The sequence below is a fragment of the Actinomadura rugatobispora genome (assembly GCF_055379765.1).
Genome location: NZ_AP029191.1, coordinates 5,956,478 through 6,011,398, shown reverse-complemented (window position 1 = coordinate 6,011,398; position 54,921 = coordinate 5,956,478). Strand labels below are relative to the sequence as shown.

Genomic DNA, 54,921 nt, shown 5'->3' with positions numbered 1-54,921 from the left:
CCGGTCGGCCCGCACCGACACCTTCGTCACGGGGGTGAGCGCCTTGTTGAACAGCGCGACCGTCAGCGCCAGCAGCAGCGCGATGACGATCACCATGGACAGCCCGAGCAGGCGGTGGCGGGCACTTCGCGTCATCGCCGCCTCACCCCGCAATCCGTACGGTCGTGGTGGCTCCCCAGATCGCCATGCCGAGCATCAGGTCGACCACGTTGATGACCACGATGCTGGTGCGCACCGCGCGGCCCACCGCCACGCCGACGCCCGCCGGGCCGCCGCTGGCGTGGTAGCCGTAGTAGCAGTGGATGAGCATGACGAGGATCGAGAAGATGATCACTTTGCCGAACGACCAGAGGATGTCGTACGGCGGTAGGAACAGCTTGAAATAGTGGTCGTAGGTGCCGGTCGACTGCTCGTAGAAGATCGTCACGATCAGCCGGGTCGCGCCGTAGGAGGCCAGCAGGCCCACGATGTACAGCGGGATCACCGCGATCATCCCGGCGATCATCCGGGTGGTGACCAGGAACGGCATCGACGGGACGGCCATGACCTCCAGCGCGTCGATCTCGTCGGAGATCCGCATCGCGCCGAGCTGCGCGGTGAACCCGCAGCCGACCGTGGCCGACAGCGCCAGCGCCGACACCAGCGGGGCGATCTCGCGGGTGTTGAAGTAGGACGCCACGAACCCGGTGAACGCGGCCGTGCCGATCTGGTTCAGCGAGTTGTAGCCCTGCAGGCCGACCTGGCTGCCGGTGAAGAAGGTCATGAAGCCGACGATCACGACGCTGCCGCCGATCACCGCCAGCCCGCCGGTGCCCAGGCTGACCTCGGCCAGCAGCCGCAGCACCTCGGTCCGGTAGCGGCGCAGCACCCGGAAGATCCAGGCGAAGGCGCGGGCGTAGAACGACAGCTGGTGGCCGAAGTCCTCCAGCCGCTGCAGCGGGGCGTTCACCACCTTGACGGCGGTCTTCCCCGACTTTCCGGGAGCCGCCATCACATGCCCTTCTGGGGGACGAACTGGAAGTACAGGGTGGAGATCAGGAAGTTCTCCAGGAACAGCAGCATGAACGTGATGACCACGGTCTGGTTGACCGCGTCACCCACGCCCTTGGGCCCGCCCTTGGCGTTCAACCCCTTGTAGGCCGCGACCAGCCCGGCCGTGATGCCGAAGACGAACGCCTTGAACTCGGCCTGCAGCAGGTCGGGCAGCTGGGCGATCGCGTTGAACGAGGCCAGGTAGGCGCCGGGGGTGCCGTCCTGCAGCATCACGTTGAAGAAGTAGCCGCCCATCAGGCCGACCACCGACACCAGGCCGTTCAGGAACAGCGCCACGAACGCGCACGCGAGCATGCGCGGCACCACCAGGCGGTGCAGGGGGTTGATGCCCAGCACCTCCATGGCGTCGATCTCCTCGCGGATCTTGCGGGAGCCGATGTCGGCGCACATCGCCGACCCGGCCGCGCCCGCCACCAGCAGCGAGGTCACCAGCGGGCTGGCCTCGCGGACGATCGCCACCACCGCGGTGGCACCGGTGAACGACTGCGCGCCCAGCTGCCGGATCAGCCCGCCGACCTGCAGCGACAGGATCCCGCCGAACGGGATGGCGACCAGCATCGTGGGCACCACCGTGACGCTCACGATGAACCAGGCCTGCTGGATGAACTCGCGCCACTGGAACGGCCAGACGAACATCGCCCGGAAGGTGTCCAGGCACAGCGCGAAGAACCGGCCCGGCTCCCGGACGGCCACATTGGCCGCCCCGTCGGAGAACCTGCGGAACGCCGAGGATCCTGATTCGTCCTTGCCCTCCCACCGGCCCGCGCCGATACCAGGGAAGGACATCAGGGCCCCGCACCCGCCCCCGGCCAGCCCCCGCCGGCCTGCTGGTAGCCGCCCTGCCCCTGCCCGCCGGGCAGCGGCCCGCCCGGAACCGGCCTGTCAGGAGTCGTCGCGCCGGACGCCTCGGCGCCTCCCACCGGGGTCATCGCGGACACGTACCGCGGCCACTCCTCGACCCAGTTGCGGCCCAGGTCGTCGATGAACGACCCGGGCGGCGGGACCACGCCGTGCGCCGCGCACCAGGCGCCGGGCGCGTGCTGCGTCGGCCGGACCCGCCCGTCGGACGGCATCAGCTGCGGCGGGATCGGCGGCAGCTTGCCCGGGTCGTGGCCCATCTTGGCCTCGGCCTCCAGCTCGGAGACGTCCTTCTCCTCCGACATGCCGATCGGGCCGACCTTGCGGGCGTTGAGGAACTGCCGCACCACCGGCTCCTCGCTGGACAGCAGCATTTCCCGCGGGCCGAACATGACCAGCTCGCGGCGGAACAGCAGCCCGATGTTGTCCGGAACGGTGCGCGCGGTGTTGATGTCGTGCGTGACGATGAGGAATGTCGCGTTGATCTGCGAGTTCAGGTCGACGATCAGCTGGTTGAGGTAGGCCGTGCGGACCGGGTCCAGACCGGAGTCGGGCTCGTCCACCAGCAGGATCTCGGGGTCCAGGACCAGCGCGCGGGCCAGCCCGGCCCGCTTCTTCATACCGCCGGAGATCTCGCCGGGAAGCTTCTTCTCGGCGCCGAGGAGACCGACCATCTCCATCTTCTCCATGACGATGCGCTTGATCTCACCCTCGGACTTCTTGGTGTGCTCGCGCAGCGGGAAGGCGATGTTGTCGTAGAGGTTCATCGAGCCGAACAGCGCGCCGTCCTGGAACAGCACCCCGAACAGCTTCCGGGTGTCGTACAGCTGCGCCTCGGGCAGGTGCGGCAGGTCCCGGTCGCCGACCCAGATGTGGCCGCGGTCCGGCTTCAGCAGCCCGACGAGGGATTTGAGGAAGACCGACTTGCCCGTGCCGGAGGGGCCCAGGAGAACACTGATCTCTCCCGCGGGAAGCGTTAGCGACACGTCCTGCCAGATGGTCTGGCGGCCGAACGACTTGGTCAGCCCTTCGACCCTGATCTCGACGCCCACTCGTCACCTTTCGTCCAGGCCGGGGGTTCCGGAACCAATGAGCGAGTAGTTGCTCAGGCCGTACTGTCACACCGTCACGTCGGGTGCCCGTCCCGTTGCTACCGCCGGGTAGCCGTGACGGGTGCCACTACCGTAGCGGCCCATCTCGGAATTGGAAGGGGCGGAAGCTCGGATCAGCGGTGAAAACGCGACGGTGTAAGACAATCGTTACTTACGACGTCCGCGACACTACTGCGAGCGAACCCGCACCTCAAGCCGGGGCTGGAGCCACTGCCGTGACTGGACGGACCCCTGGGGCGCCGTCCGAAGTGGGACGCTACGCGCGGCCCGGGCACCGCACAACTGGCTCCCATGCCCGATCTGCCGCCGAGGTTTATCACCCGCGGACAAATCCACTGGCCCCCAGGGCTCCCCCAGAACGCCGGAAGGCGGCCGCCTCACCGAAGTGAGACGACCGCCTCCACGCGGGCACGGCCGCGCCCGCAGGGTACTGCTCGGTCTTACTTGACGGTCACCGAAGCGCCGGCCTTCTCCAGGGCCTCCTTGGCCTTGTCGGCGGCCTCCTTGTTGACCTTCTCCAGCAGCGGCTTGGGCGCGCTGTCGACCAGGTCCTTGGCCTCCTTCAGGCCGAGGCTGGTGAGGGCGCGCACCTCCTTGATGACCTGGATCTTCTTGTCGCCGGCACCCTCGAGGATGACGTCGAACTCGTCCTGGACCGCGGCCTCCTCGGCGGGGGCCGCGCCACCCGGAACGGCGGCGACGGCGGCGACCGGGGCGGCGGCCTTGACGTCGAAGACCTCCTCGAACTGCTTCACGAAGTCGGAGAGCTCGAGGAGGGTCATCTCCTTGAAGGCGTCGAGCAGGTCGTCGGTGCTGAGCTTCGCCATGATGTGTTCCTCCGCTATGGCTTGTGTCTGGGGTCTAACTGGAACCGCGGGTCCCGGGTCCGTACCGGACCGGGACTACTCGGCGGACGCCTCGCCGGACGAGTCGTCGGACGCTTCGGACGCGTCGGCGTCGGGCGCGGGCGCCTCGGCCGGAGCCTCGGCCGTCTCCCCGGCCTCCTCGCGCTTGGCCCGCAGGGCCTCGGCGAGCTGGGCGGCCTGGGTCGGCAGCGCGTTGAAGAGCGCGGCCGCGTTGGCCAGGGAGCCCTTCATCGCACCGGCCAGCTTGGCCAGCAGCACCTCGCGGGACTCGAGGTCCGCCAGCTTGCTGATCTCGGCGGCGTCCATCGACTGACCGTCGACGAAACCGCCCTTGATCACCAGGAGCGGGTTGTCCTTGGCGAAGTCACGCAGCCCCTTGGCGGCCTCGACCACGTCGCCCTTGACGAAGGCGATCGCGGACGGGCCCTCCAGCAGCTCACGGAACTGCTCGTCGACGCCCGCGTCGGACGCGGCGATCTTGGTCAGCGTGTTCTTCACCACGGCGAACCTCGCGTTCTCGCCGAGGTCGGTGCGCAGCTTCTTCAGCTGCGCCACCGTGAGCCCGCGGTACTCGGTCAGCACGGCGCCGCTCGAGCTCTCGAACTCGTTCTTGAGATCGGCGATCGCCGCAGCCTTCTCGGCCTTTGCCATGGGCCTCCTTCCGATTACCTGGGTGGTCGGATCCGCGTCCGCCGGTGAGGGCGGGCGCCGATCCCTGGTGGGAAGCCGCCAGGGCGAATGCCCGGAAAAAGGCGAACGCCCCGGCGCAGGCGCACGGGGCGGAGGCACGACGCTCGACAGCGGAGGTCGTACGGAAGCTCTCGTCTCACCTACGCGGGCCGCCCGAATCTCTTCGGGTCCTTCGGCCGCCCTCACGGGCGGCGACCGGCGGTCTTCGGCAGAGAACAGAGTACGTGGTCGCCTCGCTCGGCGCCAAATCGATTCACCGGACGACTCACCGGACGAAGAAACCCGCGGGCACCGCGCGCACGGCGGTTCCCGCGGACTTCTCCCGCTCGCGTCAGGTACGGGGGGTCGGGGCGGGAGCCGGGCCGCCTCCGCCCAGCAGACCGCTCAGCGAAAGCTCGCCCACCTGGTCGGCGGGCGGCGGGTTCACGCTGAACGACTTGCCGTAGTCGCTGTAGACGACCGTCACCGTGCCGTTCCGGTCACCGCTCCCGGCGCCCTTGGACGACAGCTTGCGCGGCAACTGGTCCTTGCCGACCCACAGGTCGAAGCTGATCCGCTCGCCGGTCGCGCCCTGCGGGAACCACTTGCGGACGTTCTCGCGCGCCTGCGGGTCCAGCCGGTTCAGCGCGTCCTGGACGGTCACCGTGCCGGTGTAGCGGGTGGTCTCGACGCCGTCGACCGTCTCGGTCCCGACGCGGCGCGCGTCCTTGGACCCGGTGAACATCTTGGTCTGCTCGGCCGGGTTCACCTTGCTCACCTGGTCGACCAGCCCCTTGACGTCCACGCCGAACTGCCGCCCGGCCTGGTTGACGTCCACCTTCACCCACGGCTTGCCGCCGCTGACGAACTGCGCGAACTGCGGGACCTTCGCGTACAGCACGTCCCCGGTGAAGACGGCCTGACCCTTGGCGCCCGGGACCGCCTGCCCGCCCTGGCTGACCTCGTTCAGCCGCGCGCTGAACGTCAGCTCGGGGGCGAGCTTGAACTGCCCGGTCGCCTTGACCTGGCCGCCGCCGTTCCCGGAGTCGGTCACGGTCAGGTCGGCCTTGAACGTGTCGGCCTGCCCCGTCTTCTCCGACGTCTTGATCAGCGCCTCGGCGGCGGTGAGCTTCATGGTGCCGGTCGCGACCTCGGAGCCGGAGCCCCCGCACCCCGACACGAGCAGCGCGGCGCCCATGGCGGTGCCCCCCGCGGCCACGACGAGTCGACGCTTCATGAGGATGGTGCCTCCCTTTCGCCTGCTGATGGGTTCCAGTCTCATGCGGCGCGCCTCGGGCCACATCCCCCGGAGGTACGAATGGGACGAACGGCCGTACGACTCGCGGCGTACCCCCGGGATGCCCTGATTTCAGGGGTTTGCACGCGGCTAGCCGTACGACTGGAAGCCCATCGACCCGGTGAACCTCGCCCCCGGCACCGAGGCGTTCACCCCGATCCGGGACGGCCGGTCCGCCCGGTCGGCCCGCAGGTCCAGCGCGACCCCGGTACCCGCCGGCATCAGTGTGCGCAGGTGCGCGGCCACCTCCCGCGGCAGCAGCACGTACAGGTCGTCCAGCACCGCCCTGGCCAGATAGCGCGTCACGCCGCCGGCGTCCGGACCGGTCCGCGTCATACCCGGCAGCTCACGCAGCAGGTAGGTGAACTGCCGCGGATCGGACCCGGTGCGCAGCCTGGTGAGCTGCGCCGGGGTCAGCGTCGACTGCGACCATGCCTGGCCGTCGTACCCGTACAGGACGTCGCCCTTCACGATCACCTTCTGGGTGACCGTGGTGAGCCGCCCGTCCTTCATGCTCTTGCGCACGCCCGTCGCCTCCAGCGCGAACCGCGGCGCCAGCGTGAACGTCGCGGTCTCCCGCTGGTGCTCGTAGTCGCCGTTGGACGCGCCCGACAGCCTCACCTCGGTCACCCGGACGTACGAGTCGATCGCCGGAGCGCCGGGCGGCGGGGTGGACGGCAGCGCCGCGGCGGATCCACTCCCGGAACCCTGGCCGCCGCCGTTCCCGTCACCGCCGCTTCCACGAGCCGTCCCGCCGCCGCTCCCCGTCCGGCCGGGGGCGGCGGTCGACGAGCCCGCGGGCGAGGGCGGCGCGTCGGGCGACGCGTCCGCCTGCGCGACACGGTCGCGCTGCGCCACCGCCGTGGCCGACGGCATCGTCCCCGAGTCCCCGGCCCCGCCCGCGACCGCGCGGACCGCCACGACCGCCGCGAAGACGACCCCCACGACGGCGACGGCGGACACCGCCACGGTCCGATCCGTACGACGCTCCACCGGTCCTCCAGCCTCGAACATGCGGCACGGCACGGACGAAAGAAGGCTGATTCAACACCATTCGCCCCGTTTGCACTACGCACGCGGGCACGAAAAAAGGGGCGCCCCCGCAGGGGCGCCCCTCACAACCGCGCCGATCGGACCGCGCCGACCGGATCGGCGCGATCAGACCTCGTCGAGCTCGGCGGTCAGGTTGCGGACCGCGTTCGGGTCGACCGGGATGCTCGGCCCCATCGACGTCGTCACCACGGCCTTCTTCACGTACCGGCCCTTGGCGGCCGACGGCTTGAGCCGCTGGACCTCCTCGATCGCGGCGGCGTAGTTCTCCACCAGCTGACGCTCGCTGAAGGAGGCCTTCCCGACGATGAAGTGCAGGTTCGCGTGCCGGTCCACCCGGAACTCGATCTTCCCGCCCTTGATGTCGGAGACCGCCTTGGCCACGTCCATGGTCACGGTGCCGGTCTTGGGGTTGGGCATCAGGCCGCGCGGGCCCAGCACCCGGCCCAGCCGGCCGACCTTGCCCATCTGGTCCGGGGTCGCCACGACCGCGTCGAAGTCCAGGAAGCCGCCCTGGATCTTCTCGATCATGTCGTCCGAGCCGACCAGGTCGGCCCCGGCCTCACGGGCCTCCTCCGCCTTCGCGCCGCCGGCGAACACCAGCACCCGGGCGGTCTTGCCGGTGCCGTTCGGCAGGTTGACGGTGCCGCGGACCATCTGGTCGGCCTTGCGCGGGTCGACGCCCAGCCGCAGCGCGACCTCGACGGTCGCGTCGAACTTGCTGACCGAGGTCTGCTTGGCCAGCTTCATCGCCTCGGCCGGGCTGTAGAACCGCTCCCGGTCGATCTGCTCGGACGCGTTGCGGTAGCCCTTGCTGCGCTTCATGACTGCTCCTCGATGTGACGGGAGTTCGTGGTACGGGCCGCGCCGGCCCTCCCACGGATACCTGCGGGTGTTACTCGAACTGCTCGAACCGCTCGAGTTACTTGACCTCGATGCCCATGGAACGGGCGGTGCCGGCGACGATCTTCTCGGCGGCGTCCAGGTCCTTGGCGTTGAGGTCGGGCATCTTGGTGGTGGCGATCTCGCGGATCTGGTCGCGGGTGACCGAGCCCACCTTGGTCTTGTGCGGCTCGCCGCTGCCCTTGTCCACCCCGGCGGCCTTCAGGATGAGCTGCGCGGCCGGCGGCGTCTTGGTGATGAAGGAGAACGACCGGTCCTCGTAGATGGTGATCTCTACGGGGATGACGTTGCCGCGCTGGGCCTCCGTGGCAGCGTTGTACTGCTTGCAGAAGTCCATGATGTTGACGCCGTGCGGACCGAGCGCGGTACCGACCGGCGGCGCCGGGGTCGCCTGGCCGGCCTGCAGCTGGACCTTGACGACGGCGCTGATCTTCTTCTTGGGAGGCATATGGCACCCCTACGTCCCGTTTGATGTTGACCCCGACTCCCGCTTCGCGGGCAACACGGCGGCGGGACTCGTCCACCGTGTAGGGATCACTGGAAACTCATGCCCCCGCTCGCGCAGGGATACCGGCCTTTCGCGCCCAAAGATCGAGACCAGAACCGGCTCACCCCCGCTTGCGCAGGGAGACACACCCAGGGTACGCGCTGATCCGAACGGGCTCGCTCAGATCTTCGAGACCTGGTTGAACGAAAGCTCGACCGGCGTTTCGCGGCCGAAGATCGACACCAACACTTTCAGTTTCTGCTGCTCGGCGTTGATCTCGTTGACCGTGGCGGGGAGGGTGGCGAACGGGCCGTCCATGACGGTGACCGACTCGCCGACCTCGAAGTCGACGGCGGGCGTGCTGCTCTTGGCCTGCTCCTTGGTCTTGACCTGCTCCTCCGGCTCGGGGGCCAGCAGGTTGGCGACCTCGTCCAGGCTCAGCGGCGACGGCTTGTTGTTGAGGAGGCCGACGAACCCGGTGACGCCCGGCGTGTTGCGGACCGCGGCCCACGACTCGTCGGTCAGCTCCATCCGGACCAGGATGTAGCCGGGCAGGACCTTCTCGTTGACCTTCTGCCGCTTGCCGCCCTTGATCTCGGTCACCTCGTGCTGGGGGACCTCGATCTGGAAGATGTAGTCCTCCATGTTCAGGGTCTGGGTCCGGGTCTCGATGTTGGTCTTGACCCGGTTCTCGTACCCCGCGTAGGAGTGGACGACGTACCAGTCGCCCGGCTGCAGCCGCAGCTGCATCTTGAACTCGGCGTACGGGTCGGCCGCGGGCGCGGCGGGGGCCTCCTCGGCCTCCTCGTCGGCCGCTTCGGCGCCCTCCGCGCCGGCCGTGTCGTCGAGCGCCGCCTCGCCCGGCTCGGCGGCCGGGGCGTCGGTGTCGGCGATCTCCGTGTCGGCGATCTCAGTGTCGGAGAGCTCCGTGTCGGCCGGGCCGGCGGCGCCGGTGACCTCGTCCGCCTGCCCGTCGGCGTCGGCGGCAGCCGCAGCGGACCGGGCCTCGTCGACGGCCTCGTCGTATGGCTGTGAGGGCTCGGACACGGTGACTCTTTCTCTCGAACGGATGCGATGACGATCTTTACGGCGGCGGGCGGCCGCCCATGGTGGTGCGGGCCGGGGCACCGGCGGGGCGGTCGCGCCCCGGGGGTTTCCCGGCGCCGGGATCACCGGCCGGGACGGCTCAGCCGAAGAGCCAGTAGACGCCCTTCAGCAGGGCCCAGTCGAGGCCCGAGACGATCCCCACCATGATCAGCACGAACACCAGGGAGACCGTCGTGTAGGTGATGAGCTCACGCCGGGTGGGCCAGATGACCTTGCGAAGCTCGGCGATCACCTGGCGCACGAAGAGAAGCGGAGAGGTCCGCTTGCGCGAGGGCTTCCCCTTGCCTTCGTCCTTGGCCGCGGCCTCGCCGCGCGTCTCAGTCGCCATTGTGCCGCCGTTCACCTCATAGGTCGTGTCCAACCACCCAGTGGTTGCCGCGCGTCCCCGCGCCGACGCCTGTCATGACGGCGCGCCATGACGTAACCGGTACGGGTGCGCGCACCGCACCTCGCAGGGCAGGAGGGACTCGAACCCCCAACCGCCGGTTTTGGAGACCGGAGCTCTGCCAATTGAGCCACTGCCCTTCACTGGTGACGGAACCAGCTTACGGCCTTTCGCGGACATGGCCGTATGACCGGAGTGCGTCACTAGGACGGTGAGTCTACGTTGCCGACGGCCCTCACGTCGAACCAGACGGGCCCCGCGTCGCGAGAACGCCCCGGTGACCTGGCCCCGAGCCCGTGCCGGCCGTCCGGCGCGCCGCCCCTCCGACCCCGGCTCCAGCAGGTGGAATACGGCTGAAGGCACCGCTCGGCGTCTGTAACGATAGGGACATGAGCAACGACCGACCTCGCATCTCCAAGCGCATCGCCGCGATCTCCGAATCCGCCACGCTGGCCGTCGACGCCAAGGCCAAGGCGCTGAAGGCTGCGGGCCGCCCGGTCATCGGCTTCGGCGCGGGCGAGCCCGACTTCCCGACGCCGGACTACATCGTGGAGGCCGCGGTGGCCGCCTGCGGCGTGCCGCGTTTCCACAAGTACACCCCGGCCGGTGGGCTGCCGGAGCTGCGCGCCGCCATCGCCGAGAAGACCCTGCGCGACTCCGGCTACTCGGCGGAGGCGTCGCAGGTCCTGGTGACCAACGGCGGCAAGCAGGCGGTGTACGAGGCGTTCGCGGCGTTGCTGGACCCGGGTGACGAGGTCCTGGTGCCGACCCCCTACTGGACGACCTACCCCGAGTCGATCAAGCTCGCCGGGGGCGTCCCGGTGGACGTGGTGGCCGACGAGACCACCGGCTACCGGGTGAGCGTGGAGCAGCTGGAGGCGGCCCGCACCGACCGCACCAAGGTGCTGCTGTTCGTGTCGCCGTCCAACCCGACCGGCGCGGTGTACACCCGCGAGGAGATCGAGGCGATCGGCCGCTGGGCCGACGGCCACGGCCTGTGGGTGATCACCGACGAGATCTACGAGCACCTGGTGTACGGCGGCGCCGAGTTCCACTCGCTGCCGGTGGTGGTGCCGGAGCTGGCCGACCGCACGCTGGTGCTGAACGGCGTCGCCAAGACCTACGCGATGACCGGCTGGCGGGTGGGCTGGCTGATCGGCCCGCAGGACGTGGTGAAGGCGGCCGCGAACCTGCAGTCGCACGCGACCTCGAACGTGGCCAACGTCTCGCAGGCGGCCGCGCTGGCCGCGGTGACCGGCGACCTGGACGCGGTGGCGGAGATGCGCAAGGCGTTCGACCGGCGCCGCCAGACGATGGTGCGGATGCTGAACGAGATCCCCGGGGTGCTGTGCCCCGAGCCGGAGGGCGCGTTCTACGTCTACCCGTCGGTCAAGGCGCTGCTCGGCAAGGAGATCCGCGGGAAGCGGCCGCAGACGTCGGTGGAGCTGGCCTCGCTGATCCTGGAGGAGGCGGAGGTGGCGCTGGTGCCGGGTGAGGCGTTCGGTACGCCGGGTTACTTCCGTCTCTCGTACGCGCTGGGCGACGACGACCTCGTCGAGGGCGTCTCCCGGGTCGCCAAGCTGCTGTCCGAGGCGAGCTGACCCGTACCGGGGCCGCTGGGCGGGCGTGACACCGGCCGGCGGGGGCGCCTGAGCGAGGCGCCCCCGCCGGATACGGGCGTGGCCGGAAAACCGCCGGGAAAGCGGTGACCGCGGTGAGGGGCCGGTCGCCGTCTCAGTCTCAGGGGCGGACGCCTTCGGCGATGCGCATCAGCTGGTCGCGTGCGGCACCGCCGCCCGCCGCCACGACGACGCCCACGCCCGGACGCTCCAGCCACGCGATCTGGCGGCCGGAGTCGGGCCGCTCGGTGGTGAGGGCCTTGATGCCCCGTACCGAGGACGGCTTGGGCATCGACGGCGCGGTGATCAGGTCCTCAGGCCCGCTCATCCCGGAACCGCGCACCACCTTGACCTCGGCCCAGCCGCCGGATCCGGCCCACCGGCACGTGGTCACCCGGTTCTTGCCCTCCGCCCTGGAGGCGCAGGGCGCGTCCTCGGCGAGGCCGGATGGAAGGAAGGTCACCCAGGACGGTAGCCGGACCGCTCCGTCCCCGCCGCCGGTGGACGGCTTGCGCTCTGGCCCGTCACCGTCCCGGTCGGCGGGCTTCTTCGGGGTGGCGGCGCCGGACTCGTCCGGCGAAGGCGACGCCTCGGGAAGAGCCGGGGCGGGGGCGCGGTCCGGCTGGGACGTGGCGACCGTGCCCCCTTTGTTGTCGGGTTCTCCTTTCGAGCCGACGGTCTCGGCGCGAAAGGACTGGTAGCCCGGCGCCACGGCCGCCACGGCGACCGCCGCCGCGGCCACGCCCACCGTCACCCGGATCCGGGTGACGCGGCGGCGGTGGCGGCGGCGCACATCGGCGACGAGCGAGGGCGGAGCCGCCGCCTCGGCCACCTGTTCGGCCATGGCGTGCCGCAGTTCACTCTCCAGATCCATCGCTCATCTCCCCAGTGGTGCCAGGTTGCGGTCGAGACGCTCCCGGAGTCTGGCGAGTCCCCGGGACGCCTGGCTCTTCACGGTGCCGACCGAGCAGCCGAGCACCCGCGCGGTCTCCGCTTCGGAGAGGTCCTCCCAGAAGCGCAGCACCAGTACCGCCCGCTGTCGCGGACCCAGCTTGCGCAGCTCCTCCATGAGGGTGCCGCGCAGCTCCACCGTGTGGGTCGCCGACGATGTCGTCGGCATTTCGGGCGGTCTGGCCATGTTGATCTCACGGAGCACCTTCCACCGCCGGGACCGGCTGATCACCAGGTTGACCAGGATCCGGCGGACGTAGGGCTCGGGGTCGGACTCGGGATCGAGCCTCCCCCAGTGCCGGTACGCCTTCTCCAAGGCGGTCTGCAGGATGTCCTCGGCGTCCTGGTGGGCACCGCACAGCAACGCGGCGGTCCGCAACAAGGCGGTGCCACGTGCCGTAACGAACTCGGCGAACGACTTGTCGTCTCGACGCCCCACTGTGCTCCGTCCGGCTGTGAGCTTTCGGCTACCGGGTCGGCGGGGCGGCCCCCCGCGCAGGGGCCGCCCCGCCGCGTCTTGCTGGCGCGCCGCGCGGTCGCGGGCGCCGCGTTCTTACTGAGCGCCGCGCGGCGCGCACGTACCGCGCGCCGCGTGCGTGCCGTGTGCGGCGTGCCTGGTGAGCGCCGGAGGCGTCACCGGGCGGTCTTGGACGCGGCGGCGACCTTCTGGGCCACGTCCTGGAGGCCGGCGGACGACAGGACCGGGCTGCCGTTGACGAACAGCGAGTAGCCCGCCGGGTCGAACAGCAGCACGCCGCTCTGCCCGGCCGGGGCCTGCCACACGACGGTGCCGTTGACGGCGGTGGTGCGGCCGCCCTCGGGCAGCTTCAGCGCCTGGCGCAGCTGCTGCTCGCTGGTCTGCGCGGGGGTCTTGATCCGCTCGACCGTGATCCAGGAGCCGGTGCCGGCCCCGGAGACCCACTTCTGCGTCACCGAGCAGAGCTGCTGCTTGGCGCCCAGGGGCTTGGCGGCGGCCTTGTTGCCGGCGTGCTTGAGGCCCTTGGGCAGCATGATGGCCCGCTCGACGGTACCGCCGGCCGGGACGGCCGGGGCGAGCTTGTCGCAATTGAGGTCGGAGACCGACGGGACGGCGGGGGCCTGCGGCGCGGCGGGGGCCTTGGCGTCGGGCTTGGGCAGGGTGCGCGCGCCGGGGGCGGCGGGCGGGCAGGCGGGCAGGTCGGCCTGCGGGACGCCCGGCTTGGCGGCGGGGACCTGAGCCTTGCCGGCGGGCGCGGTCTGGATGGAGGTGCCCGGCTTGGCGTCGGCGGGCAGCTTGTCCTTGACGTCGGGCACCTGCCGCTGGGCGCCGGCGGCGGCGCCGGCGCCCTGCTCGGCGGTCTGCTGGCCCTTCCTGGCGAGCTCCGCGGCCTTCTTCTTGAGCTCCGCGGCGGGCAGGCAGGTCGGCGCGGTCTTGGGAGCGGCCTCCTTGGCCTTCTGCACGGTGGCGGGGAGCTTGTCGTGCGCGGAAACGGGGGCGGCGTCGGGCTGGGCGACCGAGGCCCACGTGACACCGCCGACGGCGACGGCCCCCACGGTCGAGGCGGTGATCACGGCGGCCTTGAGCGAAATCATCTCTGCGTCCCTTCTGCCCTTGCGAATCTCTCTTGCGCCCCCCATATACGCGCGGCCCCCGAGCGGGGTTGCACGGGTTGCCGGAAGTTTTTTCGGACGCTGCGCGAGGCGGCGGGTGCGCGGCGTGACGACCTGTGCGGGAGTGCGCGACCGGGTTTCGGGTTAGGGACGTCCCGAACGGGATGGGCGCGTGGTCATGGGCGGCATGGCCGCCGCGTGCCATCGCGCATAGTCCGGACTGATGATCCTGGTGAGCCGGGGGTTCCGTGGAGACGCCGATCCGGCAACATTGGGTCATGGAGGCCCGTCTCGCATCACCCCGCCACGTTCACGACCATCCGCGGCTCGCCGCCCTCGACGGCCTCGACGCGGGGGGCGCCGCGCGCGATCTCGCCGCCCTCCCCAAGGCCCACCTGCATCTGCACTTCACCGGTTCGATGCGGCACTCCACGCTGGTGGAGCTGGCCGCCGCGCACGAGGTGCACCTGCCGGACGCGCTGGTGGAGGACTGGCCGCCCCGGCTGCGGGCCACCGACGAGCGCGGCTGGTTCCGGTTCCAGCGCCTGTACGACATCGCCCGTTCCGTCCTGCGCACCCCCGGCGATCTGCGGCGGCTGGTGCGGGAGACGGCGGAGGACGAGGCCGCCGAGGGGTCGGGCTGGCTGGAGATCCAGGTGGACCCCAGCGGCTACGCGGCGCGCTTCGGCGGGCTGACCCCGACGGTGGAGCTGGTGCTGGACGCCGTCCGCGAGGCGGAGGAGGCCACCGGTGTCGGCATCGGCGTGGTGATCGCCGCCAACCGCACCCGGCACCCGCTGGACGCCAAGACGCTGGCGCGGCTGGCGGTGCGCTACGCCGGCCGGGGCGTGGTCGGGTTCGGGCTGTCCAACGACGAGCGGCGGGGGCGGGCCTACGACTTCGAGGGCGCGTTCCGGATCGCGCGGCGCGGCGGGCTGCTGTCGGTGCCGCACGGCGGCGAGCTGCTCGGCCCCGGCAGCGTGCGGGAGTGCCTGGAGACGCTGTCGGCCGACCGGCTCGGGCACGGCGTGCGGGCCGTGGAGGAGCCGCGGCTGCTGGAGCGGATCGTGGACCGCGGGGTGACGCTGGAGGTGTGCCCGGCGTCCAATGTGAGCCTCGGGGTGGCGGCGACGGCGGCGGACGTGCCGCTGCGCGCCCTGTACGAGGCGGGCGCGCGGATGGCGCTGGGCGCCGACGACCCGCTGCTGTTCGGGTCGCGGCTGGTGCGGCAGTACGAGCTGGCCCGCACCGAGCACGGCTTCGGCGACGCCGAGCTGGCCGAGCTGGCCCGCCAGTCGATCCGCGGTTCGGCCGCCCCCGACTCGGTGCGGGCGCGGCTGCTGGCCGACGTCGACGCCTGGCTGCGCGCCGAGCCGTCCACGCAGCGGGCCTGACCGCGGGCCCGCGGTCAGGGGGTCAGAGCTGGACGCCGACGAGGACCGGTTCGTTGACCAGCTCGACCCCGAACGCCGCCCGGACGCCGTCGCGGACCTCCCGGGCCAGCGCGAGCAGGTCGGCGGTGCGGCCGCCGCCGGGGTTGGTGAGGGCGAGGGTGTGCTTGCCGGAGATGCGGACCGGTCCGCGTTCGTGCCCCTTCGTGAACCCGGCCTTGTCGATCAGCCAGGCCGCCGAGGTCTTGGTGCGCGGCTGCCCGTCCGGGCCGGGGCTCTCGGGGTACCGGGGGAAGGCTGCGTCGGGGCCGAGCCGTTCGGCGACGCGGCGTTCCAGGTCGGCCAGGCGGGCGGCGTCCAGGATCGGGTTGGTGAAGAAGGAACCGGCGCTGCGCGTGTCGGGGTCGGCGGGGTCGAGGACCATGCCCTTGCCGCGCCGCAGCTCCAGCACGGCGTCACGGGCCTCCTTGAGGGGGACGGTCGCGCCGGGCTGGACGCCGAGCTTGCGGGCCAGCTCCGCGTACGCGATCGGCCGGGACTCCTCCGCCTCGCGCAGCGCGTAGGCGACCTCCAGCACCACGTACCGGTCGTCGCCCTTGAACGCGCTGTTGCGGTAGGTGAACCGGCATGCCTCGCGGTCCAGGTCCACCACAGTGCGGGCGCGCCTGTCGTAGGCGCGGACGCGCACGATCGTCTCGCTGACGTCCTGCCCGTAGGCGCCGACGTTCTGGATCGGGGTGGCGCCGACCCGGCCGGGGATGCCCGACAGGCACTCCACCCCCGACAGCCCGTCCTCGACGCAGCGGGCCACGAACGGCTCCCACTCCTCGCCCGCCTGCACGCGGACGCACAGCCGGCCGTCGTCGCCCGGGGAGCGCTCGACGCCGCGGGTGGCGACCCGCACCACCGTGCCGGGGAAGCCGTCGTCGGAGACCACCAGGTTGCTGCCGCCGCCGAGCACCAGCACCGGCTCGCCCTCGTCGTCGGCGCGGCGGACCGCCGCGACCAGCTCGGACTCGGTCGTGGCCTCGACGAACCGGCGGGCGGGGCCGCCCAGCCGGAGCGTGGTGTATCCGGCCAGGTTCACCTCTTCAGCGAACACCGCCACGTGGTCTCCCCTCCCGTGCGCGCGTGATCGCGTGGGCCGGGTCCGCGGCGGCCGGCCGGCGCGCCCCCGGGCCGTCCGGCCCGGGCGGGCGGGGCCGGTGCCCGTCCCGCGGCCCACGCGATCGGGGCCTGCCGTCCTCAGGCGAGCCGGACGACCGCCTTGGCGCGCGTGAGGACCTTCTGCTCGTTGGACCGGGCGGTGAGCGCGACGACGACCTTGTTGTCGGCGAGCTTCTCCTCCACCAGGCCGCTGATCTCCAGCGTCGCACCGCCCTCGTCGGGCACCACGACCGGCGAGGAGAACCGTACCCCGTAGTCGACCACCGCGCCCGGGTCGCCCACCCAGTCGGTGACGAACCGGCCGCCCTGCGCCATGGTGAACATGCCGTGCGCGATGACGTCCGGCAGCCCGACGGCCTTGGCGGTCGACTCGCGCCAGTGGATGGGGTTGAAGTCTCCGGACGCGCCCGCGTACTTGACCAGGTCGGCGCGGTCGACCGCGAACGTCCGCGCCGGGATCTCGGTGCCGGCCTCGACGTCGGCGTACTTCACGTTGGCGGTCATCAGGCCCCACGCTCCACGACGGTGTTGTAGCTCTTGCAGATCAGCTCGCCCTCGACCGTGGCGATCTCGGTCTCCAGGACCATCTTCTCGTTGTTCCCGATCGAGCGGATCTCGGTGATCGTGGAGGTGGCGGTCACCACGTCCCCGGCGCGCAGCGGGCGGGTGTACTCGAAGCGCTGCTCGCCGTGCAGCACCATCGCGTAGTTGAGCCCGAGCTCGGGGTCGGACATCCCGGCGTTGCTCAGCGACAGCACGATCGGGAAGGTCGGGGGGGCGATCACGTCGGGGTGACCGGCGGCCTTGGCCGCCTCAGGGTCGCGGTAGATCGGGTTCTCGTCACCGATCGCCTGCGCGAACTCGCGGATCTTCACCCGGCTGACCTCGTAGGGCTCGCTGGGCGGGTAGCTCCGCCCGATGAAATCACGGTTGAGTGGCATGCGGTCCTGTCCCTTCACGGTCGAACGGGGCGGGGGGCCGGGTCTCCGGGGCGGTGAGCCGCCCGCCCTCGCCCGGACCCGTCGTTCCAATCTGGGACGGACGGTAACAGAATGACGTTCAGCCCGTCCTCGCGGGTCGATGCGAGAACGGGCTGAAGGAAAGAGGCAAGCGTGCAGACCATGTCCGCCGTCATGCGCGGCGGCCGGTGCTCACCCCGGGCCGGACCCTGCCGGTGCGACGGCCCGGTTATCGGGTCTCGCGGTGCGCGCGGTGGCACCTGCAGTTGGGGCAGTACTTCTTGATCTCGAGGCGGTCCGGGTCGTTGCGCCGGTTCTTCCGCGTGATGTAGTTGCGGTGCTTGCACTCCTGGCAGGCCAGCGTGATCTTCGGCCGTACGTCGGTGGCAGCCACGATGGAGTGCCTTTCTGACTAGGGACATCGGACAGCGTTGCGATCCTCGGCCGCCCCGGAAGGGCGGCCGCGACTGCGAGCACCAGCCGACCCGCCCCTGTCGGGGACGGGAAGGACCGGTAGTAGCGAGGGCCGGACTTGAACCGGCGACACAGCGATTATGAGCCGCTTGCTCTGCCTGACTGAGCTACCCCGCCGTGATGGTCGGTGTCGACCGGAATGCAAGGATACCGGATGTACACCGGAGCCCGGAAACGCGAGGATCCGGGATCTTGCCGATCGGGATCCGAGCGTCGAGGCCGGTCGCCGCGCACCGCTCCCCGGGCTGCCGGTCGAGCCGGTGACCTGGGAATCGTCCGCTGGGACCGGTGGGACGGTATCACAGGCGCATGGACGGTGCGAAACCGGCGACACCCGGAAACGATCGAAGGCCGTTCCGAAGTTCCTTCGGAACGGCCTTCGCGCTACCGAGCCCCTTTACGGAATCGAACCGTAGACCTTCTCCTTACCATGGAGACGCTCTGCCGACTGAGCTAAAGGGGCTTGCGTCGTTCGCGCAGTGAAACCATACACGGCCCGGGGACCACTTGCGAAATCGTTTGGCGCCCCGCGCCTGTGCCAGGCTGATCACCCATGAGCGACACCTTCCTCCAGCGCGTCGACGCCATGGTCCGCGCCGCCACGGCCGAGGACCAGGCGTTCAGCGACCTGATGCCCCAGGTGATGAACGAGTCCCAGGGACTGCCCCCGGTCGTGCTCAACCTGGCGACGATGAAGATGGGCGAGGGGATCGCCGCCGCGCCGCCCAACCTCGGCTGCTGGCTCGCGATCATGGCGGGGGCCTGGGTGGAGAACGGCGCCACCGCCTTCGGCGTGGACGAGCCCGTGCTGGCCAGGACGATCGAGGTCGCCACCGCCTCCGCCGAGTTCGCCGGCGCCTGGCGCACGGCCACCGGTGGCACGCCCCCGTCTCCCGACGGGCAGCCGTCCCAGGAGATCGTCGACACCGTCGGCCCGCACCTGCCCGACCCGGTCGGCGCGATGATGGCCTGGTTCTCGATGGAGCGGTTCGCCCTCTCCGCCAACACCATGCTGTCCCGCTCGCCCGGCCTGCGCGCCGGCGTCGCCGACCGCGAGGCCAAGGCGGCGCTCACCGGCGGGCTGGCCGAGCACTGCGAGAAGATGGGCTGGGTCGCCCTGCTGCTGCGCGTCATCGACGGCGAGCGGCTGCTGGTCCTGGACCGGGCGAGCCGCCAGGGCTGGACGGTCACCATCGGCGGCATCGGCGACAACTTCCAGCTGCACACCCTGCTGGCGGGGGCGTTGCAGGGCCGTCCCGGCGGGATGCCCGGCACCCCGCCCGCGCCCGAGATCGTCGCCTGCTTCCTGGACGCCGAGACCCCGCCCGGCCGCCCGATCGTCACCAGCCCGTGGAACCTGGTCGACGCGCACGGCGAGTGGATCTACAACGAGGGCGTGCCCGCCGACATCCCGGCGGTCAACGGCACCCGCGTCGTCGTGCTGGACCCGCCGTCGTACGAGCGCCACTTCCCGGCCGGCCGCAAGCACCCGATGATGACCGCGGCCCTCAGCGTCGACGGGATGCACTACCCCGAGGACCTGGCGGGCTGGTGGCCGCACGTCGCCCCCGCCAAGAACCCCGTCGGCGCCTGACGTCCACGGGTCAGGGGTCGCGGGTCTCGGCGAGGTGGACGAGCACGGCGGTGGCGTCGTCGAAGCGTTTGCCCCGGCGCCCGTCCACCCGCGTCCCGCGTTCGGCCTCCCGGGTGCGGCGGATCACCTCGTGCGGGCCCTCCCGGTCGAGCAGGTCGAGCAGGCCGTCCCACTCCAGGACCCCGAACCGTTCGACCAGGCGCGCCGCCCCGTCGCTGAGCAGCGCCGCACGCCGCACGCCCTGGGCCTCACCGGTGACCGCCTCGTACGCCGCCTCGGGCCGGGTGCTCGCCACCCAGAACCCGCCGGGGCTGTTGCGCGCCGCCCGTACGGCCTCGGTCGTGTAGCTGGGGAGGTGTTCCAGGCGGTCGTCCCGTACGGCCCGTACACCGCCGTCCTCCAGGTCGAGGAGTACGGGCGAGTCGGCCAGTACCAGCCACTCCACCGCACCACTGCCCCAGCGCAGCATCGCCACGGTCGCGGACGGGCTGTCCCGGTTGTCCAGGTCGCAGCCGCCCGCGTGCAGCTCCGCGACGCTCTTGATGGACTCCGCCAGCAGATCCGCCAGCGGCCTGGCCTCCTCCAGGGCCAGCCGCGCCGCCAGCGCTCCCCCGAGGCGCCGGACGAGCCACCCGGGCCCGTGCGCGCACCCGCTGTCCACCCCGGGACGGGGCGTCGCGCCGTCCAGCACCACCGCCCACCCCGGGCCCGCCACGACGTGGTCCTCGTTCACCAGGCCCGGCGTGGCCTCGGTCGCATAGCTCACCCGCACGCACAAAGGTCTACCCCAGCGGAACCCGCCGCGGTGGCCACGAGTCCAAAGCCGGTATCCCGATCAAGATAGGAGAACGATGACGCCCGACATCATCGGCGACGCACTGGTCCAGGCCTTCGCGGACCAGGGATACGAGGCCAGGCTGGAGAACCCCGACTCCCTCGTCGTGACCCTGCCCGGCGGCCCGAGCGGCCCCCTCGACATCGGCGAGTGGCGCGCGTTCGCGGGCCGCAACTCCCGGGGCGATCTTCCGGACAACGCCGCGGGGTTCGTCCGCGGCTTCCTGCGGAAGATCGAGAACAGTGGGGAGGACCGCGCCCAGGACGTCCAGCGCGTCCGGGAGCACTCGGAGATCGACCGCCTGATCGCCGAGGAGACGCTCCGGGTGCGGCTCTACACCGAGGAGGAGCTCGAGGCCGTCCCCGGGATGCGCGAGGCCCTGGTGACCCGCCCGCTCGCGCCCGGCCTGCTCCAGACCGTCGTCGTCGACTACCCCGACTCGCTCATGCCGCTCAACCGGTCCTCGATCGGCGACACCCCCGAGAACGAGGTCTTCGGCGCGGCCCTGCGCACCTCCATCGAGAAGGAGCCGCACTACACCAAGACCGACACGCTGTGGGACGTGCCGATCCTGCACATCGGGGAGACGCACCGCTACGTCGGCTCCCACGTGCACGTCCTCAGGCGGTACCTGGGCCCGGCCCCCTACGGCGCGCTGATCACCTTCCCGATCCCGGAGTACGTGATCGTGCACGAGATCGGCGGCACCCACCTGTTCGCCGCGATGGAGACCATGCAGGCCCTCGCCCGCACCCATGTGGAGAAGGGCGAGAAGCCCCTCACGTCCCGGGTCTACTGGTGGCGCGCCGGGGCGTACGAGGCCCTGCCCGAGGACGATGCCCTCCGCAGCGGCCTGGTGCCCGACCTGCGCCACGTCGGGATCGAGGTCGACCACGAGGAGAAGAGCGTCGCCGCCCTCACCGCCGAGAGCAACGAGCTCATCGACCTGTGGATGCGCGACCACGGCTGACCCTTACCTATGGGACGTCCTCGGGGGTCGCCTCGTGGCCGGGGTGCCCCTTGCTGCGGCGCCGCTCCTTGAGCCGCGCCTCGTACAGGTGCCGCCGCCCTCCGGCGAGTTCGTCATGCACCCGCTGTTCCAGGCGCCGGAACACGTCGTAGTAGACGTCCTCGAACTCCTCCACCACCTGGAAGGTCCATCGGCCGCGCAGCACGTTCCGGCCGACCAGCTCCCGATGCAGTTCCTCCGCCTGCTCGCGGTGGCCCGCCTCGGCGAGATGGTCGGCCGCGTCCCCCAGCGTGAAGTCCGCCGTCCCGATGAGCTGATGGAACGCGTACAGGTGCGCGCGGGCCCGCTCCACGGTCTCGCGCGCCTTGCTCAACTCGCCCAGCGCCTCCACGGTCGCCTCGTCGGGCTCCACCGGGTCGGTCGGCGCGGCCTCGAGATCACTAGACATGGCTCACCCGTACCCGCCGCTCCGGCCTCCTCACCGGCGAGGCGAAAGTCCAGGCTCTGAGGCACGATTGCCCCGTGACCCTTTCCGAGCCGTCCCCCGAAGACATCGGCGCGCTCCTGTACGACCTGTGCGTCCGCCTGGGCTTCTGCCTCCCCCCGGACGAACAGGCCGCGCTCCGCACTTCACCGCCCACGGACGTGGACGCGTTCACCGAAGCCGTCTACAGGGCCGAGGGCCTGGAGGGCTCCCCCAAGGACGACCTGTGGATGGAGGTGCGGGAGACGGTGAGGCAGACGTACGAAGCGCGTCCGGACACACTGGCCTGATGATGGTCAAGACGCTCCGCCCGCGCGATTACAACGAGGCCCTGCACGTGGGCCACTTCTTCCGGAACAAGCGCGTCCCGGTCGTGATGGACCTGACCGCGCTGTCCGATGACGTCGCCAAGCAGTTCGTGGACTTCGCCGCGGGCCTGGTCTTCGGCCGCGGCGGCGACATGGACCGGCTGGGCCCCAGGGTCTTCCTGCTGATCCCCGCCGGGCTGGCGCGTCCCGCGGTCGTCCCGGAGCCCGTCACGACCGAGTAGCCCCGGGAGGGGCCCCGGGCGGCGCGCCCATCATGGTCGGCATGCGTGAGAAAGCCAGGGCGGACGTCCGCCAGATCGCGGGCGCCATCGCGTTCGAGACCGTCATGCGCTACGCCGACGCCCTCGCCAGGACGCCCTACGCCGAGCAGACCATGGAGCGGACCGCGCGGCGCGTGGCCACCGAGGTCGCCCGTGCGATCGCCGACGAGCGCGTCGCTCACGCCGAGGAGATCGTCCGGGCCGCCGAGTCCGCGGCCGGGGAGACCGCCGCCCGCACCGCGCGGGAGGTCGCCGAGAAGACGGCGTCCGGCCTCACCGCCGAGTCGGCGGCCAGGACGCTGGAGGCGGCGCGCGCGGCGGTCGATGAGGAGTTGAAGGACGCCTGGGAGGCACTGGAGGAGGCGCGCGAGGAGATGACGCGGTCGGTCGCGCGGTTCGCCCGCGAGGAGTCGGCCCGCGTCGTCGCCGAGACCGCCGCCGAGACGGTCCCGCCCGTCGTGGAGGTCAGGGTGGCGGGCGCCGCCGACCCGGTCCGCGTCGGCGGCCACACCCACGCGGTGCTCCCGGACGTGCTGCTCGCGCTCGGCGCCGGCTGCCACGTCCTGCTGGTGGGCCCGGCCGGCACCGGGAAGTCGATGATGGCGCGGCAGGCGGCGGAGGCGTTCGGGCAGGAGTTCCACGCCCTGTCCCTCGGCCCGACGACACCGATGAGCAAGATCTTCGGCTACTACGACGCGCACGGCCACTACCACGCGACGCCCTTCCGCCGCGCCTTCGAAGACGGCGGGCTGATGCTGCTCGACGAGCTCGACAGCGGCCACCCCGGCCTGCTCGCGGAGCTGAACCAGGCCCTGTCCATCCGCTCCTGCGCCTTCGCCGACGGCATGGTCACCGCGCATCCGGACTTCCGCCTCGTCGCCACCGCCAACACCTACGGCACCGGCGGCGACCGCCAGTACGTGGGCCGCCAGGCGCTGGACGCGGCGACGCTCGACCGCTTCACCATCATCGACGTCCCGGTCGACGAGGACCTGGAGGAGCGCATCGCGCTCGCGCACGCGCCGTCCCAGGCCGCCGACGCCCGGCGGGTGATCGAGGAGGTGCGGCGGCTGCGCGCCACGGCTGCGGAGAAACGGCTGCCGGTGATGTTCTCGCCCCGGGCCAGCATCGACGCGGCCAAGCTGCTCCAGGCGGGGGCGAGCGTGGAGCAGGCCATCCGGTGGCGGGTGGCGCGCGGCATGTCGGCCGCCCACCGCTCGGCCCTGGAGCTGGCAGAGGACGGGCTGGGATGAGCCAGGACGACCCGCGTCCCGGCGACACCGTCCACGCGCTTCACCCGATGTGGTCCTGGCAGGAGTTCGTGGACCGGGCCCGCGCGCCCGACACCATCGAGAACGGGGACGGCCGCCACTGCCTCGACGCGTGGGCCGGCGCGACCTGGGACGAGGCGCTGCGCCTGGCCAGGGACGGCTGGACCACCGTGCTCCCCGAGGTGCACGCCGAGGTCGCCGAGCTGCGCGAACGGGTCGAGAACGACGTGCTGACGACGGCCCTGGTCCCCGCCTGGGACGTGACCGGCAGCGAGGTCGACGTCGGCGCCTACCTGAGCGGCGAACCGGAGTGCATGGTGGACGCGGTACCGCAGCGCATCTCGGCGCGCGGCCGCGTGGTGACATTTCTCGTCCCGGCCGGATACGTCAACACCACCCCGCACTCGGCCGTCCACAACCGGGGCGTGGCACTGGCCGCGCTGTGCTCGTCGATCACCGCGTCCGGGCACAGCGTCGAGATCTGGTCCGGCTTCTGCCCGTACGTGAGCCGGACCGACCGGTTCGCCTCGGTGGCGCGGATCATCTCCACGGCGGAACCGCTGGACATGGGACGGCTGATGTTCGTCATGGCGCATCCCGCGCTGCTGCGCCGCCTCTGGTTCGCCGTGTGGGACAGCGCCGCCCCACCGGTCGCCCGCCGCATGTACGACGCGCGCTACGGACAGCCGCCGAACGGCTGCTTCCCGGAGGACCTCCCCGAGGGCGTCACCGACCCGTACATACTCCCGTACCTGTCGCCGGACGATCCCCAGTGGGAGACGGCGGACTCCGCGCTGTCCTGGTGCCGGGAGATGTTCACCAGCCTGGGGCTGCTGCGCTGAGAACTGTCGGAGGCCGCCGCTATCGTCGTCCGGCATGTACGAAGAGCGGCTCGCCGAGTTCTCCCGCGAGCGTCTGGACGGCCGGCAGATCCCCGACGACCTGCGCACGATGCTGGTGGCGCAGTGGGAGGGCCGAACCGACTTCCAGTTCCTCCTCGACATCACGTTCCTGGAACCGGGGACGCCCGGCCCATTGCTCGACACCAGCTACCTCAGCGAGAAGGAACTCGCCGACCCCGAGATGCAGGCCATCAACGCCGGCGCCGCGGAGATGAGCAAGTACGCCAAATTCGTGGCCGAGGGCGGCAAGGGCTGGATCGGCTACTGGATGCACCCCGGCGAGCCCGCGGACCGCCCTCCGCCCGTCCTCGAACTCGACACCGAGTTCACGTACTGGGGCCTGGCAGGCCGCAACCTGGCCGAAGCCTGCGCCTCAGAACGGGCCCACTACCAAGACGAGCCGGACGAACGCCTAGCCTTCGCCCAACTGGCCGACCAGCTCGCCGAACTGGGCCTGCCCCTCAGCACCCGCGACTACGACGCCCTCCACGACCCCGACTACGCGGTGGACCCGGAGGAACTCACCCAGGAGCTCATCGACGCGGAACGCGAGAAACGCGCATGAACCTCCGTCCCGAACTGCTGCCCCCGCAGGTCAGCCCCGAGCGCATCGAGGAGCTGGGCCGTGAGATCGACAGGATCGCGGCCCTGAGGGGGGACGCCGCCCGCGAGGCGGAGGCCGCGTTCGCGGAGACGACCGGCCACTCGTACGAGGATTTCCGCGAGTACTGGGGCGCCGAATCCCGCGAGGAGGCCGCCCTGCGCGCGCTGCGGCCCGCGTATCCCCGCGTCCCCGACATCACCCGGGACGAACTCGTGGAGATCGTCCGCAGGATCCAGACGAGCCACCCGGACCAGGACTGGTACCTGCTCCTCCTGGAGACCAACACGAGCCACCCCACCGTCAGCGACCTGATCTTCTGGCCACCCCCCGAACTGGAGTCCGCCACCCCCGAACAGATCGTCGACACAGCCCTAAGCCACCACCCCATCCCCCTCTGACGCGTGATCGACTACCAGGTCCAGGAATTCGGCAAGACCATCGCCAGAGGCAGCCGTGGAATCGACATCTTCTGGCTGGACGGCCTGGACCAGAGCCGCATTCCGATGCTCAGGCATCTGCTGCCCTACGCCGACACCATGTTCAACAGCTCGCAGGTGTCCTCGCTGGCCGAAGAACTGGACGGCCTGCCGGAGGACAACCCCCTGGTCCCCGAGATCCGGGACGAGCTGAAACGCCTCTGCGAGCACGTGAGCGCCGGAGCACACCGCCAGCTCTGGTTCCTCGGAGACTGACGGCGACGATCAGGGGCGGCCGCCGTCGCCGGTCGGCACCCACCCCAGGTGCAGGCCGTGGACGGACTGGTCGGCGAACCGTCGGAGGCGTCCACGGTCTCGCGCAGCGGCTGGCCCCGCGGATTCGTCCCAGCCAACCAGAGCGCCGAACTTCCAGCGCACCGCGCGCCCGCAAGGACGGTGTGGAGGTCGCGGGTCGGTGTGCGCGCGACCGCTGGGTGGAGGAAGAAGCGGCCCGGCGTCGCCAAGGACGGCTTCGACGAACATTTCGCCGACCTGGAGGCGATGCTGGGAGCGTCGACGAAGCGGTCACCGAACGCTTGCGGCGCATGGCACCGTCACGCGAGATGATCGGCACCTTCTGCACGGCGATCGGCCACCACTCCCTGGCCACCGACCCCGAGCCGAGGTCCTCAACCGCACCCCCGGCCGGTAAAGCACCGGCCCCAGCTTTTAAGCGTCACCGAGCAAACGCAATTCGCCTGGAGCACCGGACAAGACCACCCGTCTCCACCACGTCCACCGTCCCGCACAGGACCATTCAACGATCCGATGCCCGTTCCCCGGGGGCCGCACGATATTCGGGTTACATTGTCGCCGTAGATCATGCATCATATTTCCGAGCCGGCTCCCAGGCACGTTTTCGGAAGCCCGGCGATGGCCCCCCGCCCGAGGAGCGTTCTGTGACAGGTCCTGCTGGTCCGCCGTGGGGGCAAGGTGGACAGCGGCCCCCCCATCCCACCTCAGGGCCGGCCGCCCCAGTACGGATACGGAGGGCCGCCGCCCTGGCAGCAGGGCCCGCCCCCGCCGTACCCACCGCCACAGTGGCAGCCGCGGCCCCAGCCGCCCCCGCGTCCACCGACGCGCGGGGGGCGGATCCTGCGGATGTTGAACCCTTTCCTTGCCGCGCGGGCGGTGTTCCGCCCCTCGCGTCCGGACCTGATCGTCGATCCGCGCGTCCGGACGCTCCAGGTCACCCGTGCCTGGTCGGGCATCGTGGTCCTGCTCGCCGTCGCCGTGGTCTACAGGGCCGCCGCTCCCCAGGAGCTGGCGAGTGAGCGGTTCAACGACGCCTGGCTCAACGTCCTGATCCTCACCTGCGCGCTGCCGCTGGTCGTGGGCGGTTTCGTCCTGGCCGCCCGGCCGCCGAACCGAGGCGCGTTCGCGCGCCGGATCCGCTATCCGCTGATGGCGGTCGGGGCGATGTTCGGCTCCATGTTCACCTTCGTGCTCGCGGCCGTGCCCGACCTCGCGGGTCTGCGCGAAGCGGTCGGGCCGGTCGTCCTGATCCCCGGTGGCGTGATCCTGTTCCTCTGGATGCTGCCCTTCGCGCTCTACGGCATCATCCTGTCGCTGACCAACGTGTTCCGGACCGCCGACGTCCACGAGGTGGTGCCGCCGCTCGTGAGCGTGTCGGCGTCCTGGGTGACGGCCCTGGTCAACCTGATCACCGACGCCTACAAGGGAATACCGGGCCTCCTGGCCCTGGTGCTGCTGCTGGGGGCGCCGCTGACGGTCTCCGCACTCGCCTACTACGAACTCCGTAGGCTGCGCATCCTGCACGGCATCACGTTGCGCAACACGCTCTTGCGCTGACGTCAGGCACGGTCAGTACAGATCGTGAGGGGCGGCCGAGGGTAGACGAACGCCCGAGGCCGCGCCAGGTCGCCGCGCTCCGGAAAGACGGCGACCTGGCCGCAGGCGTTCATGTCGGCCCTGCCCGGCAGCACGTTGACGACCCGGTAGGTCGCCGACGGGCCGCACGCCACCTTGGTGACCCTGCCGTCGGGGAACCCGACCTGCTGGTAGAAGCAGTCTCCGGTCTTCGCGTTCAGCGTCAGGCACAGGGCCCAGTCGCTGCCGCTCGGCGATGTCGAGTTATGAACGATTTCCCCGTAGGGGGATTCCTGGGATTCACCGGGCGTTCTATCGGGGCAGCCGATGTCACCCGGCCCCAGGTCATGGTGGGCGGCGTTCGGCGCGGCGCAAGAAACGATGCGGAAATCACCTGGATCCTTGGTCGTACCACCGCGCCCTTTCACCTCCAGGCACTCACCCGGCGAGGCGTTCCTTGGATGGTCCTCATCAAGAACGCACCCGGTCGCCCCCGCCAAGACCACCACAACAATCGCCCCGAGCCGTGCCCGAACCCGCACCATCCACTCGATCCTCCGGATCAACTCCCCCGCACAAACCTAACGACCGCACCGCACCCCCACCATCCCCAGAAAAGCCAAACACCTCCCCTTGACCTGCACAAACACCAACATCAAGCGCCCACGGGCCCCCGACCAATTGTCCGCACATTGTCCGCCACCAAGTGAAGGCGGCCCATCAAGAACCCCCAGCCTCCCGAGCCGCCCGCTCCAATCGGCTGCGATAGCTCTCCCACCAAGCCGAGTCGCCCGGGGGCATGCTGTCGTTGTCCTGCCGCATCCCCACGGCGCCGTCCGTGAGTTCCCGGAGGATGTCCGCGTGCCCGGCATGCCGCTGCGTATCAGCGATCACGCGCACCACGGCATGATGCAGCGTCACCTCGTCCTTGCCGGTTGGCCACCACGGCACTCTCCCGACCATGTCGAGTGGGAGCGCCTCGATCGTCGCGTCCGCATGGGCCCACGCCCGACGGTAGAGCTCCACGATGTAGTCGCGTGACTCGTCGGCGGTGGCCCACATGTCCGCGTTGGGCTCGGCACCGTCCTCGAGCCAGGGCAACGGCTCGCCGGACGGCCGGCCGAAGGTGTCGCCGAGATAGCCCAACTCCATGCTGGCCACGTGTTTCACCAGCCCCAGGAGGTTGGTACCGGTCGGCGTCCGCGGTCGGCGGATGTCGTACTCCGAGAGCCCTTCGAGCTTCCACAGCAGGGCGTCCCGAGCGGACTGCAGGTAGAAGCGAAGGTCGGCCTTGGGATCCGATGGCGTCATGACCCCAGTCTCCCGCCCGTTCGATCTTGGGCGTCCCCCCACCAAGCCGACCACCCCAACAAAGCCTCAGAACTTCAGCACCTATTACAAATTAATTCACCCAAGCCTGAATAAATCGGCAAACAGAAAGACCAGACAGGGCGCGGCTCCCCCTTCTCCACAGGCCGCAATCACCCCGAAAGTGAACACCCTGCCAGGGCATCACATCAACGGAAACGCCTCCAAGGAGCCACATCACAAGCTCGCTTCCGTCACCCAGGGAGCCTTGACTCACTGAAGCCGGCTGACATCTTCGGGCACGGCTCCGCCTTGCAAGAGGTCCGGTGTGGCACTCGGCTTGGAGCGGTCGTGACCACTGGCAGGGCCTCACTTGGTCACATGCGGGGTATCAGCGTCGTCGTGGTTATCAGGAGGTGACACGAGATGCCGATTTTTATCTCGCTGCTGAATTGGACGGATCAAGGGATCCGCGCTTACGAGACCACCATCGAGCGGTCGGAGGCCTTCACGTCAACGTTGGAGGGGCTGGGGGCGAGGCTCGTAGCTCTCTACTGGACCGAGGGCCCGTACGACCTGGTGAGCGTCATTGAGGCCCCCGATGACAAAACCGCTGTCGCGGCGATGCTGCGGACTGCCGAGCTGGGCAATGTCCGCAGCACGACCTTCCGGGCCTTCGACCGAGAGGAGATAGCCGAGGTCATCGCGAAGGCGACGGGGTAGACCGGGGCGGAGAGGACCGGCCCGGCTGGTTCCACAGGCACCCGCGGGGCTGGTCCTCAAGCCGCGCGACATCGCCAAGGCACTCGCGACGCGTCAGAGGTGCTGCACTCCACGCAGCAGAGCGCGCCGAGCCGGCCAAAAGTTGCGTGCCGCACTTCGAGGCTGAGCCTTCAGAAGGGCAGGAGCCACCCAAGGACCTCGTCCGCTCTCCGGTCGCCTGACCGCAACACCATCGACACGCGATCGACCGCCCAAGCATCGGGCACCCGCCGAAACACGCATGGTCCCGATGCAGCCCGAGCTCGTCCGAATCCTTCGTGACCACATCGACCGCTTCAAAATCCAGCCAAGCCCCGCTGGTCAGGGGAACGCGCGGCGAGATCATGACCGGACGTACCTCGGCGTCTGGCGCGGCTCGCGAGAAGGCGCTGACGGCCGATCAGGCCACTTCGCAGCCACGCGCCGTTCGCAAGGACACTAGCCCGCCGCAGCTAACGCAGTTCCCCCGGCAGCAGGCTGAACACCACGGTGTCGCGGCGCTCGCCCTGGAAACGCATGTGCGAGCGCAGCACGCCCTCGCGCACGAACCCACAGCGGTCGGCAACGCGCTGGGACGCGACATTGTCGGGCGCGCACGTCAATTCCAAGCGGGCAACGGCAAGCTGGTCGAAGGCCCATCGCGACAGCAACCGCAGTGTCCGCGTGGCGACGCTACGTCCGCGCGCACGCGAGGCGAGCCAGAAACCGACGGCCGCGCGCTCCTGGTCGAGGTCCACGTCGTACACCGATGCTCCGCCCCAGACACGGTCGAGGTCAGCCCCTTCGACCAGGCCAGGTTGAGCTCGTCTCCGCGAAGCCGCGCTCCCTCTTCCTCCTCGAAGCGCGCCAGTACGTGCGCTTCGGTGAACGGCTCCACGAGCGGCCAAGAGAAGCGCAGGCACAGGGGGTCAGAGAAGCCGTTGAACCTCTGGGCTGTGTCGGCCCTACGCCAGGGACGCAGCGCAACCACCCCATCAGCGAGCAGAGGGTCAGGGAACGGCAACACAGGCATGCTCAGAAGTTACAACCGGTCCGCCACGCAGGCCCGGGATGTCCAAGGGTGGGGCCAGAAGACGTCCACGAGGGCGCGCACGTGGCGGGCAGCGGCTTCCACGTGATGCCCCTTGGGCTGGAATCTGCCCGCGGCGCCGGCTACTCCCTTCGCTCGCCCCTCCGTGGCCTACGGCCCCACCCGTGCCAGCGAGAAGAGGAAGCCACGGCTCTAACGTCGTCGCGGACCGAGACGCCATTGTCGGGGGCCCAACCGGGCTTCTCACAGCGTCCAAGCGTGCCCCCACCGTGGCCCACCTCTGCCCGGAAGGGCGGAGAACAGCGGTGTCTCGCGGGGACTCACGGTCAGAAACGAGAACGGCCCTTGACCGGGTCTTGCCTGGTCAAGGGCCGTTCTTTGCTGGTGTGGCGGGTGCAGGGTTCGAACCTGCGTAGGCTAAGCCGACGGATTTACAGTCCCTCCGCCGAACACCTCTGACCTGCACCTATGCCGCCCGATCGCCAAACTTAGGCCCGTATACGGCACAGCCGCCACAGAGCCGCGCACACCGCTCCGGAGGGCTCACCCGCGCGAACGACGAGCAAGGTGTGACAGACAGCCTCGCGCGGGTGAGCCCTCCGGCCCGCAGCAAGTTGGAGGCCGCAAGGTCTCCGCTTCACGCTCGACCAACCCGGCTCGCCAGATCACGACACCACACCAAGGCGGACTACCGGCGTTCCTGGCCCCGCAGCAACCTCATCCAGATAGCGATGTGCGCCAGAGGTTCACCTGTGCCGTCGTGAGGGTCATTGCAGTACTTCGGTGCTGTGTACAGCAATCTCGCTGGTCTTTAACAGCACTCACACAGTCAAAGGGCACAGAGGCACCTGGAGCGCGATGCCGGTCACGGCAGGGGATCGTGAAGCCTCGCTGTCAGGCATCAAACAACAGCGCTGACCATATACCACTCACCATCCACAGCTGTGGAAATCAGCCGAGAGAGGTCATTCATAAACTGTTCACACTTTTTTCTGTGCGCGTCAAATAGCCCTGGCTCAATGCGCTCTTTGCGACTACCATGAGCAATGTCGTTCCTTGCCTTCCGAACAAATTCGAGGGACGTAAAATGTGACCTGCTCACCGCAGTATCTGGCATGCCGAGACGAAACAAAGTTCTCCTAAGGACATCGGAGCCAAAGTTCATCTCCATCGATACGGCTAGGTCAGCATCAATAGACAGAATCGTTTCGGCTAGACTACGCATCCTGTCAACGAATGCTACCTGACGTTTAGCCCGTCGCAGGAGGAAACCATCTTCTGCATCGGTTTCCGTTTCGGCACCTGACCCAAGGCGTATCCCGTCGAACTCTCTAGTCAGCGCACAGGCAAACAGATTCGGATGCAGATCCTTAGCCTTCAACTGACGATCATTGATCGCTTTCACGTACAGCGAAAAAGCGTTCTGCGCAAACCCCTCAAGATGCGCATACTGCATAACCAGGATTGTACGCATGGCGGATACCGGCCAGTCGCTCGGCCCCCTTGCACCAAGTAAGGCGTTGCGCAGGTGTCTCAGTTCGTCCAGCCGCCAGGCCAGGTCTTCTTCCAGTTGAGCTCGCAGTTCGGCGGGAGTCAATCGACTACCTCGCTGAACCGATCTGAGAAGTACATAATACGCGCGAGCAGAGGATTGCGGTAATTCTTACCACCGCCACCGTGTTTAAGGAAGTCGCGATCTGCCTTCCCAGTCTTTACGACAGCCGCAAGACGTCCGATTTGCTCGTCGTCTTCGACATTAACCTTATCGATCACTGCCTGAAGGCCAAGGGTAATACCCTCGTAGTGATATACAGAAAACTGGCCACGCGGTTCACCCGTTGCAGGATTGACCGTGCCGAAGATTTTCGAATCGATCTCGAGCTTATCGGAAATCAGTCGCAGGACCAGGAAGGTCTTTTCGAAGACAATTCGCTCCTTCGAATATTCAAAGGAAGTCTCGCTGTCCGGATCCGAAACGTCCTCCATGTACTCGGTAAGGAAGTCAGCGACGTCATGGATGTATGTATCAAGACTATTCTTGTACGCAAAAAATCTGAGGACCAACTCCTGGTCAAATTTCCTCAGTCGCGCATTGGGTGAAATAATGCCAACACACTTGGCGAAGTCGATATTCCTACTCATATCGGCAATGAACTCGTTGAAGTCATTGGAGAGGAGTCTGATCGTGGCATTACGCAGTTCCTGCTCAGAGAGTACCTCGCCTCCAGTGTTCAGCCGTTTGAACATGTAGTAACGGAGCCTTGGATCGCTCTCTTTGCGGAGGATTTCAGCGCGAATATAGCTGCGCTTGAGCTTGATTTCCAGGGCCCGCGGGAGGTCGCTGTAAGTTACTCCGTTGAGTTCCGGAACGATGTCGCAGTCAGCTAGGACCAGGGGCTCTTTTCTCTCGCCATCGATAACCAACTGTCCACGAAAGTGCAGGTAGGATGATATACGCTGAAGGCCGTCAATCAACTCATAGACCCGGTCCTCGCGCTCAATCAGGAAGATTGGCGGGATCGGAAGCTCAAGGAGGAGTGATTCTATGAATCGCGCTTGAGCTCCCTCAGTCCATCTGAACATTCGCTGGAACGCGGGATCAATAATGAGCTCACCCTCGGAGTGCATGTCCGCGAGTTCATTGAACGAGAAGTCGAGCGTCTGGGTACGAACGGCTGTGATCTTCTCGTCAACAGACCTGATTAGATCATCGGCACTGGTTTTCATCATGACCGTTTCCTCCGGAGTGTCACCACAGTCTCAGCGACCTTACCCTTTGGGTAGGCCCGCGCCGCCGTATTGACTTGCGTGAGAAGACGCGTGACCTCTGCTTGATCCCAGTCGATAAAGGACCACCCTCGGCGTTCCGCCTCTTCAACACAAATCTCCGCTAGTCGGATGGGCACCTCTTTGTAATACGAGTCCTGCACTACGAGCGTCATCAGCGCATGCCTTTTTGAGACACGTGTCAACTCGTCAAAGCTAAGCGTGAGGTCGTCGAGATACTGCTTAGCCTGTTTTAGATAATAACCAGATGACGCCTTACTATCGTGTTTTGAGATATTCTCGACGAGTTGGCTGGCTTTAGGACCGTAACCTTCTTGTCTTATTACGTCACGACGTCTGCGGATTAGAGTTGTTCCCATCAAGGATGAGCGGAGAGATCGATCCTTAGAGATATCAACTCCGAGAATAGCCAGTTCCCTCGAATAGGCGACCGCATAATCGATTCGCGTTAGATACGGAGGCGAACTTAGGATAAAGTCAACACTTTCTTCCGCCATCGGAAGACAAGCGGAAGAGGCGCGGATAATCGAAGCAGGACATCCCGGGTGCGACTCTTCGCTTACCCTGTCTTTCACATGGCGTTGTTCTTGGACAATCAAGTCGTCCAAATCTCGGCTAGCTACGTCCACTACGTCTTCAGAGTTAGACGCTCGACGCACCCAAGTTGGATTGCTGCCTTCAAAGCCTTTGGTGAGAGACCTAGTGACCCGAAACAGCGCAACGTATCCAAGAGATGAGGTGGAATGTGGCTGCTTACTGAGAGACCTCGACCACTGCCTAAACCGACCGGCCGTCCTACTAGAGAACCAAGCAAGCAATGGCTCATGCTGTGAAGCGCGAGCGCTTCTCGCTGTAGGTGCTGCACAGGGTTCCATGTGGTCCGCATCCTGCAGACGGAGATACGCCACGATGTTCGCGATCGGGTTCAGGTCAACACCGACGGATTTGAGATCATTAACGCGTGCAGCAAGTGTGGTAGTGCCGCTACCGTTCCAGGGATCGAGAACTACCGCGTTCTCATCAAAACCTTCGAGCCGGAGTTGACCCTTCGCCCATTCGAAGGAGAATCCAGCATAGTAAGGAAAGATGTCCGCGAGGCCCGCTTTGTCGCTTTGCGGCCGCTTGGGGGTAAGCTTGCGGATCTGGGTGCCAGAATCCCCATCGAAGTGCCACAGAGATTCTTGGTTCATCCGACTTCCCGCCGGGAACTGTCCCACCCGTCGCCACCCTGAGACCTCGACACCGTCATGAACAGAGGTCACCATAGCTTAGCGCCCGAGGATTATATCACCAAGGGCTTCCCTGCTTCTCAAGCGGACCGCTGGCCTGCGACGGGTCGGCCCGGAGACCGCGTTGCCCGTCACAGGCCAGCGGTTGGCGACGCGGAGCAGTGCCCTTGAGCCCTGTGGAGAAATACTTCATCTGGAGGCAGTGGGCCGAGTAAGTCATCTGACCTGCATCGGAACGAGGTCGTCAGACGCCACTCTCGTCCTGAGGTGGCCCTTCTTCACCCTCCCGCGGCAAGTCGGTCACAAACGTGCCCTTGCCGTGGAGGTCGTGATCAAGCCTCGCTCGCGTAGCTCCTGCGTCCCGCGCCGCACCGTCATGTACGCGATGCCGTACTCCTCGGCGAGTTCGCGCTCAGGAGGCAGGCGAGACCCTGGCGCGAGATCGCCGGCAGCGATCCGCGCGCTGATGTGATCCGCGAACGCCATGTAGACGAGCTGCGGCCCCTGCGGATCGAACTCTGGCACCTCGGGACGATCACCCACACGGCCAACGTAGAGCCCCACTGACCTGCATAAAGGCATGGAGAGCTATGCATAGCTCTATGTAGCTCGTACACTGCTTGGACCATCTGTGTGCCCGGTCAATGCCTTCCGGCTACCCGAGGCACTCATGCCGAGGAGCAGTCACAGCATGAATCCAGCGAGACGCGGACCAACGATCGCCGGATGGGCGGTTGTCATGGGCGAGCGCACGTACCGAGCGACCAGGAGCCGGGAACTCACGGCGTACCAACGAGCGTGGGGCGCGCTCCCCGAGGTGCAGGCGGCCTCCCAGGGCGAGCTCTGGGTTCTGTGTGACGCCCAGACACGTCTCGCTGAGCGTCTCGCGGTGGCGGAGGCTCAGCGCGCCAGGACCGGCCCTCCGCCGGAGCTGCCCTGGCCCGCTTCCCGTGCGACGCGCTCATGACCGACCAGGCCGCCGCCGGCGGAGTGGACGACGAACCGGCGATCACTGGACCACCTATCGACCTGGCTCCTCGGCGCGTGCCGGGCATCGCTGATTACCTCGCGGACCTGGCCCCCGAAGATCCTCGGCCCCCGTCGAGGCAGATCGCGGAACAACTTCGATCGGCGATTCTCTCCGGACGGCTCCAACCAGACGCGAAGCTGCCTTCTCAGAATCAGCTCTCATCGCGGTACGGAGTTGCTCGTGAGACCGTTAAGACCGCGTTGCGGCAACTTGCTTCAGAGAGCCTCATCATCAGCCGCAAAGGTAGTGGCTCATTCGTCCGCGCTCAGGACGTCGCCGATTCTCACTCGTCACGGTCAGTGCCCAAGCGCTTTATCGCAGCACTGGAAGGGCTCAAGGAAGTTCACGACGAGGCGGCATCGATAATTCAAGCGATGCCGGATTCTCAACAGGCTTTCGATTGTTCAACTCGACTGTTCGGCACGTTGCGGGAGTTGACGAGATCGACCGCCGATCTGAGGGCCGAGGCGGCAGTACGAGTCGCCTCTGAAAATCGAGATAAGGACCAGTAGTGCACGAATACCTGTCCGTATATCCGGAACTCTGGCGCGTCACGGAACATGACATGTGCCCTATCTCAGCGATGCCCGACCACGGGACGCCCTTCGCCGAGCAACGGGAGTTGCGTTGGGTGTGTCGCCGTCTGGACCGTCTTGCGCGTGGGCTACGGCGCCACGGGTGGATAACAGAACGCCGTTACGAGGAGACTCCGCCACTGCTCCGCGTGTTCGCAAAGCATGCGCCCTCCGTGGGAGAAAGCATCGCAGTCGAGCGCGGGTCAAAGTACTGGTCGTACCGGTCAAGTACCGGCGCACTCCTCGGACTGTGCTCCGAACCCTTGCGGACGGCGGATTCTACGACCGCATTCCTCGCGACGTGGGGCATACGGCCGGATGACCGATGGGATTCGCCATGACGAGGAGATGACCGTGATGAGCCCTGATCATTGGCATGTGGCGACTTCGCGCCGTGGCTACTGGGAAACATTCCCAGAGCGGTGGGATCGATCAACGGCCCGACGATTGGTGCGCGAACTGCTTGTCAATGATGGGCGCACCACCGCTGACCACAGGTATGAACAAGGAATTGAGGCGATCGATCGCGGCTACGACACATACCGGATCGACACAGCCTCATATGCGGCCTTCGCGTGCACTTGTCCGCGACGTACTACAGAAAGGGATCAGGATGGAGTCATCGAAGTTCCGCAAGTCCTCACGCTGCGAGGAACTCAACCAGACCGGTTGCGTTGAAGTAGCCGATGGCACGGAGTTTGTCGCTGTGCGCGACTCCACCGACCGGAACGGCCCTGTGATTCGGGTGGCCAAGAGCGAATGGCGTCGCCTCGTTCGCGGGCTGCGATCCCTGTAGGTCCGGTAGTCAGGCAGGCGCACTGCTGATTGCAGGGCTATACACGGGCCGTATCCGCAACCACTAGCCAAGCCTGCACTCGTTCCGTGTCGACTCCTACCAGGCGCGCGAGCTCCGCCGCACGGGCCGATGGCTTTTCCTCACCGGCGGTCTTCCATGCGGCAACTGCCACGTCATAGCAGACGTCTCCACTGACGCCCCGCGGATCGATGAGGAAAAGTTGCCCATCGGGGCCGAGCAGGATGTTCTTTGAGGATGCGTCGCCATGGCAAAGCAAGTTCGAGGCGCCACTTTCCAGGTCCTCAAGTATTGCGGCGGCATGCCGACGTTCATCGAACGGAGCTTGGGCACGTCCAGGAGCGAGGTCACTCAGGTTCTCGTCTGAGAGTCGGGAGTGTAGCCAGTCTGCGAGCGTCGGGAGCTGATTGCTCGGTGAGTTCTGATCGCGCATCCTCTGGAAGATGGGTGCTAGACGGTCAAGCGAGATCGCTCGGCCGTGTAGCGAGTCGCCGGGGAAGATGCGACTTGCCACAGTCCACACGCTGACTGATGTTTGAACCACTTCGTAGATCTGTGGACCTATGCCCAGATCGGACAGCGACTGAGAGACCTCCGCCTGCATCATTCCGAGCGGATCGGGAGTTGACCTGACGACCAAGTATCCGTGATCCGTCTCGACTTCCACCACGAATCCATAGCGCGCATCGAAGGTTCGTACCGGACGCCCTTTGTACCGCCGACAGATGCGCGCTAGTTCGCCAGGAGCAGTCTCCTGCCACGTTGAAGCCAAGTCGGGCCACCGCGTCGAGACAGCGTCAATGACTGGGGCGGGGATCTCTATTCCTCGCATCGGCATCTTCGCTACGCCCTCAGGCTGGTTACGACTTCTGCCACCGATTCCATGCTTTGGACGACGAAGTCCGCGCCGGCCTCGGAAAGCTCCGTGATCCTGGCTGGACGCTTGGCGTAACCGACGCAGCGAACACCCGCTTTGATGCCCGCTTGCATGTCCGTGGGAGAGTCGCCGACGAGCAGACACGCTGCTGCCGGATGTCCCGCGATCTCGACCCCCTTGAGGACGAGATGCGCATCTGGCTTCATCAGATCCGGTCTTCCCTTGATGCGGGAGGCGATCCCCGTCACGGAAGAACCAAGAAGGTGACGGTCAAGAAAAGTCTCGACCGCTTCCGCCGAGTTGTTGGTCACGATGACCACTGGAAGATCTAGGGGCGTCGCCGAACGAAGCATCTCGGCAACTCCCGGAGTAGGCTCCACCAGGCGTGCCGCCTCTATTTCTGCATCGGTTTGGATCTCTTCGACGTCCGATAGCAGATGTGGGGCCACAAGGCCGACCCACCCGAGAAATGCCAAGGGGTTACTTTCCGACATCATCGATTCCGGGAGAACGGCCCCCTGGTCGAGCAGGAAAGAGCGAATCTTCTCCGCGATCTCATGCGCCGGAAGTCCGGAGAACAGGTGACAAACGGGACCGTCGAAGTCGAGCAGGATGGCTTGTGATGATTGAACGAGCGTTTTGAGAGAGGTCACGGCGTGTACTCGCGTGCGATCGTCCCCCACAGCGAGTCGAACCATCCCTGTGCCTCCTTGACGAACTGAGGCGCACTTGATGTCTCGCTGTCGTCGCTGACGGAGAAGTGGAAGAGAGTAGCGTCCTTGCCAAGAAGATCGAAGATCTCTACCTGATCGCCGTTGAGACGAATGGTGTGCTGCTTGACGGGATAGAGCCCGTAAAAGATCTCTTCCGAGTTCAGGATGTACAGCTTGAACGAAGGGGTCAGTTCATGAACGCGAACCTCGGCGGTTGCTGACTTGATGAGCCCCAGGTCTACGAGTTCGTGAACGGCGTCCACGATTCCGTCAACCGCGCGCCTGGTGATGCGCTCCGCCCGATCCTTGATTTCCGCCTCAGCGGTTTCCGTTCCCACTCGGCGCGGCAATGCCATGGCGGCGGACGTGTCGCACATCATGATTCGGATCTTTAGAGATTCCGGCGTGAGGCGCCCAGCGCGAACCTTGTCGAGCACTTCAATGATGGTGTTGTGCAAGGTCTCGCCCGAGAAGCCGGCAAAGTCGATCGAGACATGCGGGCGTTCAAAGGCCGCTTCGATGTGAGGCCGTAGCCCGATGGGGCGCTCTGTCTGCGCGCGTACGTACGACCCGCTCCCCTGACGGCTGATGATCAGACGTTCGGCCTGGAGCGTCCTCAGCGCGGCCTTGATCGTCTCCCGCGCGACCCCGTACCGGCTCGCGAGGTCTGGCTGTGAGGGCAGCTTCTCGCCCGGCTTGAGCTTGCTGGTCAGGATCGCCGCCCGGAGCTTGTTCGCGATCTGCTGCGAAGGGGTCCGCGGGTCATCCGGGTCCAGGTCACCGAGGTATTCGCTGTCCGCATCCATGCCCGCAAGCGTACGTGCTGGCTAGCCAAGCTAGAAGAATCTCCGGCAAACCCGTTGACATGACTAGCCAAGCTGGCCATGCTTCTGGCTCAGGACGCCTGACTAGCCAAGTTGGTCAGGCACTCGTCAGGAGGCCCGACATGTTCCCTCAGCCCAAGAAGTACGGCCGGTACGTCGCCCTCGCGATCTTCATCCTCTTCGCCTACAAGAACCCGACGGCCGCCGCCCACCTGGTCGAGCAGGCCGGGGGCGTCCTGATGACGGCCGCCGACGCCGCCGGCAAGTTCGTCACCGCCCTTCAGGCGTAGCCATCTCACCTGCTCCAGCGCACAGCCACCAAGCACGGCGCCGGAGCCCCGTCCCTCGACCGATCACGAACCCACCTGTGAGGACACCGTGACCACCCATCCGAGCAAGCTCGCTCCCTGGACCCTCCGGCAGTACGGGATGAGCGGCGCCGAGTGCGTCATTGATCCCGAGCTGCACACCGGCCCGATCCGCGGTGCCGAGACCGCCGAGCAGAAGGCCGCCCGCGTCGACGTGGCCGCCGACGTCTGCCTGTCCTGCCCCGTGACGACCCGATGCCTGAACCGCGCGATCAGCGGCCGGCCCGAGCCGGGCGTCTGGGGCTCCATCGACGCCGAGAACCTCGACAACCTCACCGGCGCCGGCCTTGAAGCGGTGGCTGTGCGATGACCGCGCCGAATATCGCGGGTGAGCGTGCGCTCTCGTCCCGTCCGGTCGTCCGGCCGCTGTCCAGCCAGGAGTACACGGCCGTCGCCGTGGTGGCCGCTCTGGTCGTGGTGCTGGCCGTGATCGGGTTCGTGAACAGCTTCACTGCGGTTGCCGAGGCCGCGCGTCCTTCGTTCGGGATGTTCGCCTGGACGCTGCCGATCGGTATCGACCTGGGCATTGCGATCTTCGCTGCTGTGGACATCGTCCTTGCGCGTCTGGACATGCGCATCGGGTGGTTGAGGCTGTTCCCCTGGACGCTCACGGCCGCGACCGTGTACCTGAACGTGGCGGGCGAGACCTCGGCGTTCGGGATGATCGCTCACGCCATCCTGCCGTGCCTGTGGGTCGTGGCCGTCGAGGTAGGCGCTCACGTGATCCGGATCCGGGCGGGGATCGCCTCCGGCACCCGCATGGACCGGATCCGTGCCTCGCGGTGGCTGCTGGCCCCGTTCCGAACGGTCGTCCTGTGGCGCCGGATGGTGCTCTGGGAGATCCGTTCCTACGGGGACGCCCTCGACCGCGAGCGCGCCCGGCTCCTCATCCTCACCGAGCTGCAGGACACCTACGGCGCGCTCGCGTGGCGGTGGAAGGCTCCTCGCCGGACTCGTGCGCTGTACCGGCTCGGCGAGCTGGTCCCGGCCGCCGAGCCGGTCCAGGACGAGGACGAGCCGACCACTCTTGCCGCCTACCCGGACGAGGACCCAGGGGACGAGGACCGTCCGGCAGCGATCGAGCCCGGACCGCCCGCCCCTCCGTCCGCCCCCTCGTCCCGCATGAGCGAGGCACCTCGTCCGGCGGACGACCGCCCGAGCAAGCACGGACGGACGGCGCCTCGCGCTCGCAGCAGCAAGGGGACGGCACCGGACGTCGATGACCTGATGCCGCTGGGATGGCGCATCGCCGCCGAGCTTGAGGCGCGCGGACTGCCGGTCAACCGGGACACCCTCGCCGCCGCTCTGCGCGAGGCCGACCAGAGCGTCAGCAACCAGCGCGCCGGCGTCCTCCTGGCCCGCCTCAAGGCCGAAGCGCCCGCCGATCCGACCAGCAAGAACACCGCTCCCGTTACTCGTACCGCCGAGGGAGACGACGCGCGATGAACTTCTCCAAGCCCATGGCCGAAGTGATCAAACTCCCCACCCGCACCGACGACCCGTCCGCCCCAGACTTGCCCGTCCAGCCCGGAGACGGCGGGGGCAACCGTCCGCTTCCGCCCGTCCCCTTGCCTATGGAGGAGCCGGACGACGAGCCCAAGGGGCCGAGCCACCGTCCGGACGAGGATGACGCCCTTGAGGGGACGGTCCTGGTCGACCAACCGGACAGCCGTCCGTCCAGGAAGGGGACGAGGATGACCCCGGGCGCGACGGCCGGACGACGTCCGATCGTCGCCCCGTGGCTCCGCGACCGCGCCGAGGCCAAGGCTCTCGTCCGCTGGTCGGTGAACTACGCCGCTCACGTCACCGGCTACCACGCTGCCCGCGTGCCGCTGTACGCGACGACGTTGGCCGCGCGCTCCCCGCGTGGCGCGTGGCGTCTGGTCTCGGGCACGTGGCGGTGGGTCAACGACGTTGAAGCGCTTCCGCTGCGGTTGCACGCGGTGGACGGCAAGGACGCCGACACCTACCTTCGCCTGCTCCGCGAGCGGGACGACCGTGTTCGCTGGCGTCGTCTGGTCGCCCTCGGTGGCCTCGGCGGCGCGAGCGTCGCCGCCGGCGCGGTGGCCGCCGCCGGCGGAGTCACACAGGTGACGGTGGCCGCCGCCCTGGTCGCCGTCCTGGGATGGCTCGGCACGCCCAAGGACAAGCCGCTCATCGGACCGGCCGTCATCTCCACCAAGGCCCCCAAGCTTTCCAGCCAAATTGTCATCCGGTCTCTGGGCGCGCTGGGCATCGCCGAGATCAACAAGGCGCTCGGCAAGGGCGGAGACGGCATCACCTTCCCCGCACCCATTACGCGGGACGGTCCCGGATGGCGCGCGGACGTCGATCTCCCCTACGGCGTCACGGTCACCGACATCATGGACCGTCGCGAGCGTCTCGCTTCTGGGTTGCGTCGCCCGGTCGGCTGCGTGTGGCCCGAGCCTGCCCACGACCAGCACGCGGGACGACTCGTCCTGTGGGTCGGAGACCAGGACATGAGCCAGGTCAAGCCCGCCGCATGGCCGCTGGCCAAATCCGGCGAGGCCGACGTGTTCAAGCCCATCCCGTTCGGGACCGACCAGCGCGGACGGCTCGTCACGGCGACGCTGATGTTCGCCAACTGGCTCATCGGTGCCATGCCCCGGATGGGCAAGACGTTCTCGATCAAGCCGCTGCTGTTGGCCGCCGGCCTGGACGTGACGGCCGAGAACCTGGTCTATGAACTCAAGGGCACCGGAGACCTGTCGTTCGCCGAGAAGTTCGCGCACCGGTACGCCTCCGGCGTTGATGACGCAACGATCGCCGCGTGCCTGGACGGCCTCCGCTACGTCTACAAGGATCTTGAGCGCCGCGCCAAGGTGCTCTCGTCCCTGCCCAAGGACATCTGCCCGGAGAACAAGGTCACGCCCGAGATCGCCGCTCGGCGCTCGCTGGGACTTCACCCGCTGGGGCTGTTCATCGACGAGTGCCAGGAACTGTTCTCTCACCCTGATCTCGGCAAGGAGGCCGGAGAACTCGCCACCGCGATCATCAAGCGTGGTCCAGCCATGGGCGTCTTCCTCGTCCTGGCGACCCAGCGACCCGACAAGGACTCGCTTCCGACCGGTGTCTCCGCCAACGTCGGTATCCGGTACTGCCTTAGGGTTATGGGCCAGGTCGAAAACGACATGGTCCTTGGCACCTCGGCCTACCGCAACGGCATCCGGGCAACCACCTTCACCCGCCGTGACCTGGGCATCGGCTACCTGGTCGGTGAGGCCGACGACCCGCAGATCACCCGCTCGTTCTACATCGACGGACCGACCGGCGAACGCATCGCCGACCGCGCCCGCACTGCCCGCAAGCTCGCTGGCCGGCTCGCCGGCTACGCCGCCGGCGAGGAGATCACGCCCTCCGATGCCGAGGTCTCGATCCTCGACGACGTGGCCGCCGTGATCGGTGCCGACGAGGACAAGATCTGGTCGGAGACGGTCATCGCCCGCCTCGCCGAGCTGCGCCCTGGCCTCTACGCGGGATGGACGCCCGCGCAACTCGCTGACGCCCTCAAGCCCTACGGCATCGCAACGCATCAAGTTTGGGGACAGAGCACCAACGGCAGGGGCCGCAACCTCAAAGGCATCCACCGCCAGGACGTCATGACGGCCCTGGACGCCCGCCGCTCCTCCGGCTCGTAACCACCTGCCATCGCTCGGCGCTCGCCTCTAGGTCTAGAGGCCCCGCCCTCTAGACCTAGAGGCCCTTCTAGAGCCCCATCACCGCTCTGACCTGCCCTCTAACGCCTAGACCCCTTGCCCGCACCAACCCGCCCAACCCGCCCTAGGAGGCCCCTCGTGTCCCTGCTCATGGCCGCCGCTAACGACTCCGGCCCCAGCGTCGCAGCGTGGCTGCTCCTCGCCGTGGTGTTCGGCGGCGGCTACATCGTCCACTGCCTCATCTGGCCGTTCCGGGCCTGCTCCAAGTGCGGGGGCGGCGGACGCTTCCGCTCCGCCTCCGGCCGCGCGTGGCGCTACTGCGACAAGTGCGGCGGATGTGCCGCCGAGGTCCGCCCCGGCCGCCGCCTCTGGACCTACCTCACCAAGACCCGCGACAAGGGCAACCGCTGACGAGGTTGAAGCGACCTCGGCGCCACAGCCACCAAGCACGAGCGCCGAGGCCGCACCTCGACCGATCACGAACCGATGGAGGCACACCCATCATGACGCCCCCGCTCCACCTGGTCGACAACGACGAGCCCGCCGGAACCGGCCTCGCCGACTTCGTCCGCCCCCACCCCCACAACATCGACGCCGAGCAACACGTCCTAGAAGACTGCTGAAGATCTTGGGGTTCTGGCCCCGTCGCGGTTGCGGCGGGGCCAGTGTGGTGTGGTGTGGTGATGGGTGAATGGGCCGGGGAGAGGGTCGGTCCGGATGTGTGGGAGACGTGCCGGGAGCTGATCCCGGCCGGGAGCGTGTTCGCGTTCCTGGCCGAGCACCGTGGCGCGTTGTTCCCGGCGGAGATGTTCGCCGACATGTATCCCTCGGCCAACGGGCGGCCCTCGATGCCGCCGCAGATCCTTGCCGCGGCGATCCTGCTGCAGGCCCTGCACGGGCTGTCGGACTTTGAGACGGTGCAGGAGTTGCGGTGTGACCTGCGGTGGAAGGCCGCCTGCGGGCTGGGCCTTCACGACACCGCGTTCCACCCGTCGCTGCTGGCCTACTTCCGTCGCCGGCTGGCGCGTTCGGCCCGGCCGGACCGGATTTTCGAGGCCGTCCGGCAGGTCGTCCAGGCGACCGGGGTGCTCAAGGGCCGGCAGCGGCGGGCGCTGGACTCGACCGTGCTGGACGATGCGGTGGCCACCCAGGACACCGTCACCCAGCTGATCGCCGCCGTCCGGGCGGTGATCCGCGAGGTGCCGGGAGCGGCCGGGGTCGCCGCCGCCCGGTGCACCGCGCACGACTACGCCCAGGCGGGCAAGCCCCGCATCGCCTGGGACGATGAGCAGGCCCGCGCCGAGCTGGTGGACGCGCTGGTCACCGACGCGCTGCGGCTGCTGGGGCACCTGCCCGAGCAGGAACTGGGCGAACGGGCCGCGAACGCGGTCGGCATCCTGGCCCTGGTCGCCGGTCAGGACGTCGAACCGGCCGGCGGGTCCGACGGCCGCGACGGACGCTGGCGCATCACCGACGGCACCGCCCCCGACCGGGTGATCTCGGTCGTCGATCCCCAGGCCAGGCATGTCCACAAGACCCGCAGCCACCGCCAGGACGGCTTCAAGGCCCACCTGGCCGTCGAGCCCGAAACCGGCCTGTTCACCGCCGTGGCCCTGCGACCGGGCGCCGGGCCCGCCCACCATGAGGCCGTCGTCGGCCTGGACCTGCTCTCCTGCGAGGACACGCCGGTGGAGGTCTTCGGCGACACCGCCTACTCCACCGGCCAGGCCCGCCGGGCCCTCACCGCCGCCGGGCACCGGCTGTTCATCAAACCCGCCCCGCTGCGGCCCGCCATCCCCGGCGGCTTCACCCTGGACGACTTCGCCATCGACACCACCACCGGCACCGTGACCTGCCCCGCCGGGCACACCGCTCCCTTAACGGAACCCGGCGGGCGACACCACCAGCGCAAAGCCACGTTCGGAAAGCTCTGCACCGGGTGCCCCCTGCGCGAGCGGTGCACCAACGCCAAGGCCGGCCGCATCCTGACCATCCGCCCCCACCACGACCTCCAGGCCGCCGCCCGCCGCCAGGCGGCCGGCGATCCGGCCTGGCAAGCCGACTACCGCCGCTGGAGACCACCGGTCGAACGCGCCGTCGCCTGGCTCGTCCACCACGGCAACCGCCGCCTGCGCCACCGCGGCACCATCGCAGGCGACGCCTGGCTGCACACCCGGGCCGCCGCCCTCAACCTCCGCCGACTCATCAACCTCGGACTCACCCGGACCAACAGCACCTGGCATCTGTCCTCGGCCAACGCATGACCACAGAGGGGCTGTCCGGCCCACGGCCGGACAGCCCCTCTAACAAGATCTTCAGCAGTCTTCTAGGCGCCGTCATGCTCTCCCCGCCCGCCCTCGACCAGGCCCGCACGCTCCTGGACGGCAGCGAGTTCTACCGCCCCGCACACGGCCTCATCTGGGACACCATCGTCGCCCTCGCCGACCGCGGAGCGCCCTACGAACCGGTCGCCGTCGCCTCGACCATCAATCCGCGCGACCTCACCAAGATCGGGGGCGCCCCGTACCTGCACACACTTATGAGCGGCGTTCCTACAGCCGCGAACGTCACCTACTACGCCTACCTCGTCCGGGATTTGGCCTATGCCCGCCGCGTGGTGACCGCCGGAACGCGCCTCATGCAGCTTGGCTACGGCGCCTCCGGCGACGACATCGCCGAACTCCGTACCGCCGTCGCCGCCGAGTTGGCCGCTGTCGCCGCCCACAACGCCAAGGGGTGGCCCGACCCCGCCCCGCTCTCGTCGGCCCCAGACCTACCGCCCTTCCCCCTCCGGGCGCTTCCTGGCTGGCTCGGCGACTATGCCGCCGCTCTCGCCGAGGTCACTCAGACTCCGCCCGACCTCGCCGGAAGCCTCGCCCTCGCCGTCCTGGCCGTCGCCGCCGGCGGAAAGGTCTGGGCCAAGGCCACCACCTGGACCGAACCAACCAACCTTTTCACGCTGGTCGTCCTGCCTCCGGGCAACCGCAAGTCCGAGGTCTACAAGCACATGACGGCCCCCATCCGCGAGGCCGAACGCGTCCTCATCGACCAGGCCCGCCCCCTCATCGCCGAGGCCGCAATCTCCCGCCGCGTCGCCGAGGCCCGCGCCGAGAAAACCGAGAAGGCCGCCGCCACAACGCCCGACCCGACCCAGCAAGCCGCCGCCCTCGACGAGGCCGCCGCCGCACGCCTCGCCCTGGAAGAGATCACCGTCCCGGCCGAGCCGTGCCTGTTCTCCGACGACGCCACCGTTGAGCGACTGACCACTCACCTGGCCGAGCAGGGCGGGCGATTCGCGATCCTCTCGCCCGAGGGAGAGGTCTTCTCCATCGCCGCCGGGCGCTACTCCGGCGCGCCCAACTTCGCCGTCCTCAAGTCCGGCCACGCGGGCGAGGAAATGCGCATCGACCGCATGGGACGCCCCTCCGAACGCATCCCCGCTGCAACCATCACCCTCGGCATCTGCACCCAACCGGGAGTGCTGGCACGCCTCGGCGAGACGCCCCAGTTCCAAGAACAAGGACTACTCGGCCGGCTCCTGTACTCGGTGCCCAAGTCCCTGCTCGGCTACCGCAAGTCCGACCCTGCCCCGATACCCGAATACACCCGCACCACCTACAACACCAACCTCACCGCGCTCATCCTTTCCGTGGACGCCCTCGACGAGCCGGTCACGCTGGAACTCACCCCCGAGGCCGAGGCCGCCGTCCGCGCACTCCTCGACGACACCGAGGCCCGATTCCGCCCCGGTACCGGCGACCTGGCACACATGACCGACTGGGGCGGCAAGTACGTGGGCGCCGTGGTGCGCATCGCCGCCCTGCTCCACCTCGCCGAGCACTTCCGCACCGGATGGAACCGCCCCATCGACCTCGGCACGCTCCTCAACGCCCACGAGATCGGCGAGTACTTCACCGTCCACGCCCAAGCCGCCTACGACGCCATCGGCGCAGACCCCGCCATCGCCGATGCCCGCGCCCTCCTCGACTGGATCGAACGCACCGGCACCACCCAATTCAGCGCCCGTGACGTGCTGTCCTCGCTCCGGCGCTTCAAGAAGGTCACCGACCTTGACCCCGCGCTCCGCGTCCTGGAGTCGCACGGTTGGATCCGCCGTCTCCCCGCCCCGCCCAAGACCGGCCGAGGCCGCAAAGCAGGACCCACCTACGAGACCCACCCCAGCGCGACCGAGGGCGCCCGATGATCCCGCCCGTCAGCGGCGCAGCGCGTCAGCAGAAACCAGCACAAAGGATTCTGCTGAATTCCGCTGACGTGCTTCACCGCTGTCGCCTCCCACCTCGGCGAGTCTTCGACGCCGGCCGCCGTCTGTCCACAGCCACCAAGCACAGCACCGACCACGCCCCTACCGATCACGCTCAGCGGAGAACCGAGGTAGCGACTTGCCGACCCTGACGCGCCCTGACGAGAAGTTGACCGTCCGCGAGGTCTGCGCCGAACTCAAGATCGCCCGGTCCACCTTCTACGACTGGCGCGCCAAGGGGTTGGGCCCCAAATGCACCCGGATGCCTAACGGAGATCTCCGAATCCGGCGCTCGGACCTTGACGCATGGTTCACCGACCTGGAGGACGCCACCCCATGAGCACCATCACCTACGACGTGCGCATCTACAAGACCGAGGTCTACAAGGGGAAGCGCGTCACGACCTACACCGTCCGATGGAAGGTTGGTCGCCGAACCTGGAAAGAGCCGTTCCGCCGGAAGGCCCAAGCCGACAGCTTCCTTGCCGAGTTGCGCAGCGCAGCCAACAAAGGGCAGGCTTTCGACGCCCGAACCGGCCGCCCTGTGTCGTGGCAGCGCGCAGAGAACGCGATCACGTGGTACGCCTTCTCACTCGACTACACGGCAGCCAAGTGGCCTCATGTCTCCCCCAACCATCGACGGGGCATCGCCGAGGCGCTCACGGACGCGACAGAGGCCCTGCTGTCCACGCAGCAGGGCGCCCCGAGCCGTAAGGAGCTGCGCGCCGCGCTGCGAAGCTGGGCGTACAGCGAACGTCTCCAGAAGGGCGGAGAGCCACCCGAGGATCTCGTCCCCGCCCTCCGATGGCTTGAGCGCAACACCATCGACATGGCGGACCTGGACCCGGAGGGCAAGGGACCAGAACTCGCCCGCGCCGTCCTGGACCGCTTGAGCGTCAAGCAAGACGGAAAGGCCGCCGCTGGCAGCACGGTCTACCGCAAGCGCGTCACGTTCAACAACGCGCTTGAGTACGCCTGTGAGCGCCGGATCTTGACCGGTAACCCGCTCAAGCGGGTCCAGTGGACTCGCCCCCGCAAGGCTCACACCCTCGACATGCGCGTCGTGGTCAATCCGGAGCAAGCCGCGCGGCTCCTGGACGGTGTCCGGCAGCAGGGCGAGCGCGGCCGGCGCATGGTGGCGTTCTTCGCCGTCATGTACTACGCGGCACTCCGCCCGGAAGAGACCGTAGACCTTCGCCCCGAGAACCTGATCTCGCTCCCCGAGGAGGGATGGGGCGAGATGCGCCTCACCCATGCTGAGCCTCGCAGCGGTTCCCGCTGGACGAACGAGGGGAAGCCGCGTGACAGGCAACCACTCAAGCATCGGGCGCCCGGCGAGACGCGCCCCGTCCCGCTGCATCCCGATCTCGTCCGGATCCTCCGCGAACACATCGCCCAGTTCCACATCCGACCCGGCGCCCGGCTGTTCGTCGGCCCGCGTGGCGGGATCATGACCGACCGGACGTACCTAGGGGTGTGGCGGAAGGCCCGCGGGAAGGCGCTGACGGCCGAGGAGGCCGCTTCGCCACTCGCCGAGACGCCGTACGCGCTGCGGCACGCCGCTGTGTCCACGTGGCTGAGCGCCGGTGTCCCGCCCGCCCAGGTCGGCGAGTGGGCCGGACACAGCGTCGCCGCCCTTCTCCGCGTCTACGCGAAGTGCATCGCCAGCCAAGAGGAGGAAGCCAAGCGCCGGATCACCGAGGCGACGCGATGGACGAGGAGGCGATTGGAACCCCGTCAGAGCACGGGCCAAGGCGACACGGAAGACGCTGCCTAGCCCCGAGAATCTTCGGCACGTATTCGGCACAGCCGCCTGTAGAAGTCCGTTGATCGCCGGGCACAGCCGGACAGTAGCGAACGGCCCCTCACCCATGTCTTCCCTGGTGAGGGGCCGTTCTACGTGATGGTGGCGGGTGCAGGGTTCGAACCTGCGTAGGCTAAGCCGACGGATTTACAGTCCGCTCCCATTGGCCACTCGGGCAACCCGCCGTGGTGTCGCTTCTGCGACGGCACTGGAAAGAATAGCGGACGGTGGGAGTGGTCGTGACATCGGGGAGCGGTGGGCGGCGGGGTGGCGGGCGGGTCGCTACGCTGAGGCGATACGCGCCGGCGGCAGGGGTGTGCGAGGGCCGGCTTCTCGGTAGAAGGGCTGGGTGTCCGGTGGCGGACTCTTCTTTTGACATCGTGAGCAAGCTCGACCGGCAGGAGGTCGACAACGCGCTGAACCAGGCGGCCAAGGAGGTCGCCAACCGGTTCGACTTCCGGAACGTGGACGCGGGGATCAAGTGGTCCGGGGAGGCCATCGAGATCCAGGCGAACACCGAGGAGCGGGCGCTGGCGGTGCTGGACGTGCTCAAGGACAAGCTCGTCAAGCGGGCGATCTCGCTGAAGGCGATCGAGCCGGGGGAGCCGAAGGCGTCCGGGAAGGTCTACAAGATCGGGGTGGCGCTCAAGGAGGGCATCTCCCAGGAGAACGCCAAGAAGATCAGCAAGATCATCCGGGATGAGGGGCCCAAGGGGATCAAGGCCCAGATCCAGGGTGAGGAGCTGCGGGTCAGCTCGAAGAAGAAGGACGACCTGCAGGACGTCATCGCGCTGCTGAAGGGCAAGGACCTGGACGTGGCGCTGCAGTTCACCAACTACCGGTGACGCTGGTGAGCGCGCCGGTCCCCCTCCCCCGCTGAGGAAGTCCGGCGCGCTCAGTGTGTATGACGGGGCGGGCGGCCGGGTTGTTCGCGTGAGATCTTGAGGGAACATGTCCGGAATGTCGCGGTAACAGCGTGGCCCTAGCGTCCGCGGCATGATTCACGATGGTGCGCGGGCGGCCGAGGTGCTCAGGAGCGGGCTCGGGCGGCGCGGGATGCTCATGGCGGCGGCGGCCCTCGGGGTGGCCGGGATCGCGGGGACGGCGAAGGCGGAGGTGCTGCAGCCGGAGCGGGGCCGGCCGCGGGGCGTCTACCTGAAGTCGTCGCCGGAGACGGTGCGGTGGGGGTATCTGCCGAACCGTACGGCCAAGCCCGTGGTGAGCGTGGCCTCCGGGGGGCTGGTGACGGTCGACACGGTGTCGCACGAGGGGATCCTGGAGGATCAGGGGCGCGATCCCGTGGCGTTCTTCGGTGATCACGGGGTGCCGCGGGGGCGGGTGCTGGAGGACGCGCGGCAGATCGCGGCGTCGAGGATGGAGCACGACTTCGCGGCGGACGGCCCGCACATCGTGACGGGCCCGGTGGCGGTACGGGGCGCGCGGCCCGGTGATGTGCTGAGGATCGATGTGCTGGACCTGTCGATGCGGGTGCCGTACGGGGTGGTGTCCAACCGGCACGGCAAGGGCGCGCTGCCCGGCGAGTATCCGGAGAGCATCAAGGACGACCCGCAGACGCGGCCGTACCTGAACGAGTTCGGCAACATCTCGGTGTTCACGCGGGTGGAGCGGGGGCACGGGGTGCTGCCGGGGAACGTGCGGTTCCCGCTGGCGCCGTTCATGGGGGTCATGGGGGTGGCGGTCGACACGGCGGAGCCGGTCCATTCGGTGCCGCCGACGGTCGCGGGCGGGAATCTCGACATCAACGAGCTCGGGGTGGGGTCGACGCTGTACCTGCCCGTCCAGGTGCCGGACGCGCTGTTCTTCGTGGGCGACCCGCATTTCGCGCAGGGGGACGGCGAGGTGGCGTTGACGGCGCTGGAGGGGTCGCTGCGCGGAACGTTCCGGCTGACGGTGGTCAGGCCGGGCGGGCGGGCTCCGGAGGTGGCGTTCTCGTATCCGTTCGCCGAGACGGACGAGCACTGGATCCCGATCGGGCTGTCGGACCCGGACGGCGGGGCCGGCGGGCAGGTCACGTCGCTGGACGTGGCGATGAAGGTGGCGGTGCGCAACGCGATCGCGTTCCTGCACGAGGAGCTGGGGATGGCGAAGGCGGTGGCGTACGCCTACCTGTCGGCGGCGGCCGATTTCGAGGTGTCGCAGGTCGTGGACCGTACCACCGGGATCCACGCGCTGATCCGGAAGGCGGATTTCGACCGTTAGGCGGTGCGGCGCTCGTCGAACGGCTGGAGGGTGCCGGCCAGGTCGGTGAGGTCGAGGTCGAGGACGCGGGCGAGGGCGGCGACGGTGAAGAAGGCCGGGGCGGCGATGGCACCGCGTTCGATCTTGCGGAGGGTGTCGATGGAGATGCCGGCCTCGTGGGCGACGGCGGCGGCGCCGCGGGGGCCGCGGGCGGCGCGCAGTATCTGGCCGAGGGCCCGGCCCCGGTCGCGCTGCTCTTCGGTCAGTGGGGTCCGCACCATGATGGAGATAGTAATACGAGTATTAGAATCTTCCCATGGTGACCTATCGAGACCCCCGCGAGCTGGAGATCATGCGCGAGGCGGGCCGGGTCGTGGCCCGCACACTCGACGCGGTGGAGGGCGCGGCCGAGCCGGGTGTCAGCCTGGCCGAGCTGGACGCCGTGGCCGCGCGCACGATCAAGGAGCTGGACGCCCGGCCGTCGTTCCTGCACTACCACCCGAACTGGTCGCCCACGCCGTACCCGGGGACGGTGTGCGTGTCGGTCAACGAGGTGATCGTGCACGGGATCCCGGACGGGCGGGTGCTGCGCGCGGGCGATCTGGTGTCCGTCGACTGCGGCGCCGAGCTGGGCGGCTACCACGGGGACGCGGCGGTCACGTTCGCGGTCGGTGAGGCCGACGAGGCGGGGCGGCGGCTGATGGACGTGACGCGGCTGGCCCTGGAGCGGGCGATCGAGGCGGCCCGGCCCGGCGCGCGGATGGGCGATCTCGGCCACGCGGTCGAGCGGACGGCGCGGGAGGCCGGCTACGGGATCCTGGAGGGCTGCACCGGGCACGGCATCGGCACGGCCATGCACGAGGACCCGGAGGTGCCCAACATCGGGCGTCCCGGCACCGGGCTCGTCCTCCGGGAGGGCCTGACGATCGCGATCGAGCCGATGTTCGAGGAGGGCGGGCGCGACGACGCGGTGGGGCTCCGGGACGGCTGGTCGATCGCCACGGCGGACGGCAGCCGCGCGGCCCACTTCGAGCACACGATCGCGGTCACCGCGGACGGGCCGGTGATCCTGACGCTGCCGTAGCTCAGCGGCGGCGGCCCGCCATGCGTTCCAGGCGGGCGATGCGCTCCTCGACGGGCGGGTGGGTGGAGAACAGCCGGCCGATCCCGACGCCGCGGAACGGGTTGGAGATCATCAGGGAGCTGGTGGTGGCCAGCTCCGGGTCCTGCGGCAGCGGCAGCGCCCGCGTCCCGGCCTCGATCTTGCGCAGCGCGGACGCCAGCGCCAGCGGGTCGCCGGTGAGGCGGGCGCCGGCGGCGTCGGCCTGGAACTCGCGGGTGCGGCTGATGGCCATCTGGACGACGGCGGCGGCGACGGGGCCCAGCACCAGCAGCATCAGCGCGCCGAGCAGGCCGGGGCCGTCCTCGTCGTCGTCGCGGCCCACCGGCAGGAAGATCGCCAGGTAGGACAGGTAGGTGACCAGTGTGGCGATGGCGGCGGCGACGGAGGAGATGAGGATGTCGCGGTTGTAGACGTGGGAGAGCTCGTGGCCGAGGACGGCGCGCAGTTCGCGCTCGTCCAGCGTCCGCAGGATTCCGCGCGTGCAGCACACGGCGGCGTTGCGCGGGTTGCGGCCGGTGGCGAACGCGTTGGGCTGCATCGTCTCGGAGATGTACAGCCGGGGCATCGGCTGGCGGGCGGAGGTGGCGAGTTCGCGGACCAGCCGGTAGAGCATCGGCGCCTCGACCTCGCCGACCGGGTGGGCGCGCATGGAGCGCAGCGCGATCCGGTCGCTGAAGAAGTAGGCGACGCCGTTGGTGCCGAACGCGAGGACCACGGCGATCGCCAGCCCGGCGCCGCCGCCGAGGGTCCACCCCGCGGCGAGCATCAATGCCGACAGCGCGCCGATCAGCACCGCCGTCCTGACGCCGTTGAACCGCACGTCCGCCTGCCTCCCCGTTTGTCCGACGCTAACGCTTAAACGGGTTGACCTGGCGGAACGTTCCCGCGTCGGCGCTGGTCAGGTGACCGTCGAGACGGTCTGCAGCACCAGCTGCGGGGCCGCGCTGAGCACGATCGCGCCGGCGGCGGTGGCGGCGATCGCGGCCCGCACGGCCGGGCCCGCGTCCGCCGCGGGGGCCCCGCCGGGACGGTCCGCGGGCGCGGCGAACAGGCTCGCGGCCCAGGTCAGGTAGTAGTAGAGCCCGATCACCGTGTTGACCGCCATGACGACGGCCAGCCACGTCACTCCGCCGGCGACGGTGGCGCGGAAGACGACCACCTTGGCGAACAGCCCCATCACACCCGGCGGCAGCCCGGCCAGGCAGATCAGGAAGAACGCGAGCGCCGCGGCGGACGCGGGGCTGCTGCGGGCCAGGCCGCGGAAGTCGTCCAGGGTGACCCAGCGGCCCCGGCCCGCGGACCGCCGGTGGACGGCGACGACGACGGCGAACGCGCCCAGGTTCATGACGGCGTACAGCGCGACGTAGGCGGTGGTCGCGGCGACCGCCTCGGGGAGCCGGCGGGCGCCGACCGCCAGCGGGGCGATCATGTAGCCGGACTGGGCGATCGACGACCAGGCCAGCAGCCGGATCGCGGTCCGCTGGCGCAGCGCCAGCAGGTTGCCCAGGGTCATGGTGAGCGCCGCCAGCACGGCGACCAGCGGCCCCCAGACGTGCCCGTAGGCGGGGAAGCCCAGCGCCAGCACGATCGCCAGCCCGGCGAACCCGGCGGCCTTGGACACCACCGACAGGAACGCCGCGACCGGCAGCGGCGCGCCCTGGTAGACGTCCGGAGCCCAGAAGTGGAACGGGACGGCGGCGACCTTGAACCCGAATCCGGCCAGGACCAGCACCACGCCGACGGAGGCGACCGGGTCGAGGTGGGCGGGCAGCCGCTCCAGGGCGGGCGCGATCCGGTCCAGGTGCATGGCGCCGGTCGCGCCGTACACCAGGCTGATCCCGAACAGCATGATCGCGGCGGAGACCACCGACACCAGGAACAGCTTGAGCGCGGCCTCGGAGGCGGCGCCGTCGTAGCGGCGCAGCGCGACCAGCGCGAACACCGGCAGCGACAGCGTCTCCAGCGCCACCACCAGCAGGATCAGGTCGCGGGCGGCGACCAGGGTCAGCGCGCCGATGATCGCGGCCAGCAGCAGGAAGTGGTACTCG

The 54,921-nt window shown here is 68.7% G+C and carries 61 protein-coding genes and 4 tRNA genes (2 of these 65 only partly in view); 27 read left to right on the top strand and 38 right to left on the bottom strand.

Going from position 1 to position 54,921, the window contains the following annotated elements; translation table 11 throughout:
• The 13 genes from ACZ466_RS26975 to ACZ466_RS26915 form a co-directional block, all read right to left on the bottom strand.
• Positions 1 to 135: the 5' portion of an MCE family protein gene (locus tag ACZ466_RS26975; RefSeq protein ID WP_378293058.1), read on the bottom strand. Its footprint begins 1,188 nt before the window's first position; 135 of the gene's 1,323 nt are visible here — the first part of the coding sequence; its start codon is at positions 133 to 135; its stop codon lies beyond the left edge, outside the window.
• A 7-nt stretch (positions 136 to 142) separates the two neighbouring features.
• Positions 143 to 991, bottom strand: a complete 849-nt coding sequence (locus ACZ466_RS26970; protein WP_378293060.1) for an MlaE family ABC transporter permease — start codon at positions 989 to 991, stop codon at positions 143 to 145.
• A complete protein-coding gene (locus ACZ466_RS26965; RefSeq protein WP_464043982.1) occupies positions 991 to 1,839 on the bottom strand; it encodes an MlaE family ABC transporter permease in 849 nt (282 codons plus the stop codon). Before ACZ466_RS26965 ends, ACZ466_RS26970 begins: the two co-directional genes overlap by 1 nt.
• Positions 1,839 to 2,963 carry an ABC transporter ATP-binding protein gene (locus ACZ466_RS26960; protein ID WP_464043981.1) on the bottom strand — a complete coding sequence of 375 codons (1,125 nt, stop codon included), beginning with the start codon at positions 2,961 to 2,963 and terminating at the stop codon, positions 1,839 to 1,841. The genes ACZ466_RS26965 and ACZ466_RS26960 overlap by 1 nt, the downstream gene beginning before the upstream one ends.
• 500 nt (positions 2,964 to 3,463) lie before the next feature.
• Complete coding sequence (gene rplL / locus ACZ466_RS26955) at positions 3,464 to 3,850, bottom strand: 50S ribosomal protein L7/L12 (protein WP_378289632.1); 387 nt, start codon at positions 3,848 to 3,850, stop codon at positions 3,464 to 3,466.
• Positions 3,851 to 3,925: 75 nt separating this feature from the next.
• The gene (gene rplJ, locus ACZ466_RS26950; RefSeq protein ID WP_378289630.1) at positions 3,926 to 4,540 is read right to left on the bottom strand and encodes a 50S ribosomal protein L10; all 615 of its coding nucleotides are present in this window, start codon (positions 4,538 to 4,540) and stop codon (positions 3,926 to 3,928) included.
• A 370-nt stretch (positions 4,541 to 4,910) separates the two neighbouring features.
• The gene (locus ACZ466_RS26945) at positions 4,911 to 5,795 is read right to left on the bottom strand and encodes an SCO4651 family lipoprotein (RefSeq protein WP_378289628.1); all 885 of its coding nucleotides are present in this window, start codon (positions 5,793 to 5,795) and stop codon (positions 4,911 to 4,913) included.
• Between the two features lie 150 nt (positions 5,796 to 5,945).
• Positions 5,946 to 6,848, bottom strand: a complete 903-nt coding sequence (locus tag ACZ466_RS26940) for a hypothetical protein (RefSeq protein ID WP_378289626.1) — start codon at positions 6,846 to 6,848, stop codon at positions 5,946 to 5,948.
• 165 nt (positions 6,849 to 7,013) lie between these two features.
• Positions 7,014 to 7,730, bottom strand: a complete 717-nt coding sequence (gene rplA / locus ACZ466_RS26935; RefSeq protein WP_378289624.1) for a 50S ribosomal protein L1 — start codon at positions 7,728 to 7,730, stop codon at positions 7,014 to 7,016.
• Positions 7,731 to 7,827: 97 nt separating this feature from the next.
• A complete protein-coding gene (gene rplK, locus ACZ466_RS26930) occupies positions 7,828 to 8,256 on the bottom strand; it encodes a 50S ribosomal protein L11 (RefSeq protein WP_378289622.1) in 429 nt (142 codons plus the stop codon).
• Between the two features lie 219 nt (positions 8,257 to 8,475).
• A complete protein-coding gene (gene nusG / locus ACZ466_RS26925; protein ID WP_378289620.1) occupies positions 8,476 to 9,342 on the bottom strand; it encodes a transcription termination/antitermination protein NusG in 867 nt (288 codons plus the stop codon).
• A 139-nt stretch (positions 9,343 to 9,481) separates the two neighbouring features.
• Positions 9,482 to 9,730, bottom strand: coding sequence for a preprotein translocase subunit SecE (gene secE / locus ACZ466_RS26920; RefSeq protein ID WP_378289618.1), 249 nt, complete (start codon positions 9,728 to 9,730; stop codon positions 9,482 to 9,484).
• A gap of 124 nt (positions 9,731 to 9,854) precedes the next feature.
• Positions 9,855 to 9,927: transfer RNA gene (locus ACZ466_RS26915), tRNA-Trp, on the bottom strand.
• Positions 9,928 to 10,176: 249 nt separating this feature from the next.
• On the opposite strand from ACZ466_RS26915, the gene ACZ466_RS26910 reads away from it, so the two are divergent.
• Positions 10,177 to 11,388 (top strand): pyridoxal phosphate-dependent aminotransferase, encoded by a 1,212-nt coding sequence (locus tag ACZ466_RS26910; RefSeq protein WP_378289616.1) that lies wholly within the window; start codon positions 10,177 to 10,179, stop codon positions 11,386 to 11,388.
• Between the two features lie 139 nt (positions 11,389 to 11,527).
• Here ACZ466_RS26910 and ACZ466_RS26905 read toward each other — a convergent pair whose 3' ends face one another.
• From ACZ466_RS26905 to ACZ466_RS26895, 3 genes are all read right to left on the bottom strand, one after another.
• Entirely contained in the window at positions 11,528 to 12,280 is a 753-nt protein-coding gene (locus ACZ466_RS26905) for a hypothetical protein (RefSeq protein WP_378289614.1), read from the bottom strand.
• Positions 12,281 to 12,283: 3 nt separating this feature from the next.
• Positions 12,284 to 12,796, bottom strand: a complete 513-nt coding sequence (locus tag ACZ466_RS26900; RefSeq protein ID WP_378289612.1) for a SigE family RNA polymerase sigma factor — start codon at positions 12,794 to 12,796, stop codon at positions 12,284 to 12,286.
• Between the two features lie 194 nt (positions 12,797 to 12,990).
• The gene (locus ACZ466_RS26895) at positions 12,991 to 13,929 is read right to left on the bottom strand and encodes a hypothetical protein (protein ID WP_378289609.1); all 939 of its coding nucleotides are present in this window, start codon (positions 13,927 to 13,929) and stop codon (positions 12,991 to 12,993) included.
• 437 nt (positions 13,930 to 14,366) lie between these two features.
• Here ACZ466_RS26895 and ACZ466_RS26890 point away from each other — a divergent pair, with 437 nt between their 5' ends.
• The gene (locus ACZ466_RS26890) at positions 14,367 to 15,341 is read left to right on the top strand and encodes an adenosine deaminase (RefSeq protein ID WP_378289636.1); all 975 of its coding nucleotides are present in this window, start codon (positions 14,367 to 14,369) and stop codon (positions 15,339 to 15,341) included.
• 22 nt (positions 15,342 to 15,363) lie between these two features.
• Here ACZ466_RS26890 and ACZ466_RS26885 read toward each other — a convergent pair whose 3' ends face one another.
• From ACZ466_RS26885 to ACZ466_RS26860, 6 genes are all read right to left on the bottom strand, one after another.
• The gene (locus ACZ466_RS26885; protein ID WP_378289607.1) at positions 15,364 to 16,446 is read right to left on the bottom strand and encodes a UDP-N-acetylmuramate dehydrogenase; all 1,083 of its coding nucleotides are present in this window, start codon (positions 16,444 to 16,446) and stop codon (positions 15,364 to 15,366) included.
• Between the two features lie 137 nt (positions 16,447 to 16,583).
• On the bottom strand, positions 16,584 to 17,009 hold the full coding sequence (locus ACZ466_RS26880) for a MaoC/PaaZ C-terminal domain-containing protein (protein WP_378289605.1): 426 nt from the start codon (positions 17,007 to 17,009) through the stop codon (positions 16,584 to 16,586).
• Positions 17,009 to 17,446 carry a MaoC family dehydratase N-terminal domain-containing protein gene (locus tag ACZ466_RS26875; protein WP_378289603.1) on the bottom strand — a complete coding sequence of 146 codons (438 nt, stop codon included), beginning with the start codon at positions 17,444 to 17,446 and terminating at the stop codon, positions 17,009 to 17,011. Before ACZ466_RS26875 ends, ACZ466_RS26880 begins: the two co-directional genes overlap by 1 nt.
• 247 nt (positions 17,447 to 17,693) lie before the next feature.
• Complete coding sequence (rpmG, locus tag ACZ466_RS26870; RefSeq protein WP_018654800.1) at positions 17,694 to 17,858, bottom strand: 50S ribosomal protein L33; 165 nt, start codon at positions 17,856 to 17,858, stop codon at positions 17,694 to 17,696.
• Positions 17,859 to 17,981: 123 nt separating this feature from the next.
• Positions 17,982 to 18,055, bottom strand: a tRNA-Met gene (locus ACZ466_RS26865).
• A 273-nt stretch (positions 18,056 to 18,328) separates the two neighbouring features.
• A tRNA-Thr gene (locus tag ACZ466_RS26860) sits at positions 18,329 to 18,401 on the bottom strand.
• Positions 18,402 to 18,491: 90 nt separating this feature from the next.
• Between ACZ466_RS26860 and ACZ466_RS26855 the strand changes: the two genes are divergently transcribed.
• Positions 18,492 to 19,532 (top strand): hypothetical protein, encoded by a 1,041-nt coding sequence (locus tag ACZ466_RS26855; RefSeq protein WP_378289601.1) that lies wholly within the window; start codon positions 18,492 to 18,494, stop codon positions 19,530 to 19,532.
• Between the two features lie 10 nt (positions 19,533 to 19,542).
• On the opposite strand, the gene ACZ466_RS26850 is transcribed toward ACZ466_RS26855, so the two are convergent.
• Complete coding sequence (locus ACZ466_RS26850) at positions 19,543 to 20,304, bottom strand: protein phosphatase 2C domain-containing protein (RefSeq protein ID WP_378289599.1); 762 nt, start codon at positions 20,302 to 20,304, stop codon at positions 19,543 to 19,545.
• Between the two features lie 79 nt (positions 20,305 to 20,383).
• Here ACZ466_RS26850 and ACZ466_RS26845 point away from each other — a divergent pair, with 79 nt between their 5' ends.
• Positions 20,384 to 21,337: a hypothetical protein gene (locus ACZ466_RS26845; protein WP_378289597.1), complete on the top strand. Its 954-nt coding sequence runs from the start codon at positions 20,384 to 20,386 to the stop codon at positions 21,335 to 21,337.
• Between the two features lie 7 nt (positions 21,338 to 21,344).
• On the opposite strand, the gene ACZ466_RS26840 is transcribed toward ACZ466_RS26845, so the two are convergent.
• On the bottom strand, positions 21,345 to 21,785 hold the full coding sequence (locus ACZ466_RS26840; protein WP_378289595.1) for a hypothetical protein: 441 nt from the start codon (positions 21,783 to 21,785) through the stop codon (positions 21,345 to 21,347).
• A gap of 74 nt (positions 21,786 to 21,859) precedes the next feature.
• On the opposite strand from ACZ466_RS26840, the gene ACZ466_RS26835 reads away from it, so the two are divergent.
• From ACZ466_RS26835 to ACZ466_RS26800, 8 genes are all read left to right on the top strand, one after another.
• Entirely contained in the window at positions 21,860 to 22,111 is a 252-nt protein-coding gene (locus ACZ466_RS26835) for a hypothetical protein (protein ID WP_378289593.1), read from the top strand.
• Positions 22,111 to 22,371, top strand: a complete 261-nt coding sequence (locus tag ACZ466_RS26830; protein ID WP_378289591.1) for a cell division protein SepF — start codon at positions 22,111 to 22,113, stop codon at positions 22,369 to 22,371. Before ACZ466_RS26835 ends, ACZ466_RS26830 begins: the two co-directional genes overlap by 1 nt.
• 41 nt (positions 22,372 to 22,412) lie before the next feature.
• On the top strand, positions 22,413 to 23,663 hold the full coding sequence (locus ACZ466_RS26825) for an AAA family ATPase (RefSeq protein ID WP_378289589.1): 1,251 nt from the start codon (positions 22,413 to 22,415) through the stop codon (positions 23,661 to 23,663).
• The gene (locus tag ACZ466_RS26820) at positions 23,660 to 24,523 is read left to right on the top strand and encodes a DUF7192 family protein (protein ID WP_378289587.1); all 864 of its coding nucleotides are present in this window, start codon (positions 23,660 to 23,662) and stop codon (positions 24,521 to 24,523) included. Before ACZ466_RS26825 ends, ACZ466_RS26820 begins: the two co-directional genes overlap by 4 nt.
• Before the next feature lie 34 nt (positions 24,524 to 24,557).
• Positions 24,558 to 25,148, top strand: coding sequence for a hypothetical protein (locus ACZ466_RS26815; protein WP_464043980.1), 591 nt, complete (start codon positions 24,558 to 24,560; stop codon positions 25,146 to 25,148).
• Positions 25,145 to 25,585, top strand: coding sequence for a hypothetical protein (locus ACZ466_RS26810; RefSeq protein ID WP_378289581.1), 441 nt, complete (start codon positions 25,145 to 25,147; stop codon positions 25,583 to 25,585). The genes ACZ466_RS26815 and ACZ466_RS26810 overlap by 4 nt, the downstream gene beginning before the upstream one ends.
• A gap of 3 nt (positions 25,586 to 25,588) precedes the next feature.
• Positions 25,589 to 25,879 carry a hypothetical protein gene (locus tag ACZ466_RS26805; RefSeq protein WP_378289579.1) on the top strand — a complete coding sequence of 97 codons (291 nt, stop codon included), beginning with the start codon at positions 25,589 to 25,591 and terminating at the stop codon, positions 25,877 to 25,879.
• Between the two features lie 885 nt (positions 25,880 to 26,764).
• A complete protein-coding gene (locus ACZ466_RS26800; protein WP_378289577.1) occupies positions 26,765 to 27,475 on the top strand; it encodes a hypothetical protein in 711 nt (236 codons plus the stop codon).
• A 2-nt stretch (positions 27,476 to 27,477) separates the two neighbouring features.
• Here ACZ466_RS26800 and ACZ466_RS26795 read toward each other — a convergent pair whose 3' ends face one another.
• Both ACZ466_RS26795 and ACZ466_RS26790 read right to left on the bottom strand, forming a co-directional pair.
• Positions 27,478 to 28,038 carry an LppU/SCO3897 family protein gene (locus tag ACZ466_RS26795; protein WP_378289575.1) on the bottom strand — a complete coding sequence of 187 codons (561 nt, stop codon included), beginning with the start codon at positions 28,036 to 28,038 and terminating at the stop codon, positions 27,478 to 27,480.
• Positions 28,039 to 28,213: 175 nt separating this feature from the next.
• Entirely contained in the window at positions 28,214 to 28,804 is a 591-nt protein-coding gene (locus ACZ466_RS26790) for a DinB family protein (RefSeq protein ID WP_378289573.1), read from the bottom strand.
• A gap of 423 nt (positions 28,805 to 29,227) precedes the next feature.
• On the opposite strand from ACZ466_RS26790, the gene ACZ466_RS26785 reads away from it, so the two are divergent.
• Positions 29,228 to 29,524, top strand: coding sequence for a GYD domain-containing protein (locus tag ACZ466_RS26785; RefSeq protein WP_378289571.1), 297 nt, complete (start codon positions 29,228 to 29,230; stop codon positions 29,522 to 29,524).
• Positions 29,525 to 30,015: 491 nt separating this feature from the next.
• Here the strand turns inward: ACZ466_RS26785 and ACZ466_RS26780 are convergent, their stop codons facing one another.
• From ACZ466_RS26780 to ACZ466_RS26760, 5 genes are all read right to left on the bottom strand, one after another.
• Positions 30,016 to 30,465: a GNAT family N-acetyltransferase gene (locus ACZ466_RS26780; protein ID WP_378289569.1), complete on the bottom strand. Its 450-nt coding sequence runs from the start codon at positions 30,463 to 30,465 to the stop codon at positions 30,016 to 30,018.
• Between the two features lie 1,029 nt (positions 30,466 to 31,494).
• Positions 31,495 to 32,190, bottom strand: coding sequence for an MAE_28990/MAE_18760 family HEPN-like nuclease (locus ACZ466_RS26775; RefSeq protein WP_378289567.1), 696 nt, complete (start codon positions 32,188 to 32,190; stop codon positions 31,495 to 31,497).
• Positions 32,187 to 33,323 (bottom strand): DUF262 domain-containing protein, encoded by a 1,137-nt coding sequence (locus ACZ466_RS26770; protein WP_378289565.1) that lies wholly within the window; start codon positions 33,321 to 33,323, stop codon positions 32,187 to 32,189. Before ACZ466_RS26770 ends, ACZ466_RS26775 begins: the two co-directional genes overlap by 4 nt.
• Positions 33,320 to 34,597 (bottom strand): hypothetical protein, encoded by a 1,278-nt coding sequence (locus ACZ466_RS26765; RefSeq protein WP_378289563.1) that lies wholly within the window; start codon positions 34,595 to 34,597, stop codon positions 33,320 to 33,322. The genes ACZ466_RS26770 and ACZ466_RS26765 overlap by 4 nt, the downstream gene beginning before the upstream one ends.
• Positions 34,598 to 34,909: 312 nt before the next feature.
• Positions 34,910 to 35,152, bottom strand: coding sequence for a winged helix-turn-helix domain-containing protein (locus ACZ466_RS26760; RefSeq protein WP_378289561.1), 243 nt, complete (start codon positions 35,150 to 35,152; stop codon positions 34,910 to 34,912).
• A gap of 420 nt (positions 35,153 to 35,572) precedes the next feature.
• Between ACZ466_RS26760 and ACZ466_RS26755 the strand changes: the two genes are divergently transcribed.
• Complete coding sequence (locus tag ACZ466_RS26755; protein ID WP_378289559.1) at positions 35,573 to 36,151, top strand: winged helix-turn-helix domain-containing protein; 579 nt, start codon at positions 35,573 to 35,575, stop codon at positions 36,149 to 36,151.
• A gap of 439 nt (positions 36,152 to 36,590) precedes the next feature.
• Positions 36,591 to 37,010 carry a DUF397 domain-containing protein gene (locus ACZ466_RS26750; RefSeq protein ID WP_378289557.1) on the top strand — a complete coding sequence of 140 codons (420 nt, stop codon included), beginning with the start codon at positions 36,591 to 36,593 and terminating at the stop codon, positions 37,008 to 37,010.
• Between the two features lie 37 nt (positions 37,011 to 37,047).
• Here the strand turns inward: ACZ466_RS26750 and ACZ466_RS26745 are convergent, their stop codons facing one another.
• The 3 genes from ACZ466_RS26745 to ACZ466_RS26735 form a co-directional block, all read right to left on the bottom strand.
• On the bottom strand, positions 37,048 to 37,695 hold the full coding sequence (locus ACZ466_RS26745; protein WP_378289555.1) for a phosphotransferase: 648 nt from the start codon (positions 37,693 to 37,695) through the stop codon (positions 37,048 to 37,050).
• Between the two features lie 176 nt (positions 37,696 to 37,871).
• On the bottom strand, positions 37,872 to 38,558 hold the full coding sequence (locus tag ACZ466_RS26740; protein WP_378289553.1) for an HAD family hydrolase: 687 nt from the start codon (positions 38,556 to 38,558) through the stop codon (positions 37,872 to 37,874).
• Positions 38,555 to 39,424 carry a winged helix-turn-helix domain-containing protein gene (locus tag ACZ466_RS26735; RefSeq protein ID WP_378289551.1) on the bottom strand — a complete coding sequence of 290 codons (870 nt, stop codon included), beginning with the start codon at positions 39,422 to 39,424 and terminating at the stop codon, positions 38,555 to 38,557. Before ACZ466_RS26735 ends, ACZ466_RS26740 begins: the two co-directional genes overlap by 4 nt.
• A gap of 140 nt (positions 39,425 to 39,564) precedes the next feature.
• On the opposite strand from ACZ466_RS26735, the gene ACZ466_RS26730 reads away from it, so the two are divergent.
• From ACZ466_RS26730 to ACZ466_RS26690, 9 genes are all read left to right on the top strand, one after another.
• Complete coding sequence (locus ACZ466_RS26730; RefSeq protein ID WP_378289549.1) at positions 39,565 to 39,732, top strand: hypothetical protein; 168 nt, start codon at positions 39,565 to 39,567, stop codon at positions 39,730 to 39,732.
• A gap of 88 nt (positions 39,733 to 39,820) precedes the next feature.
• A complete protein-coding gene (locus ACZ466_RS26725; protein ID WP_378289547.1) occupies positions 39,821 to 40,120 on the top strand; it encodes a WhiB family transcriptional regulator in 300 nt (99 codons plus the stop codon).
• On the top strand, positions 40,117 to 41,256 hold the full coding sequence (locus ACZ466_RS26720) for a DUF2637 domain-containing protein (protein WP_378289545.1): 1,140 nt from the start codon (positions 40,117 to 40,119) through the stop codon (positions 41,254 to 41,256). Before ACZ466_RS26725 ends, ACZ466_RS26720 begins: the two co-directional genes overlap by 4 nt.
• Entirely contained in the window at positions 41,253 to 43,469 is a 2,217-nt protein-coding gene (locus tag ACZ466_RS26715) for a cell division protein FtsK (RefSeq protein WP_378289543.1), read from the top strand. Before ACZ466_RS26720 ends, ACZ466_RS26715 begins: the two co-directional genes overlap by 4 nt.
• Positions 43,470 to 43,625: 156 nt before the next feature.
• Positions 43,626 to 43,898, top strand: a complete 273-nt coding sequence (locus ACZ466_RS26710; protein ID WP_378289541.1) for a hypothetical protein — start codon at positions 43,626 to 43,628, stop codon at positions 43,896 to 43,898.
• Between the two features lie 269 nt (positions 43,899 to 44,167).
• Positions 44,168 to 45,751: an IS1182 family transposase gene (locus ACZ466_RS26705; RefSeq protein ID WP_378293548.1), complete on the top strand. Its 1,584-nt coding sequence runs from the start codon at positions 44,168 to 44,170 to the stop codon at positions 45,749 to 45,751.
• Positions 45,748 to 47,691, top strand: a complete 1,944-nt coding sequence (locus tag ACZ466_RS26700) for a DUF3987 domain-containing protein (RefSeq protein ID WP_378291958.1) — start codon at positions 45,748 to 45,750, stop codon at positions 47,689 to 47,691. The genes ACZ466_RS26705 and ACZ466_RS26700 overlap by 4 nt, the downstream gene beginning before the upstream one ends.
• 196 nt (positions 47,692 to 47,887) lie before the next feature.
• The gene (locus ACZ466_RS26695) at positions 47,888 to 48,088 is read left to right on the top strand and encodes a helix-turn-helix transcriptional regulator (RefSeq protein WP_378291960.1); all 201 of its coding nucleotides are present in this window, start codon (positions 47,888 to 47,890) and stop codon (positions 48,086 to 48,088) included.
• Positions 48,085 to 49,524 carry a tyrosine-type recombinase/integrase gene (locus tag ACZ466_RS26690; RefSeq protein ID WP_378291962.1) on the top strand — a complete coding sequence of 480 codons (1,440 nt, stop codon included), beginning with the start codon at positions 48,085 to 48,087 and terminating at the stop codon, positions 49,522 to 49,524. The genes ACZ466_RS26695 and ACZ466_RS26690 overlap by 4 nt, the downstream gene beginning before the upstream one ends.
• Before the next feature lie 127 nt (positions 49,525 to 49,651).
• Here the strand turns inward: ACZ466_RS26690 and ACZ466_RS26685 are convergent.
• Positions 49,652 to 49,736, bottom strand: a tRNA-Tyr gene (locus tag ACZ466_RS26685).
• 171 nt (positions 49,737 to 49,907) lie between these two features.
• On the opposite strand from ACZ466_RS26685, the gene ACZ466_RS26680 reads away from it, so the two are divergent.
• Positions 49,908 to 50,396: a YajQ family cyclic di-GMP-binding protein gene (locus ACZ466_RS26680; RefSeq protein ID WP_378291964.1), complete on the top strand. Its 489-nt coding sequence runs from the start codon at positions 49,908 to 49,910 to the stop codon at positions 50,394 to 50,396.
• A gap of 151 nt (positions 50,397 to 50,547) precedes the next feature.
• Positions 50,548 to 51,771: an acetamidase/formamidase family protein gene (locus ACZ466_RS26675; RefSeq protein WP_378291967.1), complete on the top strand. Its 1,224-nt coding sequence runs from the start codon at positions 50,548 to 50,550 to the stop codon at positions 51,769 to 51,771.
• Here ACZ466_RS26675 and ACZ466_RS26670 read toward each other — a convergent pair.
• Entirely contained in the window at positions 51,768 to 52,031 is a 264-nt protein-coding gene (locus ACZ466_RS26670; protein ID WP_378291969.1) for a helix-turn-helix domain-containing protein, read from the bottom strand. The two genes, ACZ466_RS26675 and ACZ466_RS26670, sit on opposite strands and share 4 nt — an antisense overlap.
• Positions 52,032 to 52,066: 35 nt before the next feature.
• Here ACZ466_RS26670 and map point away from each other — a divergent pair, with 35 nt between their 5' ends.
• Positions 52,067 to 52,834 (top strand): type I methionyl aminopeptidase, encoded by a 768-nt coding sequence (gene map / locus ACZ466_RS26665; RefSeq protein WP_378291971.1) that lies wholly within the window; start codon positions 52,067 to 52,069, stop codon positions 52,832 to 52,834.
• 1 nt (position 52,835) lies between these two features.
• On the opposite strand, the gene htpX is transcribed toward map, so the two are convergent.
• Positions 52,836 to 53,693 (bottom strand): zinc metalloprotease HtpX, encoded by an 858-nt coding sequence (gene htpX / locus ACZ466_RS26660; RefSeq protein ID WP_378291973.1) that lies wholly within the window; start codon positions 53,691 to 53,693, stop codon positions 52,836 to 52,838.
• 78 nt (positions 53,694 to 53,771) lie between these two features.
• Positions 53,772 to 54,921, bottom strand: partial view of an NADH-quinone oxidoreductase subunit N gene (locus ACZ466_RS26655; RefSeq protein ID WP_378291975.1) — the 3' portion only. The gene runs 344 nt beyond the window's last position; 1,150 of the gene's 1,494 nt are visible here — the last part of the coding sequence; its start codon lies off the right edge, out of view — the gene reads right to left on this strand; it ends in the stop codon at positions 53,772 to 53,774.

Bases quoted from the DNA above. Each gene is read 5' to 3' on its own strand.
- ACZ466_RS26970 (WP_378293060.1), bottom strand. From the start codon at position 991: ATGGCGGCTCCCGGAAAGTCGGGGAAGACCGCCGTCAAGGTGGTGAAC.
- ACZ466_RS26965 (WP_464043982.1), bottom strand. From the start codon at position 1,839: ATGTCCTTCCCTGGTATCGGCGCGGGCCGGTGGGAGGGCAAGGACGAA.
- rplL (WP_378289632.1), bottom strand. From the start codon at position 3,850: ATGGCGAAGCTCAGCACCGACGACCTGCTCGACGCCTTCAAGGAGATG.
- rplJ (WP_378289630.1), bottom strand. From the start codon at position 4,540: ATGGCAAAGGCCGAGAAGGCTGCGGCGATCGCCGATCTCAAGAACGAG.
- ACZ466_RS26945 (WP_378289628.1), bottom strand. From the start codon at position 5,795: ATGAAGCGTCGACTCGTCGTGGCCGCGGGGGGCACCGCCATGGGCGCC.
- rplA (WP_378289624.1), bottom strand. From the start codon at position 7,730: ATGAAGCGCAGCAAGGGCTACCGCAACGCGTCCGAGCAGATCGACCGG.
- rplK (WP_378289622.1), bottom strand. From the start codon at position 8,256: ATGCCTCCCAAGAAGAAGATCAGCGCCGTCGTCAAGGTCCAGCTGCAG.
- secE (WP_378289618.1), bottom strand. From the start codon at position 9,730: ATGGCGACTGAGACGCGCGGCGAGGCCGCGGCCAAGGACGAAGGCAAG.
- ACZ466_RS26910 (WP_378289616.1), top strand. From the start codon at position 10,177: ATGAGCAACGACCGACCTCGCATCTCCAAGCGCATCGCCGCGATCTCC.
- ACZ466_RS26905 (WP_378289614.1), bottom strand. From the start codon at position 12,280: ATGGATCTGGAGAGTGAACTGCGGCACGCCATGGCCGAACAGGTGGCC.
- ACZ466_RS26895 (WP_378289609.1), bottom strand. From the start codon at position 13,929: ATGATTTCGCTCAAGGCCGCCGTGATCACCGCCTCGACCGTGGGGGCC.
- ACZ466_RS26890 (WP_378289636.1), top strand. From the start codon at position 14,367: ATGCGGCACTCCACGCTGGTGGAGCTGGCCGCCGCGCACGAGGTGCAC.
- ACZ466_RS26880 (WP_378289605.1), bottom strand. From the start codon at position 17,009: ATGACCGCCAACGTGAAGTACGCCGACGTCGAGGCCGGCACCGAGATC.
- ACZ466_RS26875 (WP_378289603.1), bottom strand. From the start codon at position 17,446: ATGCCACTCAACCGTGATTTCATCGGGCGGAGCTACCCGCCCAGCGAG.
- ACZ466_RS26855 (WP_378289601.1), top strand. From the start codon at position 18,492: ATGAGCGACACCTTCCTCCAGCGCGTCGACGCCATGGTCCGCGCCGCC.
- ACZ466_RS26845 (WP_378289597.1), top strand. From the start codon at position 20,384: ATGACGCCCGACATCATCGGCGACGCACTGGTCCAGGCCTTCGCGGAC.
- ACZ466_RS26840 (WP_378289595.1), bottom strand. From the start codon at position 21,785: ATGTCTAGTGATCTCGAGGCCGCGCCGACCGACCCGGTGGAGCCCGAC.
- ACZ466_RS26830 (WP_378289591.1), top strand. From the start codon at position 22,111: ATGATGGTCAAGACGCTCCGCCCGCGCGATTACAACGAGGCCCTGCAC.
- ACZ466_RS26825 (WP_378289589.1), top strand. From the start codon at position 22,413: ATGCGTGAGAAAGCCAGGGCGGACGTCCGCCAGATCGCGGGCGCCATC.
- ACZ466_RS26820 (WP_378289587.1), top strand. From the start codon at position 23,660: ATGAGCCAGGACGACCCGCGTCCCGGCGACACCGTCCACGCGCTTCAC.
- ACZ466_RS26815 (WP_464043980.1), top strand. From the start codon at position 24,558: ATGTACGAAGAGCGGCTCGCCGAGTTCTCCCGCGAGCGTCTGGACGGC.
- ACZ466_RS26810 (WP_378289581.1), top strand. From the start codon at position 25,145: ATGAACCTCCGTCCCGAACTGCTGCCCCCGCAGGTCAGCCCCGAGCGC.
- ACZ466_RS26800 (WP_378289577.1), top strand. From the start codon at position 26,765: ATGTTGAACCCTTTCCTTGCCGCGCGGGCGGTGTTCCGCCCCTCGCGT.
- ACZ466_RS26795 (WP_378289575.1), bottom strand. From the start codon at position 28,038: ATGGTGCGGGTTCGGGCACGGCTCGGGGCGATTGTTGTGGTGGTCTTG.
- ACZ466_RS26790 (WP_378289573.1), bottom strand. From the start codon at position 28,804: ATGACGCCATCGGATCCCAAGGCCGACCTTCGCTTCTACCTGCAGTCC.
- ACZ466_RS26785 (WP_378289571.1), top strand. From the start codon at position 29,228: ATGCCGATTTTTATCTCGCTGCTGAATTGGACGGATCAAGGGATCCGC.
- ACZ466_RS26770 (WP_378289565.1), bottom strand. From the start codon at position 33,323: ATGATGAAAACCAGTGCCGATGATCTAATCAGGTCTGTTGACGAGAAG.
- ACZ466_RS26755 (WP_378289559.1), top strand. From the start codon at position 35,573: ATGACCGACCAGGCCGCCGCCGGCGGAGTGGACGACGAACCGGCGATC.
- ACZ466_RS26750 (WP_378289557.1), top strand. From the start codon at position 36,591: ATGTGGCGACTTCGCGCCGTGGCTACTGGGAAACATTCCCAGAGCGGT.
- ACZ466_RS26735 (WP_378289551.1), bottom strand. From the start codon at position 39,424: ATGGATGCGGACAGCGAATACCTCGGTGACCTGGACCCGGATGACCCG.
- ACZ466_RS26730 (WP_378289549.1), top strand. From the start codon at position 39,565: ATGTTCCCTCAGCCCAAGAAGTACGGCCGGTACGTCGCCCTCGCGATC.
- ACZ466_RS26720 (WP_378289545.1), top strand. From the start codon at position 40,117: ATGACCGCGCCGAATATCGCGGGTGAGCGTGCGCTCTCGTCCCGTCCG.
- ACZ466_RS26715 (WP_378289543.1), top strand. From the start codon at position 41,253: ATGAACTTCTCCAAGCCCATGGCCGAAGTGATCAAACTCCCCACCCGC.
- ACZ466_RS26700 (WP_378291958.1), top strand. From the start codon at position 45,748: ATGACCACAGAGGGGCTGTCCGGCCCACGGCCGGACAGCCCCTCTAAC.
- ACZ466_RS26690 (WP_378291962.1), top strand. From the start codon at position 48,085: ATGAGCACCATCACCTACGACGTGCGCATCTACAAGACCGAGGTCTAC.
- ACZ466_RS26675 (WP_378291967.1), top strand. From the start codon at position 50,548: ATGATTCACGATGGTGCGCGGGCGGCCGAGGTGCTCAGGAGCGGGCTC.
- ACZ466_RS26670 (WP_378291969.1), bottom strand. From the start codon at position 52,031: ATGGTGCGGACCCCACTGACCGAAGAGCAGCGCGACCGGGGCCGGGCC.
- map (WP_378291971.1), top strand. From the start codon at position 52,067: ATGGTGACCTATCGAGACCCCCGCGAGCTGGAGATCATGCGCGAGGCG.